This is a genomic window from Streptomyces sp. NPDC050509, from assembly GCF_044457965.1.
GTDB lineage: Bacteria > Actinomycetota > Actinomycetes > Streptomycetales > Streptomycetaceae > Streptomyces.
In genome coordinates this window covers 398160-455409 of record NZ_JBITHL010000005.1, presented here as the reverse complement: position 1 = coordinate 455409, position 57250 = coordinate 398160, and the positions used below count along the sequence as shown (strand labels likewise).

51 protein-coding genes, 1 tRNA gene and 1 riboswitch (2 of these 53 only partly in view) are annotated in these 57250 nt (G+C 71.7%); of the genes, 9 read left to right on the top strand and 43 right to left on the bottom strand.

Annotated features, from left to right (window positions below; all coding sequences use genetic code 11):
* The 3 genes from ACIBJC_RS17555 to ACIBJC_RS17545 all read right to left on the bottom strand — a co-directional run.
* Positions 1 to 2367, bottom strand: the 5' portion of a protein-coding gene (locus ACIBJC_RS17555; protein ID WP_399292919.1) for an ATP-binding protein. The gene continues 573 nt to the left of window position 1, outside the view; 2367 of the gene's 2940 nt are visible here — the first part of the coding sequence; its start codon is at positions 2365 to 2367; its stop codon lies off the left edge, out of view.
* A 212-nt stretch (positions 2368 to 2579) separates the two neighbouring features.
* Positions 2580 to 2903, bottom strand: a complete 324-nt coding sequence (locus ACIBJC_RS17550; protein WP_046496099.1) for an STAS domain-containing protein — start codon at positions 2901 to 2903, stop codon at positions 2580 to 2582.
* A gap of 180 nt (positions 2904 to 3083) precedes the next feature.
* Positions 3084 to 3932: a 3-hydroxyacyl-CoA dehydrogenase family protein gene (locus ACIBJC_RS17545; RefSeq protein ID WP_399292917.1), complete on the bottom strand. Its 849-nt coding sequence runs from the start codon at positions 3930 to 3932 to the stop codon at positions 3084 to 3086.
* A gap of 250 nt (positions 3933 to 4182) precedes the next feature.
* Between ACIBJC_RS17545 and ACIBJC_RS17540 the strand changes: the two genes are divergently transcribed.
* Positions 4183 to 4755: a cob(I)yrinic acid a,c-diamide adenosyltransferase gene (locus ACIBJC_RS17540; protein ID WP_399292915.1), complete on the top strand. Its 573-nt coding sequence runs from the start codon at positions 4183 to 4185 to the stop codon at positions 4753 to 4755.
* Positions 4756 to 4776: 21 nt separating this feature from the next.
* On the opposite strand, the gene ACIBJC_RS17535 is transcribed toward ACIBJC_RS17540, so the two are convergent.
* Positions 4777 to 5373, bottom strand: coding sequence for a hypothetical protein (locus ACIBJC_RS17535; RefSeq protein WP_399292913.1), 597 nt, complete (start codon positions 5371 to 5373; stop codon positions 4777 to 4779).
* 233 nt (positions 5374 to 5606) lie between these two features.
* Here ACIBJC_RS17535 and ACIBJC_RS17530 point away from each other — a divergent pair, with 233 nt between their 5' ends.
* The 3 genes from ACIBJC_RS17530 (at position 5607) to ACIBJC_RS17520 (ending at position 9484) form a co-directional block, all read left to right on the top strand.
* Complete coding sequence (locus tag ACIBJC_RS17530; protein WP_399292912.1) at positions 5607 to 6812, top strand: sensor histidine kinase; 1206 nt, start codon at positions 5607 to 5609, stop codon at positions 6810 to 6812.
* The gene (locus ACIBJC_RS17525) at positions 6809 to 7459 is read left to right on the top strand and encodes a response regulator (RefSeq protein WP_399292910.1); all 651 of its coding nucleotides are present in this window, start codon (positions 6809 to 6811) and stop codon (positions 7457 to 7459) included. The genes ACIBJC_RS17530 and ACIBJC_RS17525 overlap by 4 nt, the downstream gene beginning before the upstream one ends.
* Positions 7460 to 7621: 162 nt before the next feature.
* Positions 7622 to 9484, top strand: a complete 1863-nt coding sequence (locus ACIBJC_RS17520) for a glycosyl hydrolase family 18 protein (protein WP_399292909.1) — start codon at positions 7622 to 7624, stop codon at positions 9482 to 9484.
* Between the two features lie 133 nt (positions 9485 to 9617).
* Here the strand turns inward: ACIBJC_RS17520 and ACIBJC_RS17515 are convergent, their stop codons facing one another.
* From ACIBJC_RS17515 to ACIBJC_RS17395, 25 genes are all read right to left on the bottom strand, one after another.
* Positions 9618 to 10064, bottom strand: coding sequence for a DUF2550 domain-containing protein (locus tag ACIBJC_RS17515; protein ID WP_399292907.1), 447 nt, complete (start codon positions 10062 to 10064; stop codon positions 9618 to 9620).
* Between the two features lie 142 nt (positions 10065 to 10206).
* A complete protein-coding gene (locus ACIBJC_RS17510) occupies positions 10207 to 10581 on the bottom strand; it encodes a F0F1 ATP synthase subunit epsilon (protein ID WP_399292905.1) in 375 nt (124 codons plus the stop codon).
* A gap of 120 nt (positions 10582 to 10701) precedes the next feature.
* Positions 10702 to 12156: a F0F1 ATP synthase subunit beta gene (atpD, locus tag ACIBJC_RS17505; protein ID WP_399292903.1), complete on the bottom strand. Its 1455-nt coding sequence runs from the start codon at positions 12154 to 12156 to the stop codon at positions 10702 to 10704.
* Complete coding sequence (locus ACIBJC_RS17500) at positions 12156 to 13088, bottom strand: F0F1 ATP synthase subunit gamma (protein WP_399292901.1); 933 nt, start codon at positions 13086 to 13088, stop codon at positions 12156 to 12158. The genes atpD and ACIBJC_RS17500 overlap by 1 nt, the downstream gene beginning before the upstream one ends.
* Positions 13089 to 13108: 20 nt before the next feature.
* Positions 13109 to 14704, bottom strand: a complete 1596-nt coding sequence (gene atpA / locus ACIBJC_RS17495) for a F0F1 ATP synthase subunit alpha (protein ID WP_399292899.1) — start codon at positions 14702 to 14704, stop codon at positions 13109 to 13111.
* Positions 14705 to 14862: 158 nt separating this feature from the next.
* Positions 14863 to 15678 carry a F0F1 ATP synthase subunit delta gene (locus ACIBJC_RS17490; protein ID WP_399293207.1) on the bottom strand — a complete coding sequence of 272 codons (816 nt, stop codon included), beginning with the start codon at positions 15676 to 15678 and terminating at the stop codon, positions 14863 to 14865.
* A 2-nt stretch (positions 15679 to 15680) separates the two neighbouring features.
* Complete coding sequence (locus tag ACIBJC_RS17485; RefSeq protein WP_329829494.1) at positions 15681 to 16235, bottom strand: F0F1 ATP synthase subunit B; 555 nt, start codon at positions 16233 to 16235, stop codon at positions 15681 to 15683.
* Between the two features lie 43 nt (positions 16236 to 16278).
* Positions 16279 to 16512 carry an ATP synthase F0 subunit C gene (gene atpE, locus ACIBJC_RS17480; protein ID WP_329829493.1) on the bottom strand — a complete coding sequence of 78 codons (234 nt, stop codon included), beginning with the start codon at positions 16510 to 16512 and terminating at the stop codon, positions 16279 to 16281.
* A gap of 76 nt (positions 16513 to 16588) precedes the next feature.
* Positions 16589 to 17425, bottom strand: coding sequence for a F0F1 ATP synthase subunit A (atpB, locus tag ACIBJC_RS17475; RefSeq protein ID WP_399293205.1), 837 nt, complete (start codon positions 17423 to 17425; stop codon positions 16589 to 16591).
* Between the two features lie 210 nt (positions 17426 to 17635).
* Positions 17636 to 18073 carry a hypothetical protein gene (locus tag ACIBJC_RS17470; RefSeq protein ID WP_329829492.1) on the bottom strand — a complete coding sequence of 146 codons (438 nt, stop codon included), beginning with the start codon at positions 18071 to 18073 and terminating at the stop codon, positions 17636 to 17638.
* A gap of 274 nt (positions 18074 to 18347) precedes the next feature.
* Complete coding sequence (locus tag ACIBJC_RS17465; RefSeq protein ID WP_399292896.1) at positions 18348 to 19742, bottom strand: MraY family glycosyltransferase; 1395 nt, start codon at positions 19740 to 19742, stop codon at positions 18348 to 18350.
* Positions 19743 to 19887: 145 nt separating this feature from the next.
* On the bottom strand, positions 19888 to 21198 hold the full coding sequence (gene glyA / locus ACIBJC_RS17460; protein ID WP_399292894.1) for a serine hydroxymethyltransferase: 1311 nt from the start codon (positions 21196 to 21198) through the stop codon (positions 19888 to 19890).
* 272 nt (positions 21199 to 21470) lie between these two features.
* Positions 21471 to 22124 carry a protein-tyrosine-phosphatase gene (locus tag ACIBJC_RS17455; RefSeq protein ID WP_399292892.1) on the bottom strand — a complete coding sequence of 218 codons (654 nt, stop codon included), beginning with the start codon at positions 22122 to 22124 and terminating at the stop codon, positions 21471 to 21473.
* Positions 22121 to 22768, bottom strand: coding sequence for an L-threonylcarbamoyladenylate synthase (locus tag ACIBJC_RS17450; protein ID WP_329829488.1), 648 nt, complete (start codon positions 22766 to 22768; stop codon positions 22121 to 22123). Before ACIBJC_RS17450 ends, ACIBJC_RS17455 begins: the two co-directional genes overlap by 4 nt.
* Positions 22769 to 22894: 126 nt before the next feature.
* Entirely contained in the window at positions 22895 to 23779 is an 885-nt protein-coding gene (gene prmC, locus ACIBJC_RS17445) for a peptide chain release factor N(5)-glutamine methyltransferase (protein ID WP_329829487.1), read from the bottom strand.
* Positions 23780 to 23834: 55 nt separating this feature from the next.
* On the bottom strand, positions 23835 to 24914 hold the full coding sequence (gene prfA, locus ACIBJC_RS17440; protein WP_399292889.1) for a peptide chain release factor 1: 1080 nt from the start codon (positions 24912 to 24914) through the stop codon (positions 23835 to 23837).
* 153 nt (positions 24915 to 25067) lie between these two features.
* Positions 25068 to 25292: a 50S ribosomal protein L31 gene (gene rpmE / locus ACIBJC_RS17435; protein WP_365811372.1), complete on the bottom strand. Its 225-nt coding sequence runs from the start codon at positions 25290 to 25292 to the stop codon at positions 25068 to 25070.
* Positions 25293 to 25470: 178 nt separating this feature from the next.
* On the bottom strand, positions 25471 to 26571 hold the full coding sequence (locus ACIBJC_RS17430) for an LCP family protein (RefSeq protein WP_399292887.1): 1101 nt from the start codon (positions 26569 to 26571) through the stop codon (positions 25471 to 25473).
* A gap of 373 nt (positions 26572 to 26944) precedes the next feature.
* Entirely contained in the window at positions 26945 to 29020 is a 2076-nt protein-coding gene (gene rho, locus ACIBJC_RS17425) for a transcription termination factor Rho (RefSeq protein ID WP_399292885.1), read from the bottom strand.
* 422 nt (positions 29021 to 29442) lie between these two features.
* A complete protein-coding gene (gene thrB, locus ACIBJC_RS17420; protein ID WP_399292883.1) occupies positions 29443 to 30360 on the bottom strand; it encodes a homoserine kinase in 918 nt (305 codons plus the stop codon).
* Positions 30361 to 30714: 354 nt separating this feature from the next.
* Positions 30715 to 31812 (bottom strand): threonine synthase, encoded by a 1098-nt coding sequence (thrC, locus tag ACIBJC_RS17415; protein ID WP_399292881.1) that lies wholly within the window; start codon positions 31810 to 31812, stop codon positions 30715 to 30717.
* A 7-nt stretch (positions 31813 to 31819) separates the two neighbouring features.
* Positions 31820 to 33121 (bottom strand): homoserine dehydrogenase, encoded by a 1302-nt coding sequence (locus ACIBJC_RS17410; protein ID WP_399292879.1) that lies wholly within the window; start codon positions 33119 to 33121, stop codon positions 31820 to 31822.
* Between the two features lie 127 nt (positions 33122 to 33248).
* Entirely contained in the window at positions 33249 to 34643 is a 1395-nt protein-coding gene (gene lysA / locus ACIBJC_RS17405) for a diaminopimelate decarboxylase (protein WP_399292877.1), read from the bottom strand.
* A 58-nt stretch (positions 34644 to 34701) separates the two neighbouring features.
* Positions 34702 to 35952: an ArgS-related anticodon-binding protein NrtL gene (gene nrtL, locus ACIBJC_RS17400; RefSeq protein ID WP_399292875.1), complete on the bottom strand. Its 1251-nt coding sequence runs from the start codon at positions 35950 to 35952 to the stop codon at positions 34702 to 34704.
* Between the two features lie 56 nt (positions 35953 to 36008).
* The gene (locus ACIBJC_RS17395) at positions 36009 to 36443 is read right to left on the bottom strand and encodes a response regulator (RefSeq protein WP_399292873.1); all 435 of its coding nucleotides are present in this window, start codon (positions 36441 to 36443) and stop codon (positions 36009 to 36011) included.
* 144 nt (positions 36444 to 36587) lie between these two features.
* Between ACIBJC_RS17395 and ACIBJC_RS17390 the strand changes: the two genes are divergently transcribed.
* Complete coding sequence (locus tag ACIBJC_RS17390; RefSeq protein WP_399292871.1) at positions 36588 to 36986, top strand: hypothetical protein; 399 nt, start codon at positions 36588 to 36590, stop codon at positions 36984 to 36986.
* A 39-nt stretch (positions 36987 to 37025) separates the two neighbouring features.
* On the opposite strand, the gene ACIBJC_RS17385 is transcribed toward ACIBJC_RS17390, so the two are convergent.
* The 7 genes from ACIBJC_RS17385 to ACIBJC_RS17355 all read right to left on the bottom strand — a co-directional run bounded on the left by ACIBJC_RS17385 (position 37026) and on the right by ACIBJC_RS17355 (position 45534).
* The gene (locus ACIBJC_RS17385; protein WP_399292869.1) at positions 37026 to 38306 is read right to left on the bottom strand and encodes an MDR family MFS transporter; all 1281 of its coding nucleotides are present in this window, start codon (positions 38304 to 38306) and stop codon (positions 37026 to 37028) included.
* A complete protein-coding gene (locus ACIBJC_RS17380) occupies positions 38306 to 40120 on the bottom strand; it encodes an ABC transporter permease subunit (protein WP_399292867.1) in 1815 nt (604 codons plus the stop codon). The genes ACIBJC_RS17385 and ACIBJC_RS17380 overlap by 1 nt, the downstream gene beginning before the upstream one ends.
* A 14-nt stretch (positions 40121 to 40134) precedes the next feature.
* Positions 40135 to 41733, bottom strand: a complete 1599-nt coding sequence (locus tag ACIBJC_RS17375; protein ID WP_399292866.1) for an ABC transporter substrate-binding protein — start codon at positions 41731 to 41733, stop codon at positions 40135 to 40137.
* Positions 41734 to 41847: 114 nt separating this feature from the next.
* Positions 41848 to 42423, bottom strand: coding sequence for a GNAT family N-acetyltransferase (locus ACIBJC_RS17370; RefSeq protein WP_399292864.1), 576 nt, complete (start codon positions 42421 to 42423; stop codon positions 41848 to 41850).
* Positions 42424 to 42524: 101 nt separating this feature from the next.
* Positions 42525 to 43337: an ABC transporter ATP-binding protein gene (locus ACIBJC_RS17365; RefSeq protein WP_399292862.1), complete on the bottom strand. Its 813-nt coding sequence runs from the start codon at positions 43335 to 43337 to the stop codon at positions 42525 to 42527.
* On the bottom strand, positions 43334 to 44455 hold the full coding sequence (locus ACIBJC_RS17360) for a FecCD family ABC transporter permease (protein WP_399292860.1): 1122 nt from the start codon (positions 44453 to 44455) through the stop codon (positions 43334 to 43336). The genes ACIBJC_RS17365 and ACIBJC_RS17360 overlap by 4 nt, the downstream gene beginning before the upstream one ends.
* Positions 44452 to 45534 carry an ABC transporter substrate-binding protein gene (locus ACIBJC_RS17355; RefSeq protein WP_399292858.1) on the bottom strand — a complete coding sequence of 361 codons (1083 nt, stop codon included), beginning with the start codon at positions 45532 to 45534 and terminating at the stop codon, positions 44452 to 44454. The genes ACIBJC_RS17360 and ACIBJC_RS17355 overlap by 4 nt, the downstream gene beginning before the upstream one ends.
* A 67-nt stretch (positions 45535 to 45601) precedes the next feature.
* Positions 45602 to 45784, bottom strand: a riboswitch (cobalamin riboswitch).
* Positions 45785 to 45862: 78 nt separating this feature from the next.
* Here ACIBJC_RS17355 and ACIBJC_RS17350 point away from each other — a divergent pair.
* Positions 45863 to 46519, top strand: a complete 657-nt coding sequence (locus ACIBJC_RS17350) for a DNA-binding response regulator (protein WP_399292856.1) — start codon at positions 45863 to 45865, stop codon at positions 46517 to 46519.
* Here ACIBJC_RS17350 and ACIBJC_RS17345 read toward each other — a convergent pair.
* From ACIBJC_RS17345 to ACIBJC_RS17330, 4 genes are all read right to left on the bottom strand, one after another.
* Entirely contained in the window at positions 46486 to 47811 is a 1326-nt protein-coding gene (locus ACIBJC_RS17345; protein WP_399292854.1) for a hypothetical protein, read from the bottom strand. The genes ACIBJC_RS17350 and ACIBJC_RS17345 overlap by 34 nt on opposite strands.
* The gene (locus tag ACIBJC_RS17340) at positions 47804 to 49114 is read right to left on the bottom strand and encodes a sensor histidine kinase (protein ID WP_399292852.1); all 1311 of its coding nucleotides are present in this window, start codon (positions 49112 to 49114) and stop codon (positions 47804 to 47806) included. Before ACIBJC_RS17340 ends, ACIBJC_RS17345 begins: the two co-directional genes overlap by 8 nt.
* A 119-nt stretch (positions 49115 to 49233) precedes the next feature.
* Positions 49234 to 49740, bottom strand: coding sequence for a hypothetical protein (locus ACIBJC_RS17335; protein ID WP_399292850.1), 507 nt, complete (start codon positions 49738 to 49740; stop codon positions 49234 to 49236).
* A gap of 79 nt (positions 49741 to 49819) precedes the next feature.
* Positions 49820 to 51022: a 4-hydroxybenzoate 3-monooxygenase gene (locus ACIBJC_RS17330; RefSeq protein WP_399292848.1), complete on the bottom strand. Its 1203-nt coding sequence runs from the start codon at positions 51020 to 51022 to the stop codon at positions 49820 to 49822.
* Between the two features lie 171 nt (positions 51023 to 51193).
* Here ACIBJC_RS17330 and ACIBJC_RS17325 point away from each other — a divergent pair, with 171 nt between their 5' ends.
* A complete protein-coding gene (locus ACIBJC_RS17325) occupies positions 51194 to 52939 on the top strand; it encodes an IclR family transcriptional regulator C-terminal domain-containing protein (protein WP_399292846.1) in 1746 nt (581 codons plus the stop codon).
* 109 nt (positions 52940 to 53048) lie between these two features.
* Here the strand turns inward: ACIBJC_RS17325 and ACIBJC_RS17320 are convergent, their stop codons facing one another.
* A complete protein-coding gene (locus ACIBJC_RS17320; protein WP_399292844.1) occupies positions 53049 to 54536 on the bottom strand; it encodes a S1 family peptidase in 1488 nt (495 codons plus the stop codon).
* A gap of 439 nt (positions 54537 to 54975) precedes the next feature.
* On the opposite strand from ACIBJC_RS17320, the gene ACIBJC_RS17315 reads away from it, so the two are divergent.
* Entirely contained in the window at positions 54976 to 55461 is a 486-nt protein-coding gene (locus ACIBJC_RS17315; RefSeq protein ID WP_399292842.1) for a phosphotransferase family protein, read from the top strand.
* Positions 55462 to 55468: 7 nt separating this feature from the next.
* Entirely contained in the window at positions 55469 to 56089 is a 621-nt protein-coding gene (locus tag ACIBJC_RS17310; protein WP_399292840.1) for a DUF4232 domain-containing protein, read from the top strand.
* 134 nt (positions 56090 to 56223) lie between these two features.
* On the opposite strand, the gene ACIBJC_RS17305 is transcribed toward ACIBJC_RS17310, so the two are convergent.
* Positions 56224 to 56295 (bottom strand) — tRNA-Arg (locus tag ACIBJC_RS17305).
* A gap of 110 nt (positions 56296 to 56405) precedes the next feature.
* Positions 56406 to 57250, bottom strand: partial view of a Ku protein gene (locus tag ACIBJC_RS17300; protein WP_399292838.1) — the 3' portion only. Its footprint extends 175 nt past the window's final position; only the last 845 of its 1020 coding nucleotides appear in the window; its start codon lies beyond the right edge, outside the window; it ends in the stop codon at positions 56406 to 56408.

Below are 57250 nucleotides of genomic sequence, written 5' to 3'. Positions count from 1 at the left end.
CGGGCGGCGGGAGTGGCCCGGCACCGCGGTCCGGGGCGCGGCGTGGGCCGGCCGGGCGTCGGAGCCGGGCGGGAGGGCGGGGGTGTCGCGCCGGGTCACCAGCGCCATGTTCTCGCCGGAGCCGGACCCGTAACCTGAGCCGGAACCTGATCCGGAGCCGACCCCGGAACCGATCCCGGACGCGGGGACGGCACTGAGGCCGAGTCCGGCCCCGGCACCGGCGGCCGGTCCGCCGCCCGTACCGGTCCCGTGCCCCGCGGCCTGCCCCGGTCCCGGGCGGGACGGCTTCGACAGCCCCGGCAGTTCGGGCAGCCCGGCCGCCCGTGACAACGGCTCCGCGTACCGTACGGTCGGCGTCTCCGAGCCCGGCGGCTTCGGCCCGGCCAGCGCGGCCTCGCGGTCGGTGACCAGGGCGAGCGCCCTGCGTCCCGCGACCGTGCCGATCTTGTCGGCGAGGGCGCCGCGCATGCCGATGGACGCCTCCAGTTCGGCGCGCGCCCGGTCCAGGTTGCCGACGCAGAGCGCGAGAACGCCCAACTCGTGGTGGAAGTACGCCTCTTCCGCGACCTCTCCGGCCATCCTGGCCGCCTCGGAGCCGGCCCGCAGAGCCCGTTCCCAGGCGCCCCAGTGCAGCCCCGCGAGGAACGCGGGCGCTGCGCTGCGGGCCAGCAGGACGGCGGCGCTGGGGTGGCCGGCCTCCGTGCCGGGCACCAGCGGGCCCATGGCCGCGAGGATGGCGTCCGCCTCGGTGGCGGCCCGCTCGGGGGTGACCGAGGGGTGCCCCGACCACCAGGCGTAGTGCTGGGCGGCGGTGTGGGCGTGGGCCACGGCGTCGTCGCCGTACCCCTGCGCCTCCAGTTGCGCGGCCACGCCGGCCGCGAGCCGGTAGCGTCCGCCGACCGGGGTGAGCAGTCCGCAGCTCATCAGCTCGCCGAGGGCGGCGTCCGCGTGGGTGTCGCCCACCAGCGCGGGCAGGTGCGCCTGGTGCGGGACCTCACCGCCGAGCGCGACGGCGAAGCGCAGGGTGGCGCGCGCGGCCTCGCTCAGCCGGGCGGCGAGCGGGGCGGCGGGCGCGGCGCCCTCGCCGAGGGTGGGCAGAGGTACGTCGTAGCCGCCGGGGACGACCGGCACGGCGGCCGGGGCGCCCTCGGGGCCGGGCGTGCGCTCGAAGGGGCGCACGAAGGGCTCGAACTCGTCGACAGCATCAGCTCCGGCGCGCGCCTGGTCGCGTTGGCGCAGCAGTGCACCGGCCTGGACGAAGCGCAGCGGCAGCCCCTCGGACTCGAACCAGAGGTCGCCCGCCCAGTTGGCCTCCTCGTCGGTGAGCGGCCGTTCGACGACGTGCTCCAGGAGTTCCAGCGAGGAGCCGCGGCCGAGACCGCCGAGGGTGACCTCTTCGAGGCGCGCGTCCGGCGAGGGCACGGCGGTGTCGGGGGTCGCGGCGCACAGGTAGGCGCACTCCGGGGTGGCGGTGAGGAGTTCGTCCAGTGCCTCCCCGCCCAGTTCCAGGTCGTCCAGGACGACGACAGCGCCGATGTCGCGGACCCGGTCGAGGAGTTCGGGCCGGTCCGGGCGGGCGAGCGGCGAGCGGTGGACGGCCGCGTACAGCTCGTACAGCAGCTCGGTGGCGGTGCGGCGGTATCCGGAGAGCCGGACGACGCCGTCGGGCGCGAGGTCCGCGCAGTCCGCTGCCACGGCCTCGATCAGCGCCGTACGCCCGGAGCCCGCGGGTCCCGTGAGGCGTACGGAACGGCCGCGCCCCAGCAGTTCCGCCAGCTTCGCGCGCTCCTCGCCCCGCTCCAGCAGCGGGAGCGCGGGCGCGGCGGGCCCCGCCGGTACGGGCGGGCGGCCGGCGCGCTGGACGGCGGCGCGCTCCTCGGCGGTGAGCCGGGCGGGCGCGGTGTGTTCCCGTCCGGGCGGGCGGCGTTCGATCTCGCTGCCGTCGACGGGGTTGACGGTCACCAGCAGGTCGCCCGAGACGAGCTGGACCGTACGGACGGGCTGCGCCGGGGTGATGGGGCCCGCGCCCTTGATGTGGGCGACGGCCGGGAGGGGGGCGGGCGACGGGGTCGGAGTCGGCGTCGGGACGCCGGGCGTGATCGACACACGGGGCGGGCGAGGCGGTTCGGCCGCCTCGCCGCCCGCCGCGGCGGGTTCGCCCTCGTGAACACTCACGACGGCGCGTTCGACGGCGCGTTCGACGTCGTGCCCACCGTCGGGGCGCGGCGCTTCGTGCCCACTGGCGGGACTCGCGTTGTACCCACTGGCGGGACTCGCGTCGTACCGGCCGTCGGGGCGCGCGTCGTCACCGCGCGCGTCGTCGTCGCGCCGGCCGTGCTCCTCCGGCCCCCGGCTTATCGGGTCCATGGTGAAAAGCCCCCAGATCGTGGCGTGCCGTTGCCCCGGCCTCACACGCCCATCCGCCGCTTCTGGTCCGGTGCCTGCTCCTCAGGGTCCGTCGAACCGCGAACGGCCGAACCCTGAACCTCCGCACAGTATCTACGAACAGCCGGGGCGACACCTCGTCCGGGACATCACGGTCTCGTGAGGATTGTGCGAGGTGGCCAGGTCAGACCAGGTCAGACCCGAGGGAGCGATTCTGCGGCGATGCCGCCCTCGATGGCAAGGATGCGGTGCAGCCGGGTGGCCACCAGCAGACGTTGCATCTGCGGCGGGACACCCCTCAGCACAAGCCTCCGGCCACACCGCCCCGCGCGTCGGTGGGCTCCCATGATGACGCCGAGTCCGGTGGCGTCCCAGGAGTCCAGTTCGGTCAGGTCCAGCACCAGATCGCCGACTCCGTCGTCGACGGCCGAGTGCAGGACCGTACGGGCGTCCGCCGCGCTGCGTACGTCGAGGCGGCCCCCGACGACCAGCTCGGCGTGGTCGCCCCTGATGTGCATATGCTCTCCCCGAGAGTGCTTCCGTGCTCCGGCCTGTTCTGTTCTGTTCTTGTCTTCAAACAACTGACTGCCGGACGGCCTGAGAAGTTGCCGTCTGTTGGCGAACCGATATCGAATTCACCCCGTGGGGTGAGGAAACGGCCGACACGGGCCGGCGCCGCGTGGGGCGCCGGCCGGACCTCAGTGCTTGTAGAACCCCTGCCCGCTCTTGCGGCCGATGTCACCCGCGTCCACCATCCGGCGCATCAGCTCCGGCGGCGCGAACTTCTCGTCCTGGGTCTCGGCGTAGATGTTGTCCGCGGCGTGCAGCAGGATGTCGATACCGGTGAGGTCGGCGGTGGCGAGCGGGCCCATGGCGTGACCGAACCCCAGCTTGCAGGCGATGTCGATGTCCTCGGCGGACGCGACGCCCGACTCGTAGAGCTCCACGGCCTCCACGACGAGCGCGGAGATGAGCCGGGTGGTCACGAAGCCCGCGACGTCGCGGTTGACGACGACACAGGTCTTGCCCACCGACTCGGCGAACTCCCGCGCGGTGGCGAGGGTTTCGTCGCTGGTCTTGTAGCCGCGCACCAGTTCGCACAGGCGCATCATCGGTACCGGCGAGAAGAAGTGCGTACCGACGACACGCTCCGGACGCCCGGTGACCGCCGCGATCTTGGTGATCGGGATGGCCGAGGTGTTGGAGGCGAGGACGGCGTCCTCCCGTACGAGCTTGTCGAGCGTACGGAAGATCTCGTGCTTGACGTCGAGCTGTTCGAAGACGGCCTCGACGACGATGTCCGCGTCGGCCACGGCGTCCAGGTCGGTCGTCGTGGTGATCCGGGCGAGCGCCGCGTCGGCGTCGGCCTCCTCCAGCCTGCCCTTGGCGACGAACTTGCCGTACGAGGCCCTGATCCCGTCCACGCCCCTGGCCAGGGCCGCGTCGGTGACATCACGCAGCACGACGTCCCAGCCCGCGTGGGCCGAGACCTGCGCGATTCCGGACCCCATGAGTCCGGCCCCGATGACGGCGAGCTTCCTGGCCACAACGCACCCCACGTTTCCCGTTCGGCTTCTGTTCAGATTTAACGCATGTTTACTTCTGCTGCCTCTGCCGGAGGTTAGCGGTCAGGGCGCGCCGTGTAACGGTGAAGAGATGCGCGTCACGTCTCACATGACGGACATCACACCGCCGCGCCCCGCCCGCGCGCCCCCATCCGCCCCTCACACCCCATCAGGCGCCGCGCGCGGCGCACTTGACCGCGCGACCGGGACGGTGGCTGATTAGGGTGGCCGTATGGTCAATCTGACGCGCATCTACACCCGTACCGGCGACCAGGGCACGACGGCGCTCGGCGACATGAGCCGTACCGCGAAGACCGATCCGCGGATCGCCGCGTACGCCGACGCCAACGAGGCCAACGCCGTGATCGGCACCGCGATCGCCCTGGGACAGCTCCCCGCGGAGATCGTGAAGGTCCTGGTCCGCGTCCAGAACGACCTCTTCGACGTGGGCGCCGACCTCTCCACCCCCGTCGTCGAGAATCCTGAGTTCCCGCCGCTGCGCGTGGAGCAGGCGTACATCGACAAGCTGGAGGCGGACTGCGACCACTTCCTGGAGGGGCTGGAGAAGCTCCGCAGCTTCATCCTCCCCGGCGGTACGCCCGGCGCGGCGCTGCTGCACCAGTCCTGCACGGTCGTCCGGCGGGCCGAGCGCTCGACGTGGGCGGCGCTGGAGGTGCACGGCGACGTGATGAACACGCTGACGGCGACGTATCTGAACCGCCTCTCCGACCTCCTGTTCATCCTGGCCCGCGCGGCCAACAAGGAGGTCGGGGACGTGCTCTGGGTCCCGGGCGGCGAACGCTGACGGCCGCCCGGGCGGGGCGGATCAGCGCTTCGTCAGCCGCCCGGGACGCTCCACCCGGGTGGGGACGGCGGTTCCCGGATGCTCGGCCGGGGGCTTCTTCGGCCAGAGCGCGTACGTCAGGGCGATCACCCCGTGGATCCCGGCGGCCCGCGCCGCGGTGAGCTGCCAGGCGGTCAGGGATCCGGTGTCGTTCGCGTCGCCCACGTACACGACGGCGAGCTGGAGCAGCCCGGCGGCGACCGCGGCGCCGAGCAGCGTACGCAGCCACAGCTTGGCCTCGTGGCGGGCGCGGGCGGCGCCGTAGCGCGGCGGCTTCGGCGGGGGCGGGGCGCCGGCGAGACGGTGCGCGGCGTGGCCGTCGAGCCAGGTGATCGTGTAGTGGCCGTAGGCGACGGTGTAGCCGATGTAGAGGGCCGCGAAACCGTGTTTCCAGTCCGGCTCCGCGCCGTTCCTGAGGTCGACGGCCGTGACGACCAGCAGCACGACCTCCAGCAGCGGCTCCAGCAGCAGGACCCCCGCGCCCAGGCGTCGCATCCCCGCCAGGTAGCGCAGCGCGAGACCGGCGGCCAGCAGCGCCCAGAAGCCGACCTCGCAGATGATGATCAGGGTGACGATCACGCGACCTCTCCTTTCCCTCCCTCCCAGCCTTCCGGCGCGGCACGCGCCCCGCGTCGTCTCCGGTGACGAGAGGTGACTGCATCCTTCGGTGTACGTCGATGTGCCGCGGGCTCCGCCGGTGTGTGGAGGCCCGCGCGCGACGGGCGGTGTTGGATGGAGGGGTGATCGCCTCCCGCCTCAGGTCCCGCGGCCCTCGCACGCCGCGCGGCGTCCGGCCGCACCGCCATGACGTGATGATCGCCGCCGCCGGGCTCTGCGGCGGTCTCGCCCTGTGGGGCGTCGGTCTCGGGATGCGTACGGCGCAGGTGCTGCTGCCCGGGGCGTGGGTGCTCGTGCCGATGGCCGTGCTGACCGGGACGGAGCTGCTGCGCAGGACCGCGCCGCGCACCGCGCTGATCGTGGCTACGGTCGCCCTGATCGCGGACCAGTTCACGACGGGCAGTGTGGCGACGGTGCTGATGTACACGGACGTCATGTACGCGGCCGTGCTGTACGGAACCCCGGCCTCCGCCCGCCGTATCCCCCGTACCACCGTGTTCGTCACGGTCGCGATGACCGTCGGGTTCTCCGCCTGGCTCCAGACGGTGGAGTCGCTGCTGATCGGGCTGGCCACCGGTCTGGTCGCCTTCGGCCCCGCCGCCACGGGCGCCCTCGTACGCAACCACCGCGACGCCGCCGAGGCGGCCAGGCTCCGGGCGCGGCAGACCGCGCTGCTGGCGGAGATGGACCGGACGCAGGCGGTGACCGCCGAGCGTTCGCGGATGGCCCGCGAACTGCACGACATGGTCGCCAACCACCTCTCGGCGATCGCGATCCACTCGACGGCCGCGCTCTCCCTCGACGACGAGCGCACGAGCCGGGACGCGCTCGGCGTCATCCGGGAGAACAGCGTCGCGGGGCTCGCCGAGATGCGCCGGCTGATCGGGCTGCTGCGGGAGGGCGACACGGAGCGGGAACCGGCCGCCGCGCCGACGCTGGAGGCGCTGGACACGCTGGTGGGGCAGGCCCGTACGAACGGCGCCTCCAGCGGGCTCGGCTTCACGCTGGCCGACCGGCGCGGCACCGCGGCGGCGCGGAGCGCGGGCGCCGGTGGCGCGCTGCCCGCGCCGGTGGAGCTGGCCGCGTACCGCATCGTCCAGGAGTCGCTGACCAACGCGCTCAAGCACGCGGTGCCGGGCACGGTCGCCGTCGAACTGGGGCTCACGGACCACACGCTGGACGTACGGGTCACCAGCCCGTTCGGTGACCGGCCGGGACCGCGCGCCCCGGGGTCCGGCGCCGGTCTGGTGGGGATGCGCGAGCGGATCGCGCTGCTGGACGGGGTGTTCGAGGCGGGCCCGGTCGCCACCACCGGCGGGACGGACCGGGTCTGGGTGGTACGGGCGGAACTGCCGGTCGGAGCCTCGGCGACGGCCGGGGAAGGGGACGGTACGCGATGACGATCCGGGTTCTGGTCGCCGAAGACCAGTCGGCGGTACGGGCGGGGCTGGTGCTGATCCTGCGCAGCGCGCCCGACATCGAGGTCGTCGGGGAGGCCGCGGACGGCGAGCGCGCGGTCGCGCTGGCGCGGGAGCTGCGCCCCGATCTGGTGCTGATGGATGTGCAGATGCCGCGCCTCGACGGGGTGTCGGCGACGCGGCTGGTGGTCGCCGAGGGGCTGGCGGACGTTCTCGTCCTGACCACGTTCGACCTGGACGAGTACGTCTTCGGGGCGCTGCGCGCGGGCGCCTCCGGCTTCCTGCTGAAGAACGCCGAGGCGGGGGAACTGCTCACGGCGGTACGGACGGTGGCGCGCGGCGAGGGTCTGATCGCCCCGTCGGTGACCCGGCGGCTGATCGCGGAGTTCGCGGCGCCGCGGCCGGTACGGACGGCCGGCGGGCCCGATCCCGCGGTCCTGGACGTGCTGACCCGCCGGGAGCGCGAGGTGCTCTCCCGGCTGGGCGAGGGGCTGTCGAACGCGGAGATCGCGGTGCGGCTCGACATGGCGGAGGCCACGGTGAAGACGCATGTGAGCCGGGTGCTCGGCAAGCTGGAGCTGCGCAGCCGGGTGCAGGCGGCCGTGCTCGCCCAGGAGTTGGGTGTCTGACGGGCCGTCACTGAGGGAGTTCCGGCCGGGCCCCGGCTTTGGTCTGGACCTATTGACGATTGGTCCAGACCTTCCTACTCTCACCGCACACACACTGCGGTGAGCCTCGCAGCGTGGACGCAACGCCGGTACGTACTCCGGTACTCACCCGAGGAGCGCGCCTTGACCACCCGACCCGACCCCCACCCCCGCAGACGCAGACCCGGATCCCGCACCGTCGCGGCCCTGACCGCCCTGCTGCTTCCCCTCGCCGCCCTCGTCGGTCTGGCCACCCCCGCCCAGGCCGCCACCTCCGCCACCGCCACGTACACCAAGGTCTCCGACTGGGGTACGGGCTTCGAGGGCAAGTGGACGGTGAAGAACACCGGCACCACCGCCCTCGACTCCTGGACGGTGGAGTGGGACTTCCCCTCCGGCACCGCCGTCACCTCGGGCTGGGACGCCGACATCACCGGCTCGGGCACCCACTGGACCGCGAAGAACAAGTCCTGGAACGGCACCCTCGCCGCCGGTGCCTCGATCAGCTTCGGCTTCAACGGCAGCGGCGCCGGCGCGCCCTCCGGCTGCAAGCTCAACGGCGCCTCCTGCGACGGCGGCCCGAGCGTCCCGGGCGACAACCCGCCCTCCGCGCCCGGCACCCCGACCGCGAGCGACATCACCAACACCTCGGTCAAGCTGAGCTGGAGCGCGGCCACCGACGACAAGGGCGTCAAGAACTACGACGTGCTGCGCGGCGGCACCAAGGTCGCCACCGTCACCGGCACCACGTACACGAACACCGGGCTGAGCGCGGGCACGGACTACTCGTACACCGTCCAGGCGCGCGACACCGCCGACCAGACGGGCCCGGTCAGCGGCGCCCGCGCGGTCCGTACGACCGGTTCCACCGACCCGGGCAACCCCGGTCCCGGCGCCAAGGTCAAGCTCGGCTACTTCACCGAGTGGGGCGTCTACGGCCGGAACTACCACGTCAAGAACCTGGTGACCTCGGGGTCCGCCTCGAAGATCACCCACATCAACTACTCGTTCGGCAATGTCACCGGCGGCAAGTGCACCATGGGCGACAGCTACGCCGCGATCGAGCGCGCGTACACCGCCGACCAGTCCGTCGACGGTGTCGCCGACACATGGGACCAGTCCCTGCGCGGCAACTTCAACCAACTGCGCAAGCTCAAGGCCAAGAACCCGAACATCAAGGTCCTCTGGTCCTTCGGCGGCTGGACCTGGTCCGGCGGCTTCGGCCAGGCCATGCAGAACCCGGCCGCCTTCGCCCAGTCCTGTTACGACCTGGTGGAGGACCCGCGCTGGGCCGATGTCTTCGACGGCATCGACCTGGACTGGGAGTACCCGAACGCGTGCGGCCTGTCCTGCGACACCAGCGGCCCGGCCGTCTTCAAGAACATGATGCAGGCGATGCGCGCCAAGTTCGGCGCGAACAACCTGGTCACGGCGGCCGTCACGGCGGACGCCTCGGCCGGCGGAAAGATCGACAGCGTGGACTACGCGGGCGCCGCGCCGTACATGGACTGGTTCAACGTCATGACGTACGACTTCTTCGGCGCCTTCTCCGCCCAGGGCCCGACGGCCCCGCACTCCCCGCTCACCTCGTACCCGGGCATCCCGAAGGCGGGCTTCAACTCCGCCGAGGCGATCGCCAAGTTCAAGGCGCAGGGCGTACCGGCCAAGAAGCTGCTCCTCGGCATCGGCTTCTACGGACGCGGCTGGACCGGCGTCACGCAGTCCGCCCCCGGCGGTACGGCGACCGGGGCCGCGCCCGGCACGTACGAGGCGGGCATCGAGGACTACAAGGTCCTGAAGAACTCCTGCCCGGCGACCGGCACGGTCGGCGGCACGGCGTACGCGCACTGCGGCACCAACTGGTGGAGCTACGACACCCCGGCGACGATCGCGTCCAAGATGGCGTGGGCCAACCAGCAGAGCCTGGGCGGCGCGTTCTTCTGGGACTTCACCGGTGACACCACCAACGGCGAACTGGTGACGGCGATCAACAGCGGACTCGGCTAGCCGCTCGCTCGCAGGTCATACGGGGGGCGGCGCCGCGGAAGCGGGGCCGCCCCTCTCCCGCGCGCCGATGAAGGCGGCGTGAGGCAGTGTGAAGCGGTGTACGGCAGTGCGAGGAGGGTGTGCGGCGGTGTGCTCAGGCGACGTTCACACGCTGTCCCGGAGGCGCCGCCTCCAGCCAGGCCAGAAAGCCCGTGAGCGCGTCGTCGCTCATCGCCAGCTCCACCTTGACCCCGTGGTGCGTACAGCCCAGGATCACCGCGTCGGAGAGGAGCGCCAGCTCCTCCTCGCCCTCGGGGGCGCGGCGGGCCAGCACCTCGATCGCGGAACGCTCCAGCGTACGGCGGGGGCGCGGCGCGTACGAGAAGACCCGGAACCAGTTGAGCCGGTCACCGTTGTAACGGGCGACCCCGTACACCCAGCCCTTGCCGGAGAGATCCGGCTCCTCGGGGACGTTCCACCGCAGACTGCAGTCGAACGTGCCACCGGAGCGCTGGATCAGCCGCCGGCGCAGGCCGAAGACGAAGAGCCCCACCGCAACCAGTACGACGACCAGTCCGCAGACAAGCAGAGCGAGGACCATCAACACCGACCTCCTCGCCTCATCCAGTCACCGGAACAGGAACCGCATACCGCTGTACCGCACCCGCATCGCCTCAGCCGCGACCCGGTCCGGAAGGGTCCGGAACGAGCCGCGGCTGAGGGTGAATCCGTTGTGACGACGCCTAATGGGCCGCCACCGCACGCAGCCGGACGGCGGCGCGACGCTCGGCGGCGTCGTCCTCACCCGACTTCGCGCGCTCCAGCGCGTGCTCGGCGCGCTGGGTGTCGATCTCGTCCGCCAGCTCGGCGATCTCCGCGAGCAGCGAGAGCTTGTTGTCGGCGAACGACAGGAAACCGCCGTGGACAGCCGCCACGACCGTTCCACCGTCACTCGTACGAATGGTCACCGGGCCCGACTCCAGCACACCGAGCAGCGGCTGGTGTCCGGGCATGACGCCGATGTCGCCGGAGGTGGTACGCGCGACGACCAGCGTGGCCTCGCCGGACCAGACACTGCGGTCCGCGGCGACCAGCTCGACATGCAGCTCAGCAGCCATGGGTGGCTCCTCGGGTCACCACCCGGCGGTGTCGCCGGGTGTTGGCTTCAATTCTATGGGGTGTCGATGACGGCGATCGGAGGGGGGCGGGAAACCCGCCCCCCTCCCTGAACCGGAGGCTCAGGAGACGCCGAGTTCCTTGGCCTTGGCCTTCAGGTCGTCCAGGCCACCGCACATGAAGAACGCCTGCTCGGGGAAGTGGTCGTACTCCCCTTCGCAGATCGCGTTGAACGCGGCGATCGACTCGTCGAGCGGCACGTCGGAACCGTCCAGGCCGGTGAACTGCTTGGCGGCGTGGGTGTTCTGCGACAGGAAGCGCTCGACGCGACGGGCACGGTGGACAACGAGCTTGTCCTCCTCGCCCAGCTCGTCGATACCGAGGATCGCGATGATGTCCTGGAGGTCCTTGTTCTTCTGCAGGATCCCCTTGACGCGGCTGGCCGCGTCGTAGTGCTCCTGCGAGATGTACCGCGGGTCCAGGATGCGGGACGTCGAGTCCAGCGGGTCCACCGCCGGGTAGATGCCCTTCTCCGAGATCGGACGCGACAGCACGGTCGTCGCGTCGAGGTGCGCGAAGGTCGTGGCCGGGGCCGGGTCGGTCAGGTCGTCCGCGGGCACGTAGATCGCCTGCATCGAGGTGATCGAGTGACCACGGGTCGACGTGATGCGCTCCTGGAGCACACCCATCTCGTCCGCCAGGGTCGGCTGGTACCCCACCGCGGACGGCATACGGCCGAGCAGCGTGGAGACCTCGGAACCGGCCTGGGTGAAGCGGAAGATGTTGTCGATGAAGAGCAGCACGTCCTGCTTCTGCACATCGCGGAAGTACTCCGCCATGGTCAGCGCGGAGAGCGCCACCCGCAGACGCGTGCCCGGCGGCTCGTCCATCTGGCCGAAGACCAGCGCGGTCTTGTCCAGCACGCCCGACTCGGTCATCTCGTCGATGAGGTCGTTGCCCTCACGGGTGCGCTCACCGACACCGGCGAACACGGAAACACCGTCGTGCAGCTTGGCCACACGCATGATCATTTCCTGGATGAGGACCGTCTTGCCGACGCCCGCACCACCGAACAGACCGATCTTGCCGCCCTTGACGTACGGGGTCAGCAGGTCGACGACCTTCAGGCCGGTCTCGAACATCTCGGTCTTCGACTCGAGCTGGTCGAAGGCCGGGGCCTTGCGGTGGATCGGCCAGCGCTCCGTGACCTGGGCCTCGGCCTCGTCGTCGTTCAGGATCTGGCCGAGGGTGTTGAACACCTTGCCCTTGGTGATGTCACCGACGGGCACCATGATGCCGTTGCCCGTGTCGGTCACCGGGGCCTGGCGGACCAGGCCGTCGGTCGGCTGCATCGAGACCGCGCGCACCACGCCTTCGCCCAGGTGCTGGGCGACTTCGAGGGTCAGGGTCTTGAGCTTGCCGTCCTCGGCCGGGTCGGCCACCTCGACGTGCAGCGCGTTGTAGATCTCCGGCATCGCGTCGACGGGGAACTCCACGTCGACGACCGGGCCGATGACCCGGGACACGCGGCCTGCGGCCGTGCTCCCCGGGGTGGCCGCCTCAACTGTGGTCGTCATTAATTTTCACTCCCCGCGGTCGCGTCGGCCAGGGCGCTCGCGCCACCGACGATCTCGCTGATTTCCTGGGTGATTTCGGCCTGGCGGGCCGCGTTGGCAGACCGGGAAAGGCTCTTGATGAGATCCCCGGCGTTGTCGGTCGCCGACTTCATCGCGCGGCGGGTGGCAGCGTGCTTGGAAGCGGCGGCCTGGAGCAGCGCGTTGTAGATACGGCTCTCGACGTAGCGCGGCAGCAGGGCGTCGAGGACGTCCTCCGCCGACGGCTCGAAGTCGAACAGCGGAAGGACCTCGCCACCCCGCTTGAGGACCTCGGCGGACTCCTCCGCGGTGCTCGGGGTGAGCGACAGCGGCAGCAGCCGGTCCTCGATCGGGGTCTGCGTCATCATCGAGATGAACTCGGTGAAGACGATGTGGATCTCGTCCACCCCACCGTGCGTGGTGTCCTTGGTGATCGCCTCGATGAGCGGGGCGGCCACCGCCTTCGCGTCGGCGTAGGTGGGGTTGTCCGTGAAGCCCGTCCACGAGTCCTCGACCGGACGCTCACGGAAGCCGAAGTACGAGACTCCCTTGCGACCCACGATGTAGGTCACGACGTCCTTGCGCTCACTGCTGAGCCGGCTCGTCAGACGCTCGGCCGCCTTGATCGCGTTCGAGGAGTAGCCGCCGGCCAGTCCGCGGTCGCTCGTGATGAGCAGGACCGCGGCCCGGGTCGGCCGCTCGACCTCGGTCGTCAAGGGGTGCTTGGTCGTGGAGCCGGTCGCCACCGCGGTCACCGCGCGGGTGAGCTCGGTCGCGTACGGCGTCGATGCCGCCACCTGGCGCTGCGCCTTGACGATGCGCGAGGCGGCGATCATCTCCATCGCCTTGGTGATCTTCTTGGTCGCGGTGACGGATTTGATGCGACGCTTGTAGACCCGGAGCTGGGCTCCCATGAGTCAGGTCCCTTCCGTCGTCACTTGGAGACGTTGACGGCCGGCGCGTCGTCGCCGAGGAGCTGCCCGTCCGAGGTCTCGAACTGCCGCTTGAAGGCGGCGATGGCGTCCCCGACCGACTGCAGCGTGTCGTCGGACATCTTGCCGCCCTCGGCGATGCTGGTCAGCAGCTCCTTGCGCTCGCGGCGCAGGTGCTCCAGCAGCTCGCTCTCGAAGCGGCGGATGTCCTCGACCGGTACGTCGTCCATCCTGCCGGTGGTGCCGGCCCAGACGGAGACGACCTGCTCCTCCATCGGGTACGGCGCGTACTGGGGCTGCTTCAGCAGCTCGACCATGCGCTTGCCGCGCTCCAGCGAGGCCTTGGAGGCCGCGTCCAGGTCGGAACCGAAGGACGCGAACGCCTCCAGCTCACGGTACTGGGCGAGGTCCACACGGAGCCGGCCGGAAACCTGCTTCATGGCCTTGTGCTGGGCGGAGCCACCGACACGCGAGACCGAGATACCGACGTTCAGCGCGGGCCGCTGGCCGGCGTTGAACAGGTCGGACTCCAGGAAGCACTGGCCGTCGGTGATGGAGATGACGTTGGTCGGGATGAACGCGGAGACGTCGTTGGCCTTCGTCTCGACGATCGGCAGACCCGTCATCGAACCGGCGCCCAGCTCGTCGGAGAGCTTGGCGCAGCGCTCCAGCAGACGCGAGTGCAGGTAGAAGACGTCACCCGGGTACGCCTCACGGCCCGGCGGGCGGCGCAGCAGCAGGGACACGGCGCGGTAGGCGTCGGCCTGCTTCGAGAGGTCGTCGAAGATGATGAGGACGTGCTTGCCCTCGTACATCCAGTGCTGGCCGATGGCCGAACCGGTGTACGGCGCCAGGTACTTGAAGCCGGCCGGGTCGGACGCGGGGGCGGCGACGATGGTCGTGTACTCCAGCGCACCGGCCTCCTCCAGCGCACCGCGTACGGACGCGATGGTGGAGCCCTTCTGGCCGATGGCGACGTAGATGCAGCGGACCTGCTTCTTCGTGTCGCCGGAGCGCCAGTTGTCACGCTGGTTGATGATCGTGTCGACGGCCAGGGCGGTCTTGCCGGTCTGGCGGTCGCCGATGATGAGCTGACGCTGGCCGCGGCCGATCGGCACCATGGCGTCGACAGCCTTGTAGCCGGTCTGCATCGGCTCGTGGACCGACTTGCGGACCATGACGCCGGGGGCCTGCAGTTCGAGGGCGCGGCGGCCCTCGGTCGCGATCTCGCCGAGACCATCGATCGGGTTGCCGAGGGGGTCGACGACGCGACCCAGGTATCCCTCGCCGACCGCTACGGACAGGACCTCGCCGGTACGGGTGACCGGCTGTCCCTCCTCGACACCGCTGAACTCACCGAGGACGATCGCACCGATCTCGCGCTCCTCGAGGTTGAGGGCGAGACCGAGGGTGCCGTCCTCGAACTTCAGCAGCTCGTTCGCCATGGCCGAGGGCAGTCCCTCGATCTTGGCGATACCGTCGCCGGCCACGCTGACCGTACCGACCTCCTCGCGCGAGGCCGCGTCCGGCTTGTACGACTGGACAAAGTTCTCCAGCGCGTCCCGGATCTCCTCCGGCCGGATCGTGAGCTCCGCCATCTGGGTTCCCTGCTCTCCTTGTTGGGCCCGAAGTTTCTTGGGGGTCTGCGTTCTTGCCTCTGGGGGCGACCCCCAGGAATCTTCTGCAATTCTCTGCACGGCCCAACCGGGCCGCTGGTACTGCTCTGTCGCTCTGTATCTCTGAAGACCTGCCGGCGTCAGCCGGCCAGCCGCCGGGTCGCCTCGTCGAGACGCTCCGCGACCGTGCCGTTGACGACCTCGTCACCGACGCGTACCGACACTCCGCCGAGGACCTCGGGGTCCACGTCGAGGTTCAGATGCATCGGGTGGCCGTACAGCTTGGCCAGGGCCGCGCCGAGGCGCTGCTTCTGTCCTTCGGTGAGCGGCACCGCCGAGGTGACGACGGCGACCATCCGCTCCCGGCGCGCCGCGGCGAGCCGGGAAAGGGTCTGGAGACCCGCTTCCAGGCTACGTCCCCGGGGCTCGGTCACAAGACGCACTACCAGGCGTTCGGTGGCCGGATTGGCCCGGCCGCCGAGCAGGCTGTGCAGCAGCGTGACCTTGGCGGGGACCGTCGCCGACCGGTCGGTGAGCGCGGCGCGCAGCGCGGGGCTGGACTCGACGATCCGGCCGAACCGGAACAGCTCGTCCTCGACGTCGTCCAGACCGCCGGTCCGCTGCGCCTCGGTCAGCTCGGCGAGAGAGGCGAGCTCCTCGACCGAGTCGACCAGGTCACGCGGCTGCGACCAGCGGCTGCGGACCATGCCGGTGACCAGGTCGGCGGTGGGACCGCCCACCTGGCCGCGCAGCAGCGACCCGGCCAGCTCCGCCTTGGACTCGCCGGTCCGCGCCGGGTCGGTCAGGACCCGGCGCAGCGACACCTCACGCTGGAGCAGCGCGGTGACCGCTGCCAGCTCGTCCGCGAGCTTCGTGGCGTCGACCGACGTGGAGTCGGTCAGCGCGTCGAGTCGCTCACGTGCGGCGGACTGTGCCTCGCGGCTCGCTCCGCGCACCGTCATCGGGTGGCCTCGGCCTTCGATGCGCCGTCCTCAAGCTCGTCGAGGAAGCGGTCGATGGTGCGGCTCTGCCGGGCGCTGTCCTCAAGGGACTCGCCGACCAGCTTGCCGGCCAGGTCGGTGGCGAGCTTGCCCACGTCCTGACGGAGCGCGGCGGCCGCGGCCTTGCGGTCCGCCTCGATCTGGGCGTGCCCGGCGGCGATGATCTCTTCCCGCTGCCGCTGACCTTCCGCCTTCATCTCCTGGATGATGGCGGTGCCCTGCTCGGTCGCCTCCTGGCGGAGCCGGGCGGCCTCGTGGCGGGCTTCGGCGAGCTGGGCCTTGTACTGCTCCAGGACGCTCTCGGCCTCGGTCTTGGCGGCCTCCGCCTGCTCGATCCCGCCCTCGATGGCCTCGCGGCGCTCGTCCAGAACCTTGTTGATGTTCGGGAGAAGCTTCTTGGCGAGGAAGCCGAGGACGATGACAAAGGCGATCAGGCCGATGACGAGCTCGGGGATCGGCGGGATGAGCGGATTTTCCGCTCCCTCCGCCGCGAGCTGAACCAGAGGGTTCACATCAGTGCCTTTCGTCTAATAAAGCTGGTGGTCGCGGTTCGTCTTACGGGTAGACGAAGGGCATGACCAGGCCGATGAGGGCCAGCGCCTCACAGAACGCGAAACCGAGGATCTGGTTGGCGCGGATCAGGCCGGCGGCCTCGGGCTGTCGGGCCAGGGCCTGCGTGCCGTTACCGAAGATGATGCCGACGCCGACGCCGGGGCCGATGGCGGCAAGACCGTAACCGACGGAGCTGAGGGAGCCGGTGACGGCGGCAAGGGTCTCAGTGGCAGCCATGCTGATTCTTCCTTCTCTTTCACGGACCGGTGGGGGTTGGCCACCGGACGTCTGCGGGATCTGAAGTGGTGGGCGTTCAGTGGCTCTCGGCGAGCGCGCCCTGGATGAAGCTGCACGTCAGGAGGACGAACACATAGGCCTGGACGGCCTGGATGAAGAGCTCGAAGGCGGTCATCACGAGCACCATCACGAACGAGACACCGGCGTAGGCGATGCCGATCCCGTTCAGCAGATACCAACTGGCGATCGTGAAGAGCAGCAGCAGCGTGTGGCCCGCGAACATGTTGGCGAACAGTCGCACCGCGTGGGTGAACGGCCGGACGAGCAGGTTCGAGAAGAGCTCGATGGTCATCGAGAGCGGCAGGACCGCACCGAGCGACTTGTCGTAGCCGGTGAAGTTCTTGAAGGCGCCGACGAAGCCGTGCCGCTTGAAGGTCAGGGAGACCCACGTGACGTAGACGATGGCGGCCAGGCCGGCCGGGTACGCGATGATCGATGTCACCGGGAACTGGGCGAGCGGAATGATCGACCAGAGGTTCATCATCCAGATGAAGAAGAACAGCGAGACGACGAGCGGAACGTACTTCTCGCCTTCCTTCTTGCCGATCGTCTCGTAGACGACGCCGCGCCGGACGAAGTCGTAGCCGGCCTCGGCCACCATCTGGAGCTTGCCCGGGACGACCTTCGGCTTGCGGAAAGCGGCCCAGAAGAAGCCGACGATGATGATCGAGCCGAGCAGCGCCAGCAGCATCGTCTTGTTGAAGTACACGTTGCTGTCCGCGTCGCCGAAGATCGGCTCGAACAGGAACGAGTGCAGGCCGGGTGCCGGAAAGCCACAACCGTCGAAGATGTGGCAGTCGGTCTCGAAGGCGAGCACCTGCGTCGGGTCAGCACTCACCGCGGGCTCCTTCAGCATGGCGCATAGGTACGGCAACCTCGTTGTGTCGGCGCGGCGCGCAGCCGCGGTTCGGCACTGGACTGGTGTGACGGATGTGGGGACGGCGGTCGGGCGTTGAGCCTCGCGTAGGAACAGGCGTCAGCTCGGATGCCCGCGCCCGCAATGCCGCAGTTGGCACCGGACGATAGCAGGATTCCGAACGGGCACTTATCCCGGCCCTACCCCTCACGCCGATGACCCTGACTTCTCGGCCTTCTCGGCCGTCGAGGACTCGGGTTCGACGTAGAGGATCTTGGCCTTCATGTGCGCACGCGCCTGTGCGGCGATCCAGACGAGGGTCGCCACAACGAGGGTGAAGGCGAACGCCTTCGGCTCGAACAGCGTGGTGTCCTTGAACAGACCCACAAAGATGATCATCAACAGCAGTTGCGCCGTGTAGAGCATCAGGCCCATCGCCTGGAAAAGGTGCGGAAGTGACTTGGCCGTGCGTTCGAGCACCACGAGCCCGATGCCCATGAAAACGATCACCACCACAGCACCGACAGCGGCTCCCAGGGCCCCCTTGCCGCCCGCGACCACAGCACCGACGGCCACGGCGATGGCGCCGACGGCCGCGGTGGGCACGGCGGTGTGAAGGAGGTTCCGGACGTCGTTGGACGGCATGGCGGCAGCTCCGCTGAATGGGTGGGGCAGGTGGTGTCGTCACAGACGAGAGTAGGCCCGGTCCGAGGATGAGTTTCTCGGGCCAACGGACCGTCGCACTACGGTCCTTCGGCTCTGTCGCCGGGTCTCGTGAACAGTATCACAAACTATTTGATGAGGTCTTTACCATGAGGGTGTGCTAACCGTCACACATGAGTGGGAGGCCGCGCGTGTGTGCACGACAAGGCGGCGTCCTGTCTGGTATTGGGGCCCGGCGTGGGGAAGGGGCGCCCGGTCACTGCCGGGAGCCGGCCTTCCTTCGATCGGGTAGACGCGAACGAGCGCCGAGGGCGGTCGCCCCGTTGACGCCCGCGGGAACGGGCGTACGAACCTCTGCGGCCGGCTCGTGCTCCTGTGCGTGGGCACAGGCCGCCCCGACCGCCGCACCGTCCGCGGGCTCCGCGACACCCTCCGCGCCTTCCACACCCTCGACCGCCTCCCGCGCCTCCGCCTCCGTACGCCTGCGGCGCCGGTAGCGCGGCGGTACGAACGCCTGCGCCCACAGCGGCGCACGCGGGGTGAAGCGCGGCAACAGCAGAAGCACCAGGCCCACCGCGCTCAGCGCCACCACGACCAGCAGGATCCACATCGACGCCGAGTGCACCGAGTACGCGACCACACCGAACGCGATCAGCGCCGACCAGAAGTACATGATCAGCACCGACCTGCTGTGCGAGTGCCCGATCTCCAGCAGCCGGTGGTGCAGGTGGCCGCGGTCGGCGGCGAACGGCGACTTGCCGTTCCAGGTACGGCGTACGACCGCCAGCACCAGGTCCGCGAACGGGATCGCGATGATCGTCAGCGGCAGCAGCAGCGGGATGAAGACCGGCAGCGCCGCGTGGGTGGCCTGGCGGGTGGAGCCCTCGAAGATCTTCAGCGCGTCCGGGTCCACCTGGCCGGTCACCGAGATCGCGCCCGCCGCGAGCACCAGGCCGATCAGCATCGATCCCGAGTCGCCCATGAAGATCCGCGCCGGGTGCATGTTGTGCGGCAGGAAGCCCACGCACATGCCCATCAGGATCGCGGCGAAGAGCGTCGCGGGGGCGGCTGCCTCGATGCCGTACCCGTACCAGATCCGGTACGTGTACAGGAAGAACGCCGCGGCGGCGATGCAGACCATGCCGGCCGCGAGACCGTCGAGACCGTCCACGAAGTTGACCGCGTTGATGGTGATCACCACCAGCGCCACGGTCAGCAGGGTGCCCTGCCACGAGGTCAGCGCGACCGTGCCGACGCCGGGCACCGGGATCCACAGGATCGTCAGACCCTGCATGACCATCACACCCGCGGCGATCATCTGCGCGCCGAGTTTGATCAGGGCGTCGATCTCGAACTTGTCGTCCAGGACGCCGATCAGCCAGATCAGCGCGGCTCCGGAGAGCAGCGCGCGCGGCTCGTTCGACAACTCGAAGACCCCGTTGAGGTTCTGCAGGTTGTCGGCGACGAGCAGCCCGGCACACAGGCCGAAGAACATGGCGATGCCACCGAGCCTCGGCGTCGGTTCTCGGTGCACGTCGCGGGCGCGGATCTCCGGCATCGCTCCGGTCGCGATGGCGAACTTCCGCACCGGCCCGGTCAGCAGATAGGTCACCGCGGCCGTCACGCAGAGCGTCAGCAGGTAATCACGCACGGGCTGCCCCACAGGAATCGCTGGCCATCTCAGCCCCACAGACTAGCCCGCGCCGGAGCCCCTGATGGAAACCCGGTCGCCATATGAGCCAGGACAACGAGTGGAGCGGAACGGTTGCACGGGTTCCCCGTACGGAAATTTCCATTCAGGAAACGGTCGCATACGGCGGGAAACGACCGACCAGCCCCTTCACCGTGTCGCGGAGCGCACCGAGGGCCTCTGTGGCCCCCTCAGCGTCCTCGCGCAGCGCCGAGGCGATGATGCGTCCGATCCGCTCCATCTCGCCCTCACGCATGCCCTGAGTGGTCACGGCGGCCGTCCCCAGCCGTACGCCGCGCCCGTCCGCGTACGGCAGCACGCAGGTGTCCACCACCAGGCCCGCCGCCGCGAGCCGCCCGCGCGCGGCCCTGCCGTCCACACCGAGCGGCGCGGGATCGACGGTGAGCAGATGCGTGTCCGTGCCGTCCGTGGTGATCCCGAAGCCCTGCTCGGCCAGCGCCTCGGCCAGCGCCCGCGCGTTGGCGACGACCCGGTGCGCGTACGTGGCGTACGCGGGCGTGGCCGCCTCCCCGAAGGCGACGGCCTTCGCGGCGATCGTGTGCATCTGCGCGCCGCCCTGCGTGAACGGGAACACGGCGCGGTCCACACGCTCCGCGTACTCCGCGCCGCACAGGATCATCCCGCCGCGCGGCCCGCGCAGCACCTTGTGCGTCGTCGCGCACACGATGTCCGCGTACGGCACGGGGCTGGGCGCGGCGCCCCCGGCGACCAGCCCGATGGGGTGCGCCGCGTCGGCGATCAGATAGGCGCCCACGTCGTCGGCGATCTCTCTGAAGGCCGCGTAGTCGACATGGCGCGGATAGGAGATCGAACCGCAGACCAGCGCCTTGGGGCGGTGTGTCCGGGCCAGGTGGCGGACCTGCGCGTAGTCGATGAGCCCGGTCCGCGCGTCGACCCCGTACCCCACGAAGTCGAACCACCGTCCCGAGAAGTTGACGGGAGCGCCGTGCGTGAGGTGCCCGCCGTACGGCAACCCCATGGCGAGGACCGTGTCCCCGGGCCGCAGCAGCGCGGCGTACGCGGCGAGCACGGCGGACGACCCGGAGTGCGGCTGTACGTTGGCGTGCTCGGCCCCGAACAGCGCCCTGGCCCGCGAGACGGCGACCCGCTCGGCGGCGTCCACCAGCTCGCAGCCGCCGTGGTGGCGGGCGCCGGGATAGCCCTCGGCGTACTTGTTGGCGAGCGGCGAGCCGAGGGCCGCGAGCACGGCGGGCGAGGTGAAGTTCTCGGCGGCGATGAGCTGCAGGCTGTCGGCCTGGCGGCGCGCCTCGCCGAGAAGGATCTCGGCCATCTCGGGATCCTGCCGCCGCAGGACGTCCAGCGCCGCTTCCGGCGCGCTCCGTGTCGCGTGGGGGCCCGCGTGAGGCTCCGCGTGGGGTTCGCTGACGACCGGCATGACGGGCTCCGGGCCTCGGTGGGGCGTGACGCTTCCCAATGTAGGTCGCGGAGCCCCGGCCCGCCCGGCAGCCGCCGTGGGCAACTATGTCCTCGCCCCGCCTGCGCGCCTGGCCGGCGAGTGAGCCGAAGGGGCGCGTCGGTGCCGTAAGGGCGAGCGCGCGCAGGTTTGTGAGGAACGAGCAAACCGAGCACGGTCAACCGTCGGCACCGACTTAAAGCGCCCCGGAGGCGAACCGAGCCTCAGAAAAAGAGGGCGGGCGAACCGAGCCCTTAAGAAGACTTCGCCGGTAGGCCGGTCAACGCCGTCACCACCGGGTCCAGGGCCTGGTGGATCTCCTCGCCGATCGAGCGGAAGAACGTGATCGGCGCCCCGTACGGGTCGTACACCTCGTCCGCCTCCGCCGTCGGTGCGAGCAGCCAGCCGCGGAGTGCCGCCGCCGCGCGGACCAGGGCGCGGGCGCGTTCCACGACGCCCTCGTCCAGGGGGTCGGGCAGGGTCGCCGGGTCTATGGCGCGCACCAGGCGCGTGAACTCCTTCAGGGTGAACGTGCGCAGGCCCGCCGAGTGGCCCATCGAGATGACCTGGGCCCGGTGGTCGCGGGTCGCGGTGAGGACCAGGTCGGCGCGGATGACGTGCTCGTCGAGCAGTTCGCGGCCCACGAAGCCGGAGGCGTCCGCTCCGAAGTCGGCGAGGACGGCCTCCGCGTTGGCCTCCATGGGGGCGCCCTCGTGCCCCCAGGTGCCGGCGCTCTCCACGATGAGGCCGCCGGTCAGCCGCTCCCCCAGACGGTCGCTCAGGGCATGCCGGTTGAGCCGCTCGGTGATGGGCGAGCGGCAGACATTGCCGGTGCTGACGTGGAGGATGCGGAAGGTGGTGCCGGTGGTGAAGGTCTCCGCTATGCCACGCCCCTCAGGGGCGGTCAATTGGCCACCTCAAGGTCGGGTACCACCTTGCGGAGCTCCTCCGCGTCGAGGGCGCCGGCCCGCAGCAGCACCGGGACCTTGCCGGTGACGTCGACGATCGACGACGGTACGTTCGCGGGGGTCGGGCCGCCGTCGAGGTAGACCGAGACGGAGTCCCCCAGCATCTCCTGGGCCGCGTCGCAGTTCTCGGGGGCCGGGTGTCCCGTGAGGTTGGCGCTGGAGACGGCCATCGGGCCGACCTCGGTGAGCAGTTCGATCGCCACGGGGTGCAGCGGCATACGGATCGCGACCGTGCCCCGGGTGTCCCCGAGGTCCCACTGGAGGGACGGCTGGTGCTTGGCGACCAGGGTCAGGGCGCCCGGCCAGAACGCGTCGACCAGTTCCCACGCCTGTTCGGAGAAGTCCGTGACGAGGCCGTGCAGGGTGTTCGGGGAGCCGATCAGGACGGGGGTGGGCATGTTGCGGCCCCGGCCCTTGGCGTCCAGCAGGTCGGCGACGGCCTCGGAGCTGAAGGCGTCCGCACCGATCCCGTACACGGTGTCGGTGGGCAGCACGACCAGCTCACCGCGGCGCACGGCCGACGCGGCCTCACGCAGACCCGTGGTGCGGTCGGTCGCGTCGTTGCAGTCGTATCGCCGGGCCATTTCAGGAATCCTCCTCGTGCGCGTACACGGTTTCGGTCATCGAAGCGGAAGGGGCGTGCGGAACGGAAGAGGCACGAGGAGCGGGCGCGGCGGGCACGTGCGCGGGCCCGGCGTTCACGGACGCGGTCACGGCATCGCCTTGCGTGCCGTGGCGAAGCGCGGGCGCTTGTTGAGGTCCGGGTGGTCCGCGGCGTCCGCCCAGCCGGACTCCTCGCTGAAGATCCACGGAACCTGTCCGCCCTGTGTGTCCGCGTGCTCGATGACGACGAGGCCGCCGGGCCGCAGCAGCCGGTGCGCGGTGCGTTCGATGCCGCGGATCGTGTCGAGGCCGTCCTCGCCGGAGAAGAGGGCCATCTCCGGGTCGTGGTCACGGGCCTCGGGGGCGACGTACTCCCATTCGGTCAGCGGGATGTACGGCGGGTTGGAGATGACCAGGTCGACCTGGCCGTCCAGCTCGGGAAGGGCGCTCAGGGCGTCCCCGCGGTGCACGGTGACCCTGGACCCCTCCGCGTTCTTCCGCGTCCAGGTCAGGGCGTCCTCGGACAGCTCCACGGCGTGCACGCGCGAGCGCGGCACCTCCTGCGCCATGGCGAGCGCGATCGCGCCGGAGCCCGAGCACAGGTCGACGACGACCGGCTCGACGACGTCCATCGCGCGTACGGCGTCTATCGCCCAGCCGACGACCGACTCGGTCTCGGGGCGGGGCACGAAGACGCCGGGTCCCACCTGGAGCTCCAGGTAGCGGAAGAAGGCGCGTCCGGTGATGTGCTGGAGCGGTTCGCGGGCCTCGCGGCGCGCCACGGCCTCCCAGTAGCGGGCGTCGAAGTCCGCGTCCTTGACGCGGTGCAGCTCTCCCCGCTTGACGGCGTGCACGTACGCGGCGAGCTCCTCCGCGTCGAAACGCGGCGAGGGCACGCCCGCGTCGGCCAGCCGCTGGGTGGCCTGGGCCACCTCCGCGAGCAGCAGGCTGCGCCGCTGGGAGTCGCTGGGCCCCCCAGAAAGTGGCTGCACGCTGGTTCCTCCGGACTGCGAGTGTGGTCACCGGGGGTGGTGGCCACAGATCTTTTTACTGGGCGGCTGCTAGCTTCGCGGCGGAGTCGGCGTCCACACATGCCTGGATCACGGCGTCCAGGTCCCCGTCGAGCACCTGGTCCAAGTTGTACGCCTTGAAACCGACACGGTGGTCCGAGATCCGGTTTTCCGGGAAGTTGTACGTACGGATCTTCTCGGACCGGTCGACGGTACGGACCTGGCTGCGCCGGGCGTCCGCCGCGTTCTTCTCGGCCTCCTCCTGGGCCGCGGCGAGCAGCCGCGACCGCAGGATACGCAGGGCCTGCTCCTTGTTCTGGAGCTGGCTCTTCTCGTTCTGGCAGGAGGCGACGACTCCGGTCGGCAGGTGGGTGATGCGTACGGCGGAGTCGGTGGTGTTGACGGACTGGCCACCGGGGCCCGAGGAGCGGTAGACGTCGATACGGAGATCGTTGGCGTGGATCTCGACGTCGACCTCCTCGGCCTCGGGCGTGACGAGCACACCGGCGGCCGAGGTGTGGATACGCCCCTGCGACTCGGTGGAGGGCACGCGCTGCACGCGGTGCACGCCGCCCTCGTACTTCAGCCGCGCCCAGACGCCCTGTCCCGGCACGGTGGCGCCGTTGCCGCCCTTGGTCTTGACGGCGACCTGGACGTCCTTGTAGCCGCCCAGCTCGGACTCGGTGGCGTCGATGATCTCGGTCTTCCAGCCGACGCGCTCCGCGTACCGCAGGTACATGCGCAGGAGGTCGCCGGCGAAGAGCGCGGACTCGTCGCCGCCCGCTCCTGCCTTGACCTCCAGGATGACGTCCTTGTCGTCGCTGGGGTCGCGCGGCACGAGGAGCAGACGGAGCTTCTCGGTCAGCTCGTCGCGCTGCTTCTCCAGGGCCTTGGCCTCGGCGGCGAAGTCGGGGTCGTCGGCCGCGAACTCACGGGCGGTGGTGATGTCCTCGCCGGTCTGCTTCCAGGAGCGGTACGTCGCGACGATCGGGGTCAGCTCGGCGTAACGCTTGTTGAGCTTGCGCGCGTTGGCCTGGTCGGCGTGGACCGACGGGTCGGCGAGCTGCTTCTCCAGACCGGCGTGTTCGCCGATCAGTTCCTCGACCGCCTCGAACATTCGGGGGCTCCGTGTTTCTCGCGTGACGCGCGTAAAGAAGGTGCTGCCGTGCGGAAGTGCTGCCTGAAGGGCACGGCAGTGCTGCGGGACGCCAAAGCGCCGGTCCCGGCGCCCCGCGGGAACGGGGCGCCGAGGACCGGCGCAGGTGGCTCGCTACTTCTTGGCGGAGCCGGCGGCCTTGCCGAAGCGGGCCTCGAAGCGGGCCACACGGCCACCGGTGTCGAGGATCTTCTGCTTGCCCGTGTAGAACGGGTGGCACTCGGAGCACAGGTCGGCACGGATCGTGCCCGACTCGATGGTGCTGCGGGTGGTGAACGACGCACCGCAGGTGCAACTGACCTGGGTCTCGACGTACGCGGGGTGGATGTCGCGCTTCAAGGGGTTCTCCTAGTTTCGGGAGGGCGCCGGGTCGTACGCGCTGATTGCGTGGACGTGAACCGGGGCCGACGTACCAGTCTGCCAGGACCGGCCGTATCTCCCAAAACCGGGGGGCGGCCGGAAGTATTCCGGGGGGCTTACCGGGGCCCGGACGAGCCCCGGTAAGCCCCCGCACGCGTCAACCGCTGTTGACCACGCTGTGGGCCGAGCCCTTGTCGCCCGCCGAGTCCCTGGTGGCGGAGGCGGGAATCGGCTTGTCCTGCTTGAGGGCCGTCCAGACCTGCCGGCCGGCGGCAGGCAGGGGCAGGACGCGGTTCGGGTCCTGCGGGTCGTACCGGACCGGGAGCGTGACCATGTGGACGTCCTGGGCGCCGAGCTCCTTGAGGCCGCCGGCGAATCCGACCAGCTTGTTGACCGTGTCGAGCTGGGAGTCCGGGGTGATCGCGCGGGTGGCGGTGTCCGCCAGGTCGTAGAGCCTCTTCGGGTTGCTGAACACGCCGACGCTCTTGACCCGCTCGATCAGCGCCTTGATGAAGGACTGCTGGAGCTGTATGCGGCCGAGGTCGCTGCCGTCGCCGACGCTGTGGCGGGTCCGTACGAGACCGAGGGACTGCTCCCCGTTCAGGGTGTGCGTGCCGGGGGCGAGCTTGAGGTGGCTCTTGGGGTCGTCGATGTTCTGCGTGGTGGTGATCTTCACCCCGCCGAGGGTGTCGATGAGCTTCTTGAAGCCGGTGAAGTCGACCTCGATGTAGTGGTCCATCCGCAGACCGGACATCTGCTCGACGGTCTTGACCGCGCAGGCGGGGCCGCCGACCTCGTACGCCGTGTTGAACATGACGAGGCGCTGGCCTCCGACGGCGGCGCCGTCGGAGTCGGTGCAGGCGGGGCGGTCGATCAGGGTGTCCCTCGGTACGGAGACCACGCTGGCCTTCTTGTGGCCCTTGTAGAGGTGGACGACCATCGCGGTGTCCGAGCGGGCGCCGCCGCCGTCGCGGCCGTACTCGGCGTTCGCGCCGGAGCGGGAGTCCGAGCCGAGGACGAGGATGTTCTGGGAACCGTCGCCGGAGTCGGCGGGGCGGTCGCCGCCGAGCTGGGCGTTGATGTCGACGCCCTTGAGGTTGCCGTTGAGCTTGAAGTAGACGTAGCCGGCCCCTGAGCCGCCGATGAGGACCAGGGCCGCCGCGGACCACGCGGCGACGACGGTGGCGCGGCGGCGCCCGCCCGTCTTCCTGCGGCGTTTGCCGCTGCCCCGTATTCGGCTGCTGATCCCGTCGCCCATGGTCTCCCTCTGTCCGTCGTGCGGGCCCCGCTACCTCCTGCCGTGATGACGAGGCGCACTTTGTCGCCACTTGTACAGACAGTGAAGCACCAAGAAGGGTTGCACAGCATGCGGGGGAGATGTCCGGACGGCGGTGCGTGCGGGTGACGGACCCGCTCCTGGCCCGCTGCGGCGCCGCGCCCGCCGCAGCGCCCTTCACCTGCGCTTTCGGCCTGCGGAAGGCTCCACCGTACGTCCAGGGGCCCGCGTGGGGGGTGTGGGATTACTCTCCGGGGGCTTCGGGGGGCCGCGCCAAGGGCCGATACGCCGCGAACCGCCCCGTCACCTGGGGTGACGGGGCGGTTCGTGTGGTGCGGGACGGTTCGGGGTCCGGTCAGTCGTTGCCGTTGGAACCCGGGGTCGTCTTCTGGATCTGGAGCAGGAACTCCGCGTTGGACTTGGTCTTCTTCATCTTGTCCAGGAGCAGCTCGATCGCCTGCTGCTGGTCGAGCGCGTGCAGCACCCGGCGCAGCTTCCAGACGACGGCCAGTTCCTCGCCGCCGAGCAGGATCTCTTCCTTACGGGTGGAGGACGCGTCCACGTCGACCGCCGGGAAGATGCGCTTGTCGGAGAGCTTCCGGTCGAGCTTGAGCTCCATGTTGCCGGTGCCCTTGAACTCCTCGAAGATCACCTCGTCCATGCGCGAGCCGGTCTCGACGAGCGCGGTGGCCAGGATGGTCAGCGAGCCGCCGTCCTCGATGTTGCGCGCCGCGCCGAAGAAGCGCTTCGGCGGGTAGAGCGCGGTCGAGTCGACACCACCGGACAGGATGCGTCCGGAGGCGGGCGCCGCGAGGTTGTAGGCACGGCCCAGACGGGTGATGGAGTCCAGCAGGACGACCACGTCGTGGCCCAGCTCCACGAGGCGCTTGGCGCGCTCGATGGCCAGTTCGGCGACGGTGGTGTGGTCCTCGGCCGGACGGTCGAAGGTCGAGGAGATGACCTCGCCCTTGACCGACCGCTGCATGTCGGTGACCTCTTCGGGCCGCTCGTCTACGAGGACGACCATCAGGTGGCACTCGGGGCTGTTGACCGTGATCGCGTTGGCGATGGCCTGGAGGATCATGGTCTTGCCGGTCTTCGGCGGGGCCACGATCAGACCGCGCTGGCCCTTGCCGATCGGTGCGACGAGGTCGATGATCCGCGTCGTCAGCACGCCCGGGTCGGTCTCCAGACGGAGCCGGTCCTGCGGGTAGAGCGGGGTCAGCTTCTGGAACTCCGGTCGGCCGCGGCCGGATTCGGCCCCCATGCCGTTGGCGGAGTCGAGGCGCACGAGCGCGTTGAACTTCTCGCGGCGCTCGCCGTCCTTGGGCTGACGGACGGCTCCGGTGACGTGGTCGCCCTTGCGCAGGCCGTTCTTGCGGACCTGGGCGAGCGAGACGTACACGTCGTTGGGGCCCGGCAGGTAGCCGGAGGTCCTGATGAACGCGTAGTTGTCGAGGATGTCGAGGATGCCCGCGACGGGGATCAGCACATCGTCGTCGGCGACCTGCGGCTCACCGGGGCCGAACTCGTCGCGTCCGCGGCGGCCACGGCGGTCGCGGTAGCGTCCGCGCCGGCCGCGCCGGCCGCCGGCCTCGTCGTCGAAGTCGTCCTGGGGGCCGTTGTTCTGGGGGCCCTGGTTCTGGCTCTGGCCGCCGCCGCCGCGGTTGTCGCGGTCGCCCCGGCCGCTCTGCTGCTGGCGGTTGCCGCCGCCCTGCTGCTGGCCGCCCTGCTGGTCGTCGCCCTTGCCGCGGCGGTCGCGCTGCCGGTCGCGGCGTCCGTCGCGGTCACGGTCGCCGCGCTCACCGCGCTGGCCGCGGTCCTGGCGGTCGCCGCGCCGGCCGTCGCCGTCGCCCTGGGAGCCGGAGCCGCCGGAGGCCGCCTCGGTCTTCTCCTCGACCTTGACGTCGGACGGGGCGTCGGCCGCGGCCTCCGCCTTGGTGTCGGGGCTGCCGGCCTGTGCGGTGGCCCTGCGGCGGCGGCGCTCGCCCGTGGGCTGGTCGTCGCTGGCGGGCTGGCCGGGGATGTCGATCTGCTGCTGGGCCGCGGCCTGCTCGGCCTGGCCCGCCTTGTTGACGTTCTCCTCGGCCGCCGGGGCGGCGTCGCCCGTACGGGCCTTGGAGGTCGCCCGGCGCTTGGGCTTGGTCTCTGCGTCGGCGCTGCCGTTGGCACCGGCGGCCTTGGCCGCGGAGCCGCCTCCGGCCTGCGCTTCCTTGATGACCTCGATCAACTGGCTCTTGCGCATCCGCGCGGTGCCCCTGATGCCGAGGCCCGACGCGACCTGCTGCAACTCGGCCAGGACCATGCCGTCAAGGCCGGTGCCGGAGCGGCGGCGCCGTGCGGTGGTGCCAGTGGCAGCACCTTCGGCGGGCGCGGTGGTGTCGACACTGCTGTCGGCAGTCACGCCCATCAGATCGGTGGTGTCGCTCACGAAGGGTCCTTCCCTGGAGCGGACGTCGGCCTTCTGGCTCGGCGACCGGTTGTGCTGCCGGCTGCGGTCCCATCGTGTGGACCGGGCCGGGGCGGTGGTCCCGCCGGGTATACGGCGGAGAAATCTGCAAACGTGCATACAAGCGATGGGTCCGGCCCGAGGTCCCCCTGCTCGGCCCACCGCTGGGAAAAACGGGGGGTGTCGTGCCGGTTCCGGTGCGTGCTCAAAACTGCTCAGGCAGGCTGCTCAGGCAGTTGGGGAGGCTCCCGGAAGAAGGGCGGTCCCGATGTGGGACACGAAGCACCGCGCCTGAAAGACGTCGGTTGCAGACTTGAGGTTAACACTACCGGCTCCAACAAACATTCCCCCTCTCCCTCACCGGCAATCTCCTGTGGCTGTTCTTGCCAAGAGCTCTGCGAGCCCTACGAGCCGAGCGGCAGAACGCTCGCCCCCGCGGCGTCGAGGGAGAGCCGGTTGGCCGCCCATCCCTCGCCCGCCAGCCGTGCGACCTTGTCGGCCGCACCGTCCTCGACCAGCGCGAGCACCGTGGGGCCCGCGCCGGACACAACTGCTGGGACGCCGTCCGCGCGCAGCCGGTTGACCAGAGCGATGCTCTCGGGCATCGCGGGGGCCCGGTAGTCCTGGTGGAGGCGGTCCTCCGTGGCGGGCAGCAGCAGCTCGGGGCGCCGGGTCATGGCCTCGACGAGGAGGGCCGCACGACCGGCGTTGGCCGCCGCGTCCACATGGGGGACCGTACGCGGCAGGAGGCCGCGGGCCGTCTCCGTCAGGACCGCCTTGGCGGGTACGAAAACCACCGGAACGATGGAACCGACCGGGTCCATCCTGATGGCGCGGGCCGCTCCCCCGTCCATCCAGGCGAGCGTGAAGCCGCCGAGCAGGCAGGCGGCGACATTGTCCGGGTGGCCCTCGATCTCGGTCGCCAGCTCCAGCAGCGCCGCGTCGTCGAGCCGGGCGTCCCCGCCTATGGTGACGGCGCGGGCGGCGACGATCCCGGCGCAGATCGCGGCCGACGAGGAGCCCAGGCCACGGCCGTGCGGGATGCGGTTGGCGCAGACGACCTCCAGGCCGCGCGGCTGTCCGCCGAGCAGGTCGAAGGCGGTACGGAGGGACCGTACGAGCAGATGGTTCTCGTCGCGGGGAAGCGTCTCGGCGCCCTCACCCGCGATGTCGACGTGCAGCCCCGAGTCGGCGACGCGGACCACCACGTCGTCGTAGAGCCCCAGCGACAGGCCCAGGGCGTCGAAGCCAGGGCCGAGGTTGGCGCTGGTGGCGGGGGTGCGCACCCGTACGGCGGCGGCGCGGAACGCGGGACCGGCCATCGCTCTGACGACTCTCCTTGTGACTGCGGTACTGGGTTACCTGGCTTGCTGGGGTTACGTCGAACTTGCGTGGCTGCGAGGGGTTCCGGGTGGTGCGGGAGGAGGTTTCGAGAAGGCCGTACGGAACGCCCGGGGCCACGGCGGCGGCAACACCACGGCATATGCGGCGGGGCGGATTGGGTACAGCTTATCGAAGGATGGATCCGTGGCGACATAGGGCGCACAGGAGGCGCACGATGCGTGTCGCGTGCCTGCCTGTGCGCCTATGTCGGTCATGCGTAGAGGGCACCCCCCGGAGCCGCCGGCCGGGCGGCGCGTCCGGGCGGGGAGGGCCGGGGAGGGCCGGGGAGGGCGTCAGACGAGGCCGAGGCGGGCCGCCGCGGCGACCGCGTCGACCGGCACGGTGACCGGCTGCGGAGCCCCGGCGACGGCCCAGTCGGGGTCCTTGAGGCCGTTCCCGGTGACCGTGCAGACGATGCGCTGGCCGGGGTCGACCTTGCCCTCGTCCGCGGCCTTGAGCAGACCGGCGACGGAGGCGGCCGAGGCGGGCTCGACGAAGACGCCCTCCTGGGAGGCCAACAGCCGGTAGGCGGCCAGGATCTGACGGTCCGTCACCTCGTCGATGAAGCCGCCGGACTCGTCGCGGGCGTCCAGCGCGTACTGCCAGGAGGCCGGGTTGCCGATCCGGATCGCGGTGGCGACGGTGTGCGGGTCCTTGACGATCTCGCCGCGCACGATCGGCGCGGAACCGGACGCCTGGAAGCCCCACATGCGCGGCGTGCGCCCCGCGACGCCGTCGGCGGCGTACTCGGTGTAGCCCTTCCAGTAGGCCGTGATGTTTCCGGCGTTCCCGACGGGCAGTACATGGATGTCCGGGGCGTCGCCGAGCGCGTCCACGATCTCGAACGCGGCGGTCTTCTGGCCCTGGATACGGACCGGGTTGACCGAATTGACCAGCGCCACCGGGTAGTTGTCGGAGAGCGAGCGGGCCAGCGTCAGACAGTCGTCGAAGTTCCCCTCGACCTGGAGGATCTTCGCGCCGTGGACCAGCGCCTGCCCCATCTTGCCGATGGCGATCTTGCCCTGGGGCACCAGTACGGCGCAGACCATCCCGGCCCGTACGGCGTAGGCGGCGGCCGAGGCCGAGGTGTTGCCGGTGGAGGCGCAGATGACCGCCTGGGCGCCCTCCTCCTTGGCCCGGGTGATGGCCATGGTCATCCCGCGGTCCTTGAAGGACCCGGTGGGGTTCGCGCCCTCGACCTTGAGATGTACCTCACAGCCCGTACGCTCGGAGAGCACCTGCGCCGGAACGAGCGGCGTACCACCCTCGCGGAGGGTGACGACCGGCGTCTTCTCCGTCACCGGGAGGCGGTGCCGGTACTCCTCGATGATGCCGCGCCACTGGTGGGCGCCCTCACGGCTGCCATTGCTGGTCAGGCCATTGCTGGTCATGGGTCCCTTACTCCCCTTCAACACGCATGATGCTGGCGACACCGCGCACGGTGTCGAGCTTGCGCAGCGCCGCGACGGTCCCCGAGAGGGCCGCGTCGGCCGCGCGGTGGGTGACGACGACGAGGGCGGCCTCGCCCGCACCGTCAGGTCGGCCCTTCTGGCGGACCGTGTCGATGGACACGCCGTGCTCGGCGAAGACCGTCGCGACCTGGGCGAGCACACCCGGTTTGTCGGCCACGTCGAGACTGATGTGGTAGCGCGTCACCACGTCGCCCATGGGGCTGACGGGAAGCTGGGTGTACGCGGACTCGCCGGGGCCGGTGGCTCCGGCGAGCTTGTTGCGGCACACGGCGACGAGGTCGCCGAGGACGGCGGAGGCGGTCGGTGAGCCGCCCGCGCCGGGGCCGTAGAACATGAGCTGCCCGGCCGCCTCGGCCTCGATGAAGACCGCGTTGTACGCCTCGCGCACGGAGGCGAGCGGGTGGCTGAGCGGGATCATCGCCGGGTGGACGCGGGCGGTGACGGAGCGGCCGTCGGCGGCGCGCTCGCAGATCGCGAGGAGCTTGACCGTACAGCCCATGCGCTTGGCGGAGGCGAGATCGGCGGAGGTGACCTCCGTGATGCCCTCGCGGTGCACGTCGTCGAGGCGTACGCGGGTGTGGAAGGCGATCCCGGCGAGGATGGCGGCCTTGGCGGCGGCGTCGAAGCCCTCGACGTCGGCGGTCGGGTCGGCCTCGGCGTACCCGAGGGCGGTGGCCTCGTCGAGCGCCTCGGAGTAGCCGGAGCCCGCGCTGTCCATCCGGTCGAGGATGAAGTTGGTCGTGCCGTTGACGATGCCGAGGACGCGGTTGACCTTGTCCCCCGCCAGCGACTCGCGGAGCGGCCTGACCAGCGGGATGGCGCCCGCGACGGCCGCCTCGAAGTACAGGTCGCGGCCGTTGCGGGCGGCGGCGTCGTAGAGCGTCGTGCCGTCCTCGGCGAGCAGCGCCTTGTTGGCGGAGACGACGGAGGCGCCGTGCTCGAAGGCGGTGGTGATGAGCGTACGGGCGGGCTCGATGCCGCCGATCACCTCGACCACCACGTCGATGTCACCCCGTTTGACCAGGGCGGTCGCATCGGTGGTGACGAGGGACGGGTCGATGCCCGCGCGCATTTTGGCGGGGCGCCGGACGGCGACCCCGGCCAGCTCCACCGGGGCCCCGATCCGCGCGGCGAGGTCGTCGGCGTGCGTCGTCATGATGCGCGCCACCTCTGAGCCGACCACACCACAGCCCAGCAGCGCCACCTTCAGCGGACGCGTACGCATCATCCGACCTACGCCTTTCATCCAGTCCATCGAGCGCGACCGCCGAAATCGGGCGGAAGCGTGATTGCCAACCAGTCTCACTCAACGGACGGGAGTTTCTGCCCCTCGTCCAGATTGCGAGACATGTATTTCAGTGACCGACATCGAGACGCAACAGATCTTCCTCCGTCTCGCGCCGGACGATCACCCGGGCCTCGCCGTCCCTGACGGCGACGACGGGCGGCCGGAGCGCGTGGTTGTAGTTGCTCGCCATCGAGCGGCAGTACGCGCCGGTGGCGGGCACCGCGAGCAGGTCGCCGGGGGCCAGGTCGGCGGGGAGGAACGCGTCCCGTACGACGATGTCGCCGCTCTCGCAGTGCTTGCCGACGACGCGGGTCAGCATCGCCTCGGCGTCGGAGGCGCGGGAGACCAGCGCCACGCTGTACTCGGCGTCGTAGAGCGCCGTACGGATGTTGTCGGACATGCCACCGTCCACACTGACATAGGTGCGGAGCCCGTCGAGCGGCTTGATCGTGCCGACCTCGTACAGCGTGAAGGCCGTCGGGCCCACGATGGCGCGTCCCGGTTCGACGGAGATACGCGGCGTACGGAGCCCGGCGGACTCGCACTCGCGGGTGACGATGTCGCTGAGCGCCTTGGCGATGTCGTGCGGCTCGCGCGGGTCGTCCTCGGAGGTGTACGCGATGCCGAGGCCGCCGCCGAGGTCGATCTCGGGCAGTTCCACGCCGTGCTCGTCGCGCACCTCGGCGAGGAGCTGGACGACGCGGCGGGCGGAGACCTCGAAGCCGGCCATGTCGAAGATCTGCGAGCCGATGTGCGAGTGGATGCCGATCAGTTCGAGGCCGTCGAGCTTGAGGGCCCTGCGGACGGCCTCGGCGGCCTGTCCGCCGGCCAGGGCGATCCCGAACTTCTGGTCCTCGTGCGCGGTGGCGATGAACTCGTGCGTGTGCGCCTCCACGCCGACCGTGACCCGGATCTGCACGGGCTGGCGCTTGCCGAGGCGCTGCGCGATGTGGGCGACCCGCACGATCTCCTGGAAGGAGTCGAGGACGATGCGGCCGACCCCGGCGGTGACGGCGCGCTCGATCTCCTCGGTGGACTTGTTGTTCCCGTGGAAGGCGATGCGCTCGGCGGGCATCCCGGCGGACAGGGCGGTGGCCAGCTCGCCGCCGGAGCACACGTCGAGGTTGAGCCCCTCCTCGTGCAGCCAGCGCACGACGGCGCGGGAGAGGAACGCCTTGCCGGCGTAGAAGACGTCCGCGTCCTTGCCGAAGGCGTCGGCCCAGGCGCGGCAGCGGGCGCGGAAGTCGGCCTCGTCGAGGAAGTACGCCGGGGTGCCGAACTCCTCGGCCAGCTTGGTCACTTCGATCCCCGCGAGGGTCACCACGCCGTCCTCCTCGCGGCGTACCGTACGCGACCAGACCTTCTCGTCCAGGGCGTTGAGGTCGGCGGCGGGGGCGCTGTAGTGGCCCTCGGTGAGTACGTCGGCGTGGCGGGGGCCTGCGGGGTGTGCGGAACGGCTCATGTGCGTGGCTCTCTTGGCTTCTTCTCAGAGGTGTGCGGAACGTTCACGGATGCCCCGTTCACAGGTGCTCCGGGGCATCGACGCCGAGCAGGGACAGGCCACCGGCCAGCACCGTCCCGGTGGCTTCGGCGAGCGCGAGCCGGGACCGGTGGGCGGCCGAGGGTTTCTCGTCGCCGAGGGGCAGCGGGTGGCAGGTCTCCTGGAAGCGCAGGAACGCGTCCGCGGTGTGTTCGAGGTGGCGGGCGAGCCGGTCGGGGGCGCGCAGCCGGGCGGCGGCCTCAAGGACGGCGGGGTGGTCGCCGAGGAGGGTGAGCAGGGCGGCGGCGGAGTCCTCGGGGATCGTCCCGCCGATCTGCGCCGGGGTGTCGGTCCGCGCCGGGGTGTCGGTCTCCGCCGGGGCGAGGGAGAGCCGCGCGGCGCCGCGCGCGGTGGCGCGCGTGCGGGCGTACGCGTAGCGCACGAGGAAGAGGCCGTTGCTCTCGCGCTGGACGAGCAGCGTGCGGGCGGCCTCGCCGTCGGTGTACGGCCGGTCGTGCGCGGCGGGCCGCAGCAGCGCCCAGCGGGCGGCGTCGGGCCCGAGCCGGGCGTCCAGCTCGTCGGCGGTGGTGGGCGCGGGCACGGGGACCGGCCGCAGCACCTCGGCGGCGCCGGGGACGACGGCTGCCTCGGCGCCCTGGGTACGGAGCAGCGTCACGACCGTACGGGTCCACAGTGCGGCCCGTGGCTCCTCGGCGGGTGCTGGATGAGTCATTCCGAAGTAGCGTCGTCCGCCCCTTGGGGCGGGCGGGGAGGTGTCAGGTGCGTGCAGCCGCAAGGCGGAGGAGGGAAGCGACGCGGAGCGTCGTTGACCGACGACAACGCCGCGGATGTGCGTGCATGGCACCTCCCCGCAGACGGGACTTCGGAATGACTCATCCAGGGCGACGGTGGTCCCGGCGAGGGCGTCGCCGTGTCCGTAGCGCGTCCCGGTGCGCCGGATGGTGCGGAGCAGGGCGGCGCGGGCGTCCGCGCGGCTGCCGGAGGCCAGGGTGAAGTTCAGGAAGCCGGGTCCGGTGATCTCGACGTGGGCGATGCCGGATCCGGGTGAGGTGCGCAGCAGGACGGTGCGCAGGATCTCGGCGACCTCGCGGGGCGGGCGTCCGGCGGGGCCCGCGAGCCGGAGCGCGACGTTGGTGGCGTAGTCCCCCCGGCCGCCGGGGCGGGGCCGGTCGACGGCGACCCGTTCGGGCACGGGCCCCGGCAGTGCGTCGTCCTCGACCGCGCGGCACACGGCGTGCAGCACGGTTCGGGAAAGCTCTGCGGGGGTCACGGGGTCCAGCGTAGGCGAGAGTGGGGGGCTGCCCGCCAACCGGTTTCGCGATGCGGTCAGCCGAGGGTGCGGCCCACGTGCCCGGCGCCGTGTCTGCCGTCCAGGGGCGGCGGCCCCTCCTGGTGGCGCAGTCGGCGTACGAGGCGGACGAGGTCGGCCGGTTCGAAGGGCTTGGCGAGGAAGTCGTCCACGCCGGCGGCGCTGCCGGTGTCCGTCTCGTACTGGGTGCAGGCGCTGACGATCGCGATGGGCACCCTGCTGGTACGGGGGTCGGCGCGCAGCCGGGCGGCGGTGCGCAGGCCGTCGAGGCGCGGCATGACCACATCGAGGGTGATGACGTCGGGGGCGACTTCGTGGACCACGTCCAGGCATTCGGCACCGTCGGCCGCGGTCACGACCTCGAAGCCCTCAAGTTCGAGATTGACCCTGATCAGTTGCCTGATGACCCTGTTGTCGTCGACAACGAGCACCCGGCCGGACGCTCCAGACACAACTTGAGAGTAGGTCCGAAGCCGGTGCCGCGTCCGGGTTTTGCCGACTTTCACACCGTCCCGCGCCCGTCCTCCGCCCGCCTCGCGCACGCGCCGCGGGGTGAACGGCGGTCAACCCGCGTACGCCCCCATAGAGTCTGGTCCATGGAGCAGAACGAAGTCGTCCTCAGGGCCATCGGCATTCTCACGCAGTCCGCGGAGTGGATCCGCACGGCCGACCGTGACGCGGAACCGGGCCCGGCGGCCGGTGCGGAGCCGGCGGCGGGCGCGGACTCCGGCGGCGACACCGGGGCGGGGCAGATCGGCTCGCTGCTCGCCGAGGTCTTCCCGTCCTTCACGGTCTCCTCGGAGGCCACCCCGCTGGAGGCGGCGCACTCGGTGACGGAGGCGGCGCTGCCCCCGATCATGCAGCTCATCGGGGCGTTCACCTTCGTCTTCACGGAGCTGGCCCGGGTCCATGACGCGGGGCGTACGGACATCACGTCGGAGGAGCTGCTGCGCGAGCTGGCGCTGCGGATGTCCCAGCCGAACGACGAGGACTAGCGACGGAGACTGGCCGACGCGGCCTGGCGACGCGGGCGCCTACGGCTTCCCGGCGCGGGGGAGCAGCGCCACCGCCGCCAGCGGGATCGCGGCGAGGACCAGCCACGGCACCGCCACCGGCAGGCCCGCGTCGAGGAGGGAGCCCGTCGCCGCGCTGCCCACCAGGACGATCAGGCCGGAGACGGACGACAGCGCGCCGACGTAGAGGCCCAGCCGGCCGGGGGCGGCGAGGTCGGGGACCCAGGCGCGGGCGGCCGGGGCTATCAGCATCTGGCCGACGGTGAGCAGGGCCACGAAGCCCGCGACGGGCGCCAGTCCCCCGGTGCCCGTCAGGCCGGCCGGACGGGCCGCCGCCACGACGGCGAAGCCGGCCGCCAGCAGGACCAGGCCCGCCGCCATGGAGCGGCGCGCGTCGAGCCGGTCGGCGGCCCAGCGGGTGACGGGGAGCTGCGCGGTGACGACGAGCAGCGAGGAGAGCGCGAAGAGCCAGGCCAGCGGCGCCTGGGAGCCCGCCGCGCGCTCCACCTCGGCCGGGACGGCCAGGTAGAGCTGGTTGTACGCGAGGAGGTACGTCCCGTACGCCAGGCAGAGCGCGAGGAAGCGCCGGTTGCCGAGCAGGCCCCGTACGCCGCCGGGGCCCCTGGTGGGTGTGCGGCCCGGTATGTGCTGCGGCAGCAGCCACCAGTGGCCCGCGAGGACGAGCAGGAAGATCACGGATCCGGCGAGGCAGACCGTACGGAAGTCCGCTTCCAGCAGCAGCGCGCCGAGCAGCGGTCCGACGAAGGCGCCCGCCTGTCCGGCCATGGTGAACAGCGCCAGCACTCCGGTACGGGGGCCGCCGCCCGCGTCCTCCCTGGCCACGGCCTGGCGGGCCACCTCGGACTCGACGGCGGGCGAGAACAGGGCGGCGGCGAAGCCGACGAGCAGGACGGCGCCGATGACGGACCAGGACCGTTCGGCGAGGCCGAGCCAGGTAAAACCGGCGATGCGCAGGACGCACCCGGCCAGCACCACGGGCCGTACGCCGTACCGGTCGGCCAGGGCGCCGCCGACCACGAACAGCCCCTGCTGGCTGAAGGTCCGCAGCCCCAGGACCAGGCCGACGAGCCAGCCCGCCATGCCGAGGGCTCCGCCGAGGTGGTCGGAGAGGAAGGGGAGGACGGCGAAGAAGCCGACGTTGAAGGCGAGTTGCGTGAGGATCAGCAGGCGGAGCAGCGGGGTGAGTCCGCGCCACAGGCCAAGGCCCGACCGGTGGGGTTCGGGGGCGGGCCCGGGGCCGGGTATCGGCCCGGGGCCGGGGTGTGCCTCTGCCTCGGTCATCAGGCTTCCTCCGGGGCTGCGATCACGTAGGCGTCGGTCCTGGCGGCCCCGGTCGTCCTGGAGCCGCGCCGCCGGCCCCGTATCCCGCCCGCCGCCGACACCGCGAGCGCGCCCAGCAGGGCCAGCACGGCGGCGGGGGCGAACACCGCCCAGGGCGCGCGCTCCGCGTACGGCAGGTTCTCGGCGAGGAGCAGGCCCCACTCGGGGGACGGCGGCTGCGCGCCGAGCCCGAGGAAGCCCAGCGAGGCCAGGGCTAGCGCGACCGCGGGCAGCCGGACCAGCGCGTGGCGGGCCACCGGCGGTACGACGGCGGGCAGCAGCTCGCGGCGGAGCAGGTGGAGCGGGCCAGCGCCGAGCGCGCGGGTGGCGGCCAGGTGCGTGGTGGCGCGTTCCTGGAGGAGCAGCGCGGAGGCGTGCGCGGCCAGCGGCGCCCAGGCGACGGCGGCCACCGCGAGCGCCGGGGTGGCCGGGCCGCTGCCCGCGACCCCGGCGACGAGGAGTCCGGCGAGGACGGGCGGCACGGCGTTGACGGTGTCGACGGCCGCCCCCGACACCTTCGGTACGAGCCCGAGCAGCACGCCGAGGAGGAGCGCCGCCGCGCTGACCGCCAGCGCGAGCGCGAGGGTGGTGAGCGCGCCGTGTCCGATCCGGGCCAGGACGTCGCGGCCGAGGGCGTCCGTACCGAACGGATGCGCCCAGGACGGCGCCTGGAGCCGGGCGACGGTGTCCAGGCGCAGCGGGTCGCGGGTGAGCCCGGCCCCGATGACGCCGAGCAGGAGCGCGCCGTACACCAGGGGCAGGGTGCGGCCCGCCGGGGGCGTGGGCCGGTGCGTGGACTGGAGCGCGCCGTCCCGCAGCGCGGGGCCGATCATGAGGTGCGCCGCGGTGCGCGCGAGGCCACCTGCGGCGGCGGCGAGCAGGAGCAGGGCGAGGGTGCCCGCCTGGAGTACGGGCAGGTCCTGGGCGATCGCGGCTTCCAGGGTGAGCCGGCCGAGTCCCGGGATGTCGAAGATCTGCTCCACGGCGACCGAGCCGCCGGTGAGGCCGACGACGAACAGGCCCAGGTTGGGCAGGAGTCCGGGGAGGCAGCGGCGCAGCGCCTGCCGGGCGATCCGGTGGCCCGGGATGCCGCGCGCCGCCGCCGCGCGCGCCCACGGTTCGGTGAAGGCGCCGGGCAGCGCGTCGTCCAGCATCCGGCCGAGCAGCGCCCCGGCGGGCAGGCCGAGGGCGAGCGCGGGCAGCACCAGCCACGGGGGTCCGTACCAGCCGAGCGCGGGGAGCCAGCCGAGCTGTACGCCGACCACGGTGGCCAGGACGGACGCCGTCAGGAACTCGGGCAGCGCGGCGAGCATCGCCGCAGCTCCCCCGGCGCGCGGGCGGCCGGTCCGGCCCCGCGCGCCGCGCCGGAGCGTACGGGCGCACACGGCGCCGGCGGTGGCGACGGCGACCGCCATCGCGGTGGCCATCAGCAGCAGGGAGGCGCCCATCGCCTGGCCGACGGCGGGCAGGACGGCGGATCCGGAGATCCAGGACTCGCCCGCGTCGCCGCGCGTCAGCCCGCCGAGCCACTGGCCGAGGAGGTGGCCGGGGCCGGCGCCGAGGCCGAGTTGGTCCCGTACGGCGTCGAGGGCCTCGGGGGTGGGGTCGCGCTCCGCGGAGCGCGCCTTGAGCACGGTCAGCGCGGGGTCGGTGCGCGAGAGCCAGGGCAGCAGGCCGATGGCGCAGAGCAGGGCGCCCGCGAGGGCGGCGCGCCAGAGGAGGGTGAGGCCGGGGGGCGTGGTGAAGGGCGCGCGTCCGGCCGGGGGGCGGTTCATACCGGTCCGTCCGCTCAGCGCCGGGTGCCGGGGGCGACGACGGCGCGCTCGTACGGGTCGAGGAGCACGCCCCGTACGGCGGTGGCGACGCCGAGGACATTGCGCTGGTGGACGAGCGGGACGACCGCGTCCGTACCGAGGATCCTCGCCTCGGCGGCCATCACGGCCCGGCGCCGCTCCTCGGGGTCGGCGACCGCGTCGGCAGCGGTGACGGCCCGGTCCACGGCCCGGTCGCAGAGCAGCGCCAGGTTGTAGGTGCCGTCGCAGGTGTAGTCGGAAGCGAGGACGGAGACGGGGTCGCCGGTGTCGAGCATGGTGTTGCGGGCGCCGACGAACGCGTCGAACTTCCCGGCCAGCGCGTCGCTCTCGATCCGCGAGGACTCCCGCACGGTCAGCTTGACGGTGAAGCCGGCCTTCTCCAACTGCTGCTGGAGGACCTGGGCGACCTCGGGCAGCTCGGGCCGGTTGTCGTACGTGGCGAGGGTGACGGTGGTGCCCTTGACCGCCGCGACGGAGGCGGGCTCGGCGCGTCCGGTGGGCTGCTTGCGCAGGCCGGCCGCCCAGTTCAGGGCGGGTCCGAAGACGCCCTGGCCGGGGTCGGCGTACCCCTCGTAGACGTTCTTGGCGAGGACGGAGGTGTCGACGGCCTGCCGGGCGGCGGCCCGTACCTTCGGGTCGGCGAAGACGCCGGTGCGGGTGTTGAGGAAGAGGCTGGTGGTGCGGGCGGTGGGCACTTCGCGGGCGACGCCCTTCGGGAGGGAGGCGGCCTGCGAGACCGGTACGGCCTCGGCGATGTCCTCCTCACCGGTGCGCAGCGCGTTGGCGCGTGCGGTGCCGTCGGCGATGAACTTGGCGTCGATGCCGGACGCCTGGGCCCGGCCGCCCCAGTAGTCGTCGAAGCGGTCGAGGGTGGCGGAGGCGGAGCCGTTGACCTTGGTGAGGGTGAACGGGCCTGTGGCATGGCCGACCGGGTCGGGGGCGCTCCCCTTCCCGGCCTGCTTCTTCCCGGTCCCTTCCGCCTTCCCGGCCGTCTCCGCCTGCTTCCCGTCCGCCTGCTTCCCGTACGCCTTCGGGGAGAGGACGGCCAGGCTCGGTCCGGCCAGCCGCAGCGGCAGTACGGGGTCGGCGGTCGCGGTGGTGACGCGGACCGTACGGTCGCCGGAGGCCCGGGCGGTGAGCTTCACGCCCGCGAGCGCGGTGGGCAGGGGGGTGGCTTCCGTGGCGTGGGTGAGGGCGGCGGCGACCGCGTCGGCGGTGACGGGCGCCCCGTCCTGGAAGGTCGCGTCGCGCAGGGTGAAGAGCCAACTGCGGCCGTTCTCGCGGTGCCAGGACTCGGCGAGGGCGGGCGAGGCCGCGCCGTTGCCGTCCAGCCTGGTCAGCCCCTCGGTGACGCCGAGCCGGCTGAGGAGGGTGGCGTCGGCGCCGTACGGGGAGAGGTTCTCGGACGGCGGGAAGGCCAGGGCGATCCGCAGCCGCGCGCCGTCGGACGAGCCGCCGGAGCCCGGCGCGCCGGTGGAGCCGCCGTCGGCGGCGAAGCAGCCGGTGAGCAGCGGGGCGAGCAGGGGTACGAGCAGCAGACCGGTGACCGGACGGCGGCGGTGGGCAGGGCGCATGGTCCTCGTTCTCTACGCGATGAGCAGCTTTGTGCGGGCCCTTCGGGACAGGGCGAACGAAAGATTACATGACAATCGTTTTCACCAGGGGCGGGCGGTCGCGAGGGCTCCGCGTCAGACCATGGGGACTTCGAAGTGAACGACGCTCCCCGTGCCACCGGGGGCGCCGGGGACCCCCTCCGCACCCTCCCGCTCGTCGCACACCACTTTCCCGAGCGACCGCCAGAACGGCTCGGCGCCGGTGACCGCCGGATCGGTGTGCAGATAGACCGAGGAGTAGCCGCCGTCCGCCGCGGCGAAGTCCAGCAGCTCGCGCACGAGCGCGCGGGCGAGCCCCTGGCGGCGGTGGGCGGGACGTACGTACACCCGGCGGAGCTGAGCGGTCTCCCCGGAGGGGTAACGCTCCGCGAGCCAGCGGGGGTTGGGCGGATGCGCCGGACCCCGGGAGTCGAGGGCCGCGGTGGCGACGACCGTCCCCGCACCGCCTCCCCCCTCACTACCGCTCTCTTCCACGGCGACCAGCAGGGTGTGGCGCGCGGGGGTGAGGTAGGCGGCCTCTATGTCGATGATGTCGCCGTGCCAGCGCGGCACATACCCCGAACGGAAGTCGTGGTAAACGGTGTCGAGCATCACCACGCGGGCGGCGTCGGCGTCCTCGGGGGTCGCGGTTCGAATGCGGTAGTTCGGCACTTGCGCATCATATGCAATAAGCCTGGCCGGACCGTCACCCGGGCACGGGGCCCTCAGATGCGGGGCCCTTCAGCCGCGGGGTGCCTCAGTCGCGGGGGGCTTCAGTCCCGCGGCACCGTACCGAGGAACCGCACATGGGGGCGGCCCCCGGCGGCGTCCCGGGTGACCGCCGCCCGTACGCGGTAGACGTCCGCGATCAGTTCCTCGGTGATGACATCGCCCGGGGCGCCGCCCGCCACCGCGCGGCCCTCGCGCAGGACCACCACCTCGTCGCAGTACATCGCGGCGAGGTTCAGGTCGTGCAGGGCGATGACGGTGGTGACCGGGAGCGTGGCGACCAGGTTCAGCAGCTCCAGTTGGTGCTGGATGTCGAGGTGGTTGGTCGGCTCGTCCAGGAGCAGTTCGCGGGGGTCCTGGGCGAGGGCGCGGGCGATCTGGACACGCTGGCGCTCGCCGCCCGACAGGGTGTGCCAGGACTGCTCGGCGCGCTCCGTCAGTCCGCTGCGCTCCAGGGCCGTCCGTACGGCGGTGTCGTCCTCGGCGGACGGCGCCGACCAGGCCCGGCGGTGCGGGACGCGGCCGAGCCGTACGACCTCGCGGACGCTCAGCTCGACCTGCGTGTCGGTCTGCTGCTCGACCACGGCGACCCGGCGCGCGACCGCGCGGCGGCCCACCTCGCCCAGCGTCCTGCCGTCCAGGGTGACGACGCCGGCGGTGGGGGCGAGGACACCGGAGAGCAGCCGCAGCAGGGTGGACTTGCCCGAGCCGTTCGGGCCCAGCAGCCCCACCGTGGAACCGGCCGCGGGCGCGAGGGAGACCCCGTCGAGGATGAGGCGGCCCCCGGCGGTACGGGAGACCCGGTCGGCGCGGAGGCCCGGTGGCGCGGTCGTCGTCATCGGGTCGGTCGTCGTCATCCTGTCCTCCGGGTGCGATGGAGGACCAGGACGAACGCCGGTACCCCGATGAGCGACGTCACCACGCCGACCGGTACCTCCTGCGGGTCGAGCACCGTACGGGCCAGGGTGTCGACCCACACCAGGAAGACCGCCCCGGCCAGCGCGGTGACCGGCAGCAGCCGGCTGTGCCCCGGGCCGACCAGGGCGCGGGCGGCGTGCGGCAGGACGAGCCCGACGAAGCCGATCGCGCCCGCCGAGGAGACCAGCGCGGCCGTCAGCAGCGCGGTGACGCAGAGCAGCACGAGGCGCGTACGGGCCACGGAGACGCCGAGGTGTCCTGCCGCGTCCTGCCCGAAGGCGAACGCGTCGAGCGTGCGCGCGTACCCGCCGCACACCACCAGCGCCACCACGAGGACGGCGCCGCAGACCTGGACGTCGGTCCAGCCGGCGCCGCTGAGCGAGCCGAGCAGCCAGAACAGCACCCCGCGGGTGGTCTCCGCGTCGGCGGCCGTCATCACGACGAAGGAGGTGAGGGCGGAGAAGAGCTGCATCGCGGCGACCCCGGAGAGCACCACCCGGTCCGTCGTCCCGCCGAGCGTGTGACTGAGCACCAGCACCATCGCGAACGAGCACAGCGCGCCGAGGAACGCCCCGCCCGAGATGGACAGCGCCCCTCCCCCGGCCCCGAGCACGACCACCAGGACCGCGCCGGTGGACGCCCCCGAGGAGACGCCGAGGACGAAGGGGTCGGCGAGCGGGTTGCGCAGCAGGGACTGCATGATCGCGCCGCACACCGCGAGCCCGGCGCCGCACACGGCGGCGAGCAGGGTACGTGGCAGCCGCAGGTTCCAGACGATGCCGTCGCGGATCGGGGTGAGGTGCGACTCCCCCCAGCCGAGATGCGCGGCGACGACCGACCAGACGTCGCCGACGCGGATGTCCGCGGGCCCGATGGTGATCGCCACGGCGACGGAGAGCGCGAGCAGGGCGAGGGCGCAGGCCCAGCCCACGGGGCGGGCCCAGGCCGCCGCCCGGACCCGGCGGAACCGGCCGGCGGGGGGCGGGGCCGCGCTCTCCGTCGCGGCGGACGTGCGCGACGCCTGTTCCGTGGTCGTGGGCCGCTCCGTGGTCGTCACGCGGCGGGCGCGTACGCGCGCAGCGCCGCCGCCACCCGCTCGACGCCCTCCACGGTGCGGATGCTCGGGTTCATCGCCTGGCCGCTGAGCCGGACGTACCGCTGGTGCTTCACCGCGTCCATGTTCCTGGTGACCAAGTTGGTCTCCAGGAACTCGATCTTCTTCGCCGCCGTCTCGGCCGTCTCCGACCTGCGCGAGAGATCACCGATGACGAGGAAGTCGGGGTCGCGGTCGGCGACCGTCTCCCAGTTGATCTGGGGCCACTCGTCATGGGTGGAGTCGAAGACGTTCTTCGCGCCGACGGCGTTCGTGATGATGCCGGGCGCGCCGCAGCAGCCGCCCATGTAGGGGGCCTCGGAGTTGGCGAACCAGTAGAGGAAGGTGGTGTCCTTCGCCTTCTTCGCGTCGATCCCGGCGACCGCCTCGCTCATCCGGCCCTTCAGCTCGGCGATGAGCCGGTCGCCACGGTCCTCGACGTCGAACACCGTGGCCAGATCGCGGATCTCGCCGTAGATGTCCTCCATCGTCAGCGGTGTCGCGCGCGATCCGTCGGTGTCGCCGCTGTTGTCCTTGGCGCAGTCGGACGGGGAGACGTACGTCGGCACGCCCAGCTTCTCGAACTGCGCGCGCGTGGCCACGCCGCCCCTGCCCAGGGTGGATTCGAAGGAGGAGGCGACGAAGTCGGGCTCGGCGTCCAGGACCTTCTCGAAGGAGGGGTTGTTGTCCGCCAGCCGCTCGACCTTGGCGTTCTCCTTCTCCAGGCTCTTCGGCAGCGGGTCGGTCCAGGTGGCGGTGCCGGCCATCCGGTCGCCGAGGCCGAGGGAGAGCATGACCTCCGTGGTGCCCTGGTTGAGCGAGACGGCGTGCTCGGGCGGAGCGTCGATCCGTACCTTCTGACCGCAGTTGGTGACGGTACGGGGGTAACCGGCGGCCTTGCCGGAACCGGAACCGGCCCCTGAGTCCGACCCGGAAGCGCCGTCCTGAGCGGTGCTCGTTCCCCCTCCGCCGCAGCCGGTCAGCAGCAAGGTGCCCGCGGCGAGGACAAGAGCGGTACGGCGGGCAAGGCGTGCGATCGGCACGGAGTCGTTCCTCTGCGTCGAGGGCCCATGCGCGGAGCCCGGTCGTACGGTGCTCCCCCGCCACGGGACGCGGACGGAGGCCGCCAGCAGGTCTTCGGACTCGGGGTCATCCGGACGGAAGCGCCTTCCCGGACTGCCGTCCAGTGGCCGATGCCCCGCCCGTCGCCCTCACCGCTGCGCGTCAGCTCCGGATTCGCACCGGATTCCCTGACCCACGTACATGGGTTCGACTGGCCTCGGCAAGCTATCACAGGCGATTTTCCGCCCCACTGCGGCACTTTCCGGCGCTTTCCGCCCTGCGGCGCTCCGGGGCGGCGGACAATGGGGCATGCCGGAAACCGCGCCCGTGAGCGTCGCCCTGATCGACGACCATCCCGTGGTCCTCGCGGGCATCGAGTCCTGGTACGCGGCGTCGGAGCGGCCGATCGCGGTGACCGCCAAGGGGCCCGATCTGTCGGTGGCGACGAGCGGTCCCGGCCGGGACGCGGATGTGGTGGTGCTCGACCTCCAGCTCGCCCACGGGGTGCCCGCCTACCCCGAGCTGCGGCAACTCGTCGCCCGGGAGCGGCAGGTGATCGTCTACACCATGCAGGACAGCCAGGAGACCGCCCTGACCTGCCTGGACCTGGGTGCGTTCACCTACCTCACCAAGGCCGAGGGGGAACGGCACCTCATGGCGGCGACCCTCGCCGCGGCCGACTGCCGCCCGTACACACCGCCCGCGCTGGCCGGGGCGTTCGGCAGCGACGCGCGCAAGGGGCGGCCCGCGCTGACCCCGCGCGAGGTGGAGGTGCTGCTGGAGTGGTTCCAGTCGGAGTCCAAGGCGATGGTCGGGGCGAGCCTGGGGCTCTCGGTCCGTACGGTGAACACCTATCTGGAGCGGGTACGGATCAAGTACGCCAACGCGGGCCGGCCCGCGACGACCAAGGCGAACCTGGTCGCGCGGGCCATTCAGGACGGGCTGACATCGCTGGACGAGCTGTGACCCCGGCCGGCCGGGACAGCGGCGAGCGCGTCCTCCGCGCCGGCCGCCACGCCGTCTGCCGTGCCATCCTCCGTGCCGTCCGCCGGGGCCGTACTCCCCGCCGGGGCGTCGAGGGTGCAGGACGCCTCCACCAGCAGCAGCCCCTCGCTGCGTACGGTACGGACCCGCACCCCGCGCTCGGCGAACTCCGGGATCTCCGCCAGCGCCGAGGCCGGGCCGTCCGTCACCACGCTCACCCGCACCAGGCCGCCGCCGCGCACGACCGTGGCGCGGGCGCTGTGCTCGGCGGTCGCGAGCGCGGCGAGCACCGGCTCGGTGAGCGCGCGGCGCAGCCGCCGGTCCACCGGGGCCGAGGCCCCGCGTACAGCGAGCTGTACGTCGACACCGTGGCGTTCGGCGACGTCGATACCGGCCCGTAGTTCGTGGAGCAGCGGATCGTGCGCGTGGTCGCGCTCCGCGAAGAGCCGCCGCAGCCGGGCGGCCTCGACGGCGGAGCGGCGCCGTACGGTCCCCTCGCCGGGACGGAGCGAGCCGTCGGCGAGCCCGGTCAGCAACGGCAGGACGGAGCGGCCGAGTTCGGCGTAGCGGGCCCGCTGGTCGGCGTGGACCTGGGCGGCGACGGCCGCCTCCGTACGTACGCGCTCCTGTTCGCGTCCCGTGGCGCTCGCGGCGGCGGCGCACTCCCCGAGCGACCGGGCGAGCATCGCGGCGGCGACCTGGAAGGTGCAGATGGCCAGGGCGCTGACGGCCATGCCGGAGGCGGCCTGCCGGGTCGGCACCCCGGCGAGCAGCAACTGCCCCAGCGTGAGGGCGAGATGACCGCCGATGAAGACGAGCGTCGGCCCCAGTCCGGCGTCGAAGAGCAGCAGCACCCCGAACCAGCCGATCTCCAGGAACGTCCAGTGCGGGATCCCGATGAAGTCCTCCACGGGCAGCCGGCTGGTGGCGACGGTCGACGCGACGAGGGCGCAGGTCAGGCCGAGCACCACCCAGGGGCGCGGCCGGCCGCGCCCGTCGGCGCCGAGCAGCGCGTCCACCATGATGAGAAGGGTCAGCAGGGTGAACGCGAAGAGCTGCACCCAGGGCTGGTCGTAGTCGCGCAGGCTGGTGAGCAGCGCGGGCAGGGCGAGTCCGAGGTGCACGGCGGTGAGGATGAACAGCCCGGCGACGCGCAGCCCGGCGCGCATGTCGCGGGCGATCCGGTCGGTCAGCGGATCGCCGCCGATGCCGCCGATGCCGTCGATGCCGTCGGCGTTGTCCCCGATCGAGGAACGTGACTGTGGATCAGACACGGGGCCACTCCAGCCGTACGGTCGTACCCTCGCCGGGGCGGGAGGCGATCGTGGCCCGGCCTCCCGCCGACTCCATCCGTTCGACGATCGAGCGGGCCAGCCCCCGGCGGTGCGCCGGTACGCGCGCCCGGTCGAAGCCGGTGCCCTCGTCGCGGACGACGACGGTGACGGTGTCGCCGTCCCTGGCCGCCGTGACCGTCGCGGAGCCGGTGCCCGCGTGCCGGTCCACGTTGCGCAGGGCCTCCCCCAGCGCGCCGCGCAGGGCGACGGCGGCGGAGCGCGTGACCGGGCCCAGGGAGCCGGGCGTACGGTCGAACGCGGTGCGTACGGAGAGCGGGTGGCCGTCGAGTTCCGCGAGCAGTTCCCAGGTCAGGTCGGTCAGGCCCGTCTCGTAGGCCTCGTACGACTCGTGCGACCCGTGCGACCCGTGCGACTCCGGGGTGTGTGCGGGCGCGCGCTCCGCCGCGAGTCTGCGCAGGTCCTTGCCCGCCTGTGTGCGGACCACGCCCGGGTCGAGGGAGCCGCCGTGCGCCGAGACCATCAGCAGGGTGGCGCAGGCGGTGTCGTGCAGCGTGGCGAGGTGTTCCCGCTCGGCGGACCGCTGGGCCTGCGCGACATCGTGCCGCCGCCGGGCCTCGGCGGCCCGCGCGCCCGCCGCGTCGGCGGCCCTGCTGCCGCGCAGGACGAGCCGGTACATCCCCTGGCAGAGCAGGGTCTGGACGAAGAGCCAGCCCACGTTGGGCAGCGCGTACGTCCAGCCGTCGGGGCGGTCGAGCACCGCGCCGGCCAGATCGACGGCGGCGAGCAGGGCGGCCACCGGCAGTGCGAGCCGCGCCGGGTGCGTGAGCTGGTAGGCGACGGCGACGATGCTGACGACGACCAGCACCCAGGTACTGCCGTACTGGGTCTGGGAGGCCGGAATGGTCAGCGCCTGGGTGAGGCAGAGCGCGGTCAGCACCGCGAGGTCGGCGACGAGGGTCCGGCGCGGATGACGGCCCGCCCGTGCGAGCCGGTAGTGCAGCAGGCTCCAGACGATGACCCCGGCGGAGACGGCCGAGGCGGCGGGCATGGCGTCGACCGGCATGGCCGGTACGGCGAGCAGGGCACCGGAGCAGACCACGACGACGCGGATCCGGTGGGCGTACCGGAACGCGAAGGCGACGAATTCGCGTTCGGCCGGGCCGGGGGCGCGCGGATCCGGCGGGGGCTTTGGGGCCTGTTGACGCCGGTGCTTCTCCGGAAGGCTCCCTAAGGGGCTGGTGTTCTTCTCATGCTTCCCACGCTTCTCATTCGCCTCATGCACCACTCGGCGCCTCACCCGTCACATTTTCCCGTGCCGATTGTCGGTCGATTGACCGTCACACGTCGGGGGCGTCCGGCGATAGCGTTTCTCCGGTCAGGGTCCTGACGTTTCGACCGCTCTCAGGGGGGAGCGGTCATTGTGGCCGCACGCACCCCTGCCTCATGGGGGTGGGCAGGGGTACGTGCGGGATTACCCTCAGGCGCCCGTACGCGTTTCCGTACGAGTTCCGTACGCGTTTCCGTACGGGCGCGGTTCGGGCAGGCGTACGGGCTCGGTTCAGGTGTGCGGGCGCCGGTCAGCGGAGGTCCGAGTCCCGCTGCACGGTCAGCGGATCCTCGGGCCTGGCCCGGGTCAGATACTGCGGCACCGGCGCCGCGCTCGCGCCCCGTGTCCCGTACGAGCCCGTAACGCGAGCGCGGCCCGTCCTGCCCGCCGTCCGGCGGGGTGGTGAGATCCGCGGAGACGGCGTCCCAGGACAGGGGCAGGATGTCGAGGTTGTAGTCGGCCTCCGTCTCGTTGAGGTGGAGGGTCACCTCGCAGTCGAGATGGAAGTACTCGTTCTTCCACATCTGCTGCGCGCCGGGCGGCAGGACGATCAGACCGTTCTGGTTCATGGCGATGGCCACGGCCCAGCAGCGGAAGCGGCGGAGGTCGTCCAGGCCGTCCAGCCCCTTTCCGTTCCATCCCCCACTCGCGCTGGTCGGCTCACCCGCCGAACGGCAGTCCCGCGTAATTCTCGGCCAGTTCGGCGGCGGCGTGCGGCGAGGACGCGATGCGGTCGAGCTGCGCGAGCTGGAGGCGGGTGTCGAAGGCGGACTGGGCCGGATCGGTGTGCAGGGTCGTGGTCATGAAGAACGAGAAGTGCTCGGCCCGCCACACCCGCCGCAGACAGGTGTCGGAGTACGCGTCGAGCAGGGCGGTGGAGCCGGTCCCGTACACCTCGGCCAGGGCGCGCGCGAGGACGATGACATCGGCCGCCGCCAGGTTGAGCCCCTTGGCGCCGGTCGGCGGGACGATGTGCGCGGCGTCCCCGGCCAGCAGCAGCCGGCCGTACCGCATCGGCTCCGTGACGGAACTGCGCATCGGCAGCACGGACTTGGCGGTGACGGGGCCGCGCTCCAGCGGCTGGCCGGGCGCCGAGCGCTGTCCGGGCGCCGACCGGAGCGAGAGGCGGGCGTCCAGCTCGTCCCAGATCCGGGCGTCGGGCCAGTCGGCGGGGTCGGTGCCGTTCGGTACCTGGAGGTAGAGCCGGCTGACGGCCGGGGAGCGCATGCTGGCCAGGGCGAACCCGCGCTCCGAGTGCGCGTAGATCAGCTCGTCGTACACGGGCGGCGCGTCGGCCAGGATGCCGAGCCAGGAGTACGGGTAGGTCCGCTCGTACGTCGTCCGGGCGCCCTCTGGTACCGCGGTGCGCGTGATGCCGTGGAAGCCGTCGCAGCCCACCACGTAGTCGCAGGTCAGAACCTGCTCGCGGCCCTCGTGCAGATAACGGACGGCGGGTGCGCCGGAGTCGGCGCCCGTCACCGCGAGCACTTCGGCGCCGAACAGCAGCGGTCCGCCCCCGGCGAGCTGGAGGGCGATCAGGTCCTTGACCACCTCGGTCTGCGCGTACACCATCACGGTGCGCCCGCCGGTGAGGGCCGGGAAGTCGATACGGTGCGCCCGCCCGCCGAAACGCAGCTCGATGCCGTCGTGGACCAGGCCTTCGCGGTCCATCCGGGCCCCGGCCCCGGCGGCGCGCAGGGCGTCCACGGTGGGCTGTTCCAGGATTCCGGCGCGCTGGCGGCGCTCGACGTAGGCGCGGTCGCGGCTCTCCAGGACCACGCTGTCGATGCCCGCGTTGTGCAGCAGGCGTGCCAGCAGGAGACCGGCGGGGCCGCCTCCGACGATGCCGACCGAGGTGTGCATCCGCTTCTCCGCTCGTGGTCGCCCGTTGACTGCCGTTCGCCTGGTGAACTATTCTTCACCTGAGATGGGCCATGAGTCTGCGTTCACCGGGGACCCATGTCAACGCCCCGTATCCGCGCCCCGTTCGACCGATGTCCCGGGCCGGAGCCGGGAGACCGGAGAGCCGACCCGATGCCGTCCACGCCGCTTCCCCCTCCTGTTGAGACGCCCGCCGAGACGCCCGCCGAGGCCGTGAAACCCCTGATGCGCGGCATCTCCGTACTGCGCGCGCTCAGCGACGCCGACGGCCGGGCGAGCATCGGCACCCTGGTCCGCACCACCGGTCTCGCCCGCGCCACGCTCGACCGGGTCCTCGCGACACTGGCCCGCATGGGGTACGTACGGCTGACCGGCCCCGACGCCGTACTCGCCCCGCGCCTCATGGAGCTGGGCAACGCCTATCTGTCCGCGTCCCGGCTTCCCGGACGGCTCGGTCCGCTCGCGGAACGGCTCGCGGACGAGCTGGACGAGTCGGTGTCGCTGGCCGTCCCCGACGGTGACGGCATCCGCTTCGTCCACCAGAGCACGCGGCGCCGCGCCATGTCGCTGACCTTCCGCATCGGCGATCTGCTGCCCGCCGAACGCACCGCGCCGGGGCCGCTGATCGCCGCGGGATGGTCCGGGGAGGAGTGGGCACGGTGGCGGGCGCGCCGGGCCGCCGACCCCGAGGACCGGGGCTTCCCCGCCGTACCGCCCCGGGACGACAGGGCGGCGTACGGCGGCAGGACCGGGCACGGCCGGCGCTTCGAGGAACGGGCGGCGCGGGCCCGGGAGGACGGCTGGGCGCTGGACGACCAGCTCATCGAACCGGGACTGATCGCCCTCTCCGTGCCGCTGGGGCACGGGGGCGAGGCGGGTCGGGCGCGGCAGCCGGTGTGTGTCGCGAGCGTGGTCAGCCACACCAGCCGGCACAGCGCCGCGTCACTCCGGGAGACCCTGCTGCCCCGGCTGCGGGCGGCCGTGGCGGAGATGGAACGCGAACTGGCCCGCCCGGCCGGGGAATCCGCCGCCGGGCGGCTTCCCGGGGAAGGGCGTTCCGGGCTGGCCGCGTGGACCGGCGCGTCCAAGCAGGAGCTGGGCCGGGAGTTCATCGAGTCGCTGGCCCGCGGACTGACCGTACTGACCGCGTTCGGCGAGGGCCGGGACGCGCTCACGCTCAGCGCCGTCGCCGAGGCCACCGGCCTGGCCAGGGCCACCGCCCGGCGCGCCCTGATCACCCTGGAGCATCTGGGCCACGTCACCGCCGCGCCCGACCGGACGTTCCGGCTCACCTCGCGGGTGCTGTCGCTCGGCTTCCCCGCCCTGTCCCGTACGACGCTCCCCCAGATCGCGGCGCCCCATCTCGCGGCGCTCGCGGGGCGGGTGCACGACTCGGCGTCCCTGGCGGTGCTGGTGGGCGACGACGTCCAGTACACGGCGCGGGTGGCCACGCGGCGCATCATGAACGTCAACATCACCACCGGCACCCGTTTTCCCGCGTACGCGACGTCCATGGGCCGGGTCCTGCTGGCCGGGCTGATGGACGACCTCTCGTACGACGAACTCATCACCCGGCTCGCACGCGCCGAACCGAGGGCACTGACCCGGCACACGGTCACCCGTCCCGCCGAACTGGCCACGATCCTGGACGGCGTACGCCGTGCGGGGTACGCCCTGGTGGACGAGGAGCTGGAGGAGGGGCTGCGCTCGATCGCGGTGCCGGTCGTGGACCGTACGGGCGCGGTCGTGGCGGCCGTGAACGTCGCCATGCACACGAGCCGCCGCGATGTCGCGGCGTGCCTCGGGGAGGTGCTGCCGGAACTGCGCGCGACGGCGGCGCGGGTGGCGGCGGACCTGGAGGTGGCGAGCCGTTTCACGCGCGTACCGACGACGGTCTGACCGGCGGCTCCGTACCGACAGCACACCGGCGCCGTACAACACGGCGGAAGGACCCCGCCGGTCGGCGTGATGCCTGACCGGGGGGTCCTTCCGAGAGGGCGACGCCAGGTCAGTGACCGTTGCCGTTGCCGTTGTCTCCGTTGCCCTGGTCGCCGTTGCCGACGTCACCGGCACCGGCATCACCGGCACCCGCGTCCGCCGCGCCGTCGCCGGCACCCGCGGCGGCGGCACCGTCACCCGCACCCGCGGCGGCGGCACCCTCGTCACCGGCGCCCGCGTTGGCGGCACCCGCGTCGGCGACGCCGTCACCAGCACCGGCATCAGCGGCGCCGTCACCAGCACCCGCGTCAGCCGCACCATCGCCGGCACCGGCATCAGCGGCGCCGTCACCCGCACCCGCGTCAGCCGCACCATCGCCGGCACCGGCATCGGCAGCGCCGTCGCCGGCACCCGCGTCAGCGGCACCGTCACCGGCACCCCCGTCACCGGCGCCGATCTGGGCACCGACCGCCTCCAGCGCGGTGGTCACCGGCTGGAAGAAGGTCTCGCCGCCGACGGTGCAGTCACCGCTGCCGCCGGAGGTCAGGCCGATGGCGCCGCCGTCCGCGGTGAACAGCGGGCCGCCGCTGTCGCCCGGCTCGGCGCAGACGTCGGTCTGGATGAGGCCGTTGACGATGTCACCGTTGCCGTAGTTGACAGTGGCGTCGAGACCGGTGACCGCGCCGTCGGCCAGCCCCGTGGTGCTGCCCATCCGGATGACTTCCTGGCCCACGGCAGCCTCGGCCGCCGCGGCGATGTCCACGATCTGGCCGTCACCCGTGTCGACCGTGCTGGCGACCTCGGTCGCGGGGTCGTCGTACGCGGCGAGGGCGAAGTCGCCGCCGCCCGCGAAGGTCGCGTCCTGGATGGTGGCGACCGGCTGCCCGTTCTCGTCGTCCGACCACTCCGCGGCGGCGACGCCGCAGTGCCCGGCCGTGAGGAAGCCGGGGGCGCCGTCCGCCGTCACGACGTTGAAGCCCAGGGAGCAGCGCGCGCCGCCACCGAAGATGGCGTCACCGCCCGCGGCCAGGGGCTTGAACTCCCCGGCGCTCCGCTTGATCCGGGCCACGTCCGAGCCGAGCGACTTCACGGTCGACTCGATCTGGTTCCACTTCGCACCGGTCACGGTGCGGTCGGCGGTGACCTGGATCTGGTTCGTCTTGGGGTCGACGGACCAGGCCGTACCGGGGATGGTCGCCTGCGCCTTCAGCGTCTGCGAGGCGGCCTTGAGCTGGGCCGAACTGTTCTTGACGTTTCTGACGACGGCACCGGCCTGCTTGGCCTGGAGCTCGACCTTGTTGTTGTCACCGACGACGTTGATGACGATCTGCTGCTTCGCGGAGTCGTAGTACGACCCGGCGAAAGCGTCGCCCAACTGGGCGGCGATCTGCGAGGCGAGATCCCCGGCGGCTGCCGCGGTCACCTTCTTGGGCGTCGTCTCCGGCTCGCCGCCTTGTGAGGCATTGGCATTCGGCAGCAGAATCGCGGCCGCCGCAATGGCTACAGCGCCACCCCCGGCGAATACGATCTTCCGCTTGGGTATGCGTTTGTGGCTCAACTCAAGACCTCCTGTGGGGACGGAGTCCGCTCGCCGGCAGCAGACGAAGAACGCTCGGCCCTGTATACGGAGGGGACGCGAGGGGCGTTCAACACAACTTCCGCAGTACCGAGTTCACCCCCTGCGGAACGGCACCAACTCCCCACCCGGATCTCCCGGGCATAACCCTGTGAAGGACGCCAATTCGCCTGGTTACGATCAGCGGATGCGTCCCCTCAAATACGGCTATACCAATCGCACCCTGGGCGACGGAACAACCGTCGAGAAAACTTTCGAGGGCCCCGATTCCGCCCAACGGCTCGCGCGCGAGCGGATGTAGCTGACCGCGTTACGGGGCCGCGTGCCGGTACCTCCACTGCTCCGGACGAACACACACACCCTCACGCTCGGCCTCGTCCCCGGCGCACCCGGCGCACCCGGCGCACCCGGTCAGGAACTCATGAACGCGGGGCACGCGGACACGGTCCTGCGAGCGTGCGGGGAGACACTGCGCCGCATCCACGCCGTACCGACGGGCTTCCTGCACACCGATACCGGAGCCGACCCCGCCCCCGACAAGGCGCCCGTACACGGCGATTTCGGCCCGCACAACCTCCTGCTGGACCCGTCCACCCTCCAGGTCACGGCGGTGGTCGACTGGGAGTTCGCCCATCCGGGCGACCCGGTGGAGGATCTCGCGTGGTGCGAATGGATCGTACGAATGCACCACCCGGACCACCGGAAATCCCTCCACCACTTCTTCGACGCGTACGACGGACCCGTGCCCTCCTGGCCGGCCCGCAGGGCCGCCATGCTCGCCCGGTGCACCTGGTTCAGGGAGTTCTGCCACCGATGGGAGCCGAACGGCCCGGGCGTCCGACGGTGGGAGGAGCGCTTCAGGATCACCGCGGCCTGGCAGGAAGAGCCGGCCGAGAGGGTGCGATGATCGCCGCGTGACCGTCATACGCATCGGACATGTTCTGACCCTCGCCGTGGCTGCCGTACTGGCCACCGGTTGCAGCAGCCTGGAGCGTGAACTGGAGCGCGAGCGCAACCCCGCGAGGACGGCGACGCCGGAGCCCGCGCCGCCGGTGGCGCCCACGGACCGGGCCCTGCCGACCATCGCGCCGTCCGAGCCCGCCGCTCCTGCCACGGCCTGTCCCGCGTCGGGCGTGCGGATCGCACCCGGGCTGGTCCAGGGCGCCATGGGGCTGCGTGCCATGACCGTGACCCTGACCAACTGCGGTACGCGCCCGTACGAGTTGAACGGTTACCCCACCGTCCGGGTTCTGGACGAGGACCGCGCCCCGTACGACATCACGGTCCACCAGGGGACGGACGCCATCCCGATGGCGGGGCCCGCCCCGGACCCCGCGCCGCTGACCCTGAAGCCCGGCGAGTCGGCCTGGTCGGGTCTGAGCTGGCGCATGATGTCGCCCGACGCGTCGAGGACCTTTCTGGAGATCGCCCCGGCCGCCGGGGAACGGCCCCAGACCGTGGAGACGATCGACGGCCCGCTCGACCTGACGGACACCGGCCAACTGGGGACGACACCCTGGCAGAAGTCCGACTGACACCCCCCGCGCGCGGCTCCGCCGCCCGGCTCCGGGCAAACGAGAAGAGCGGGAGTCAGTGGTGACTGACTCCCGCTCTCTCATATCGGCATCCGCCCTGGTCACCTACCAGTTCTGGTAGGTGGTACGGCGAGTGCCCCCGGCAGGATTCGAACCTGCGCACACGGCTCCGGAGGCCGTTGCTCTATCCCCTGAGCTACGGGGGCGTACCGCCTGTGTTGCTTGGCGACGAAGGAAACCCTACCAGCTTCGGCGGGGTGGCCGTGAACAGGTATTTCGGGGTCTCGTATCGGGGGTCCGGGGCGCCTGGAGGGGGTCAGGCCGAGGCTCGCTTGGTGGTGGTCGAGCGGGGCTTGGCCGTGGTCTTCTTCCGCGTGGCCTTCTTTGCCGTCGTCTTCTTCGCGGCTGTCTTCTTTGCCGTCGTCTTCTTGGCTGCCGTGTTCTTGGCTGCCGCGTTCTTCGGCGCCGCTTCCTTCGTGGCGGTGTTCTTGGACGTCGCCGTCGCCTTGCGTCTTCTGGTCGGGAGGTCCGTCACCTCCGCGACCTGCTTGTCCTCGCCCCGCGCCTCCTTCGCCGCGCGCACGCTGTTCTCCAGCGCCGCCATCAGGTCGAGGACGCGCCCGCCCTGGGCCTCCGCCGGCTCGTGCTCGGGGGGCGGGCCGCCCTCCGACTTCGCGGCGATCATCTCCTCGACCGCCTCCCGGTAGTCGTCGTGCAGCGAGTCGAGGTCGACGGAGCCGAGGGTGTCCATCAGGGCGTCGGCCAGGTCGAGTTCGGCGTCGCGTACGGTGACCTCGGTCTCCGGGGCGACGCCCTCGGGGGTGCGGATCTCGTCCGGCCAGAGCAGGCCGTGCATGGCGATCACGTCGCCGACCACCCGCAGCATCCCCAGCCGCTCCCGGCCCCGTAGCGCGAATTTGGCGACGGCCACCTTCTGGCTGCGCTTCAGCGCCTCGCGCAGCAGGGTGTACGGCTTGGCGGCCGGGACGCCGCTCGCGGAGAGGTAGTACGCCGCGTCCATCTGGAGCGGGTCGATCGAGGACGCCGGGACGAACGCGACGATCTCGATCGTCTTCGCCGTCGGCAGCGGCAGTCCGGCCAGGTCGGCATCGGTGATCGGGATCATGGTGCCGGTCGCGTCCTCGTACGCCTTGCCGATGT

Bases quoted from the DNA above. Each gene is read 5' to 3' on its own strand.
- ACIBJC_RS17550 (WP_046496099.1), bottom strand. From the start codon at position 2,903: ATGCACATCAGGGGCGACCACGCCGAGCTGGTCGTCGGGGGCCGCCTC.
- ACIBJC_RS17540 (WP_399292915.1), top strand. From the start codon at position 4,183: ATGGTCAATCTGACGCGCATCTACACCCGTACCGGCGACCAGGGCACG.
- ACIBJC_RS17530 (WP_399292912.1), top strand. From the start codon at position 5,607: ATGATCGCCGCCGCCGGGCTCTGCGGCGGTCTCGCCCTGTGGGGCGTC.
- ACIBJC_RS17525 (WP_399292910.1), top strand. From the start codon at position 6,809: ATGACGATCCGGGTTCTGGTCGCCGAAGACCAGTCGGCGGTACGGGCG.
- ACIBJC_RS17515 (WP_399292907.1), bottom strand. From the start codon at position 10,064: ATGGTCCTCGCTCTGCTTGTCTGCGGACTGGTCGTCGTACTGGTTGCG.
- ACIBJC_RS17510 (WP_399292905.1), bottom strand. From the start codon at position 10,581: ATGGCTGCTGAGCTGCATGTCGAGCTGGTCGCCGCGGACCGCAGTGTC.
- atpD (WP_399292903.1), bottom strand. From the start codon at position 12,156: ATGACGACCACAGTTGAGGCGGCCACCCCGGGGAGCACGGCCGCAGGC.
- ACIBJC_RS17500 (WP_399292901.1), bottom strand. From the start codon at position 13,088: ATGGGAGCCCAGCTCCGGGTCTACAAGCGTCGCATCAAATCCGTCACC.
- atpA (WP_399292899.1), bottom strand. From the start codon at position 14,704: ATGGCGGAGCTCACGATCCGGCCGGAGGAGATCCGGGACGCGCTGGAG.
- atpE (WP_329829493.1), bottom strand. From the start codon at position 16,512: ATGGCTGCCACTGAGACCCTTGCCGCCGTCACCGGCTCCCTCAGCTCC.
- ACIBJC_RS17470 (WP_329829492.1), bottom strand. From the start codon at position 18,073: ATGCCGTCCAACGACGTCCGGAACCTCCTTCACACCGCCGTGCCCACC.
- glyA (WP_399292894.1), bottom strand. From the start codon at position 21,198: ATGCCGGTCGTCAGCGAACCCCACGCGGAGCCTCACGCGGGCCCCCAC.
- ACIBJC_RS17450 (WP_329829488.1), bottom strand. From the start codon at position 22,768: ATGGCCCGGCGATACGACTGCAACGACGCGACCGACCGCACCACGGGT.
- prfA (WP_399292889.1), bottom strand. From the start codon at position 24,914: ATGTTCGAGGCGGTCGAGGAACTGATCGGCGAACACGCCGGTCTGGAG.
- ACIBJC_RS17430 (WP_399292887.1), bottom strand. From the start codon at position 26,571: ATGGGCGACGGGATCAGCAGCCGAATACGGGGCAGCGGCAAACGCCGC.
- thrB (WP_399292883.1), bottom strand. From the start codon at position 30,360: ATGGCCGGTCCCGCGTTCCGCGCCGCCGCCGTACGGGTGCGCACCCCC.
- thrC (WP_399292881.1), bottom strand. From the start codon at position 31,812: ATGACCAGCAATGGCCTGACCAGCAATGGCAGCCGTGAGGGCGCCCAC.
- ACIBJC_RS17410 (WP_399292879.1), bottom strand. From the start codon at position 33,121: ATGATGCGTACGCGTCCGCTGAAGGTGGCGCTGCTGGGCTGTGGTGTG.
- lysA (WP_399292877.1), bottom strand. From the start codon at position 34,643: ATGAGCCGTTCCGCACACCCCGCAGGCCCCCGCCACGCCGACGTACTC.
- ACIBJC_RS17390 (WP_399292871.1), top strand. From the start codon at position 36,588: ATGGAGCAGAACGAAGTCGTCCTCAGGGCCATCGGCATTCTCACGCAG.
- ACIBJC_RS17385 (WP_399292869.1), bottom strand. From the start codon at position 38,306: ATGACCGAGGCAGAGGCACACCCCGGCCCCGGGCCGATACCCGGCCCC.
- ACIBJC_RS17380 (WP_399292867.1), bottom strand. From the start codon at position 40,120: ATGAACCGCCCCCCGGCCGGACGCGCGCCCTTCACCACGCCCCCCGGC.
- ACIBJC_RS17375 (WP_399292866.1), bottom strand. From the start codon at position 41,733: ATGCGCCCTGCCCACCGCCGCCGTCCGGTCACCGGTCTGCTGCTCGTA.
- ACIBJC_RS17365 (WP_399292862.1), bottom strand. From the start codon at position 43,337: ATGACGACGACCGACCCGATGACGACGACCGCGCCACCGGGCCTCCGC.
- ACIBJC_RS17350 (WP_399292856.1), top strand. From the start codon at position 45,863: ATGCCGGAAACCGCGCCCGTGAGCGTCGCCCTGATCGACGACCATCCC.
- ACIBJC_RS17330 (WP_399292848.1), bottom strand. From the start codon at position 51,022: ATGCACACCTCGGTCGGCATCGTCGGAGGCGGCCCCGCCGGTCTCCTG.
- ACIBJC_RS17325 (WP_399292846.1), top strand. From the start codon at position 51,194: ATGCCGTCCACGCCGCTTCCCCCTCCTGTTGAGACGCCCGCCGAGACG.
- ACIBJC_RS17315 (WP_399292842.1), top strand. From the start codon at position 54,976: ATGAACGCGGGGCACGCGGACACGGTCCTGCGAGCGTGCGGGGAGACA.